This is a genomic window from Pseudomonas sp. P7758, from assembly GCF_013386485.1.
Classification (GTDB): Bacteria; Pseudomonadota; Gammaproteobacteria; order Pseudomonadales; family Pseudomonadaceae; genus Aquipseudomonas.
Map to the genome: position 1 here is coordinate 57,672 of NZ_JACARS010000011.1, position 57,671 is coordinate 115,342.

Here is a 57,671-nt window from a genome sequence, read left to right on the forward strand (position 1 = left end):
GTACTGGCCGCCGCCGGCGTTCTCAACGGTAAGCGAAGCGCTTGCCACTGGGCCTTCGTCAACAAACTGGCTGAATATGGCGCGATCGGCGTTCCGGATCGTTTCGTAGAGGACGACAACGGCCGGTTCATGAGCGGCGGTGGCGTAACGGCAGGCATCGACTTCGCCATTCGCGTTGCCGCGAAAATGCGCGGGAACCTGGACGCCGAATTCACGCAACTGGCGATTGAATACGATCCTGATCCGCCGTTCCACTCCGGTCACCCCAGAGACGCTCGGCCGGAAGTCATCGCGATGGTCGACAAAATATTGCCTAACGCATCCAAGGGGCTCGCACGAATTCCGGGCGTTCGCTGAAACAAGTGGCAGGCATCATTATGGCCGCATCCCTTACTCCTAATGATGCCCGATTGACACGCGCCCGATCTGTTCAATCCGGCGCAGCACTCATTAACTCAAGTCAAAATGGGAAATCATTAGATGAAGTTTCATATTATTGCCGCTGCTCTCACAGCCTGCGTCTCGCTGTTTACCTTTTCTGTAGAGGTATCTGCAGATGACCAGCAGCGCCCGCCTGAGGCGGCCATCAAAGCCGAGAATGCACGATTTGCGCAAGCTTACGGACAAGGTGATTATGCGGCGATCGGCCGTCTTTATACGAAGGATGGCGCACTCTTGCCACCTGGAGGCGGCAAAATCACTGGAGCCGCGGCAATCACGGAATACTTCAGCAAACAACATGTTGGGGCCAGGTCCGACACCGTGTCTTTCGCCAATTACGAGTTTTACGGTGACGGTCAGACCGTTACCGAAGTATCGGATGCCGAGATCCGTGATGCCGATGGAACGCTCAAGTACAGCGGGAAACAGACGCTGATCTTCCTGAAACAGGATGGCGTTTGGAAGTTGCATCGCGACATGTGGAACGATCACGCCCTTTAAGGTGAAGTGATGGCGATTCCCGGGTGAAACTCTTCGGTCTGCCGAAGCCTTGATGGGCCATCGAACCATCAACTGCTACCGCTGAGCCTGCTCTCACGTCGAATGGATTGCGGTGGATGCCCGTAGATTTTGACGAAGGCTCTGCGCATGCGTTCTGGATCGGTGAACCCTATGGCCAGCGCAATCTGCTCGATTGGTTCACTCCCGTCTTGCAGACGCAAACGCGCCGCCTCAACTCGCAAGCGCTCGACCGCTTTGGCCGGCGTTTCACCCGTTTCTCGGCGGAATGCTCGTCCGAACTGTCGCAGGCTCAATCTCGCGGCGTCGGCAAGTCGCTCGACAGGCAGCGACTCTGCCAGGTGTTCTCTGGCAAAGTTCAGGGCGATGCGGATGCGATCCGACTCTGGCTCCATTTGTGACATCGCGGAGAATTGGGACTGGCCTCCCGGCCGACGATAGGGAACGACCAGGAGCCTGGAGACATTGCGCGCAGTTTCCGCGCCCATATCCCGTTCAATCATGGCCAACGTCAAGTCGATTCCGGAGGCGATGCCCGCCGATGTCCAGATGCTTCCATCCGCGATATAAATGCTATCGCCCTCAACCCTGATATTGGGGAAGCGCATCTGCAATTGTGCGGTGTAGCTCCAGTGCGTTGTTGCTCTCAGACCGTCCAGCAGGCCGGTTTCCGCCAGCAAAAACGCCCCTGTACACACACTTGCCACGCGCGAGGCTTTGGAGGCCAATTGCTTGGCAACCGCGATGTTCTCCGGTGTCTGCATCGGCTCGATATCTCCGCCTACAAACACCACGGTATCAAACTTGCGGTTGCCGACCGGCCTTGTTTCGATCGGCAGGCCTGCATTGCCAACAATCAGCCCACCGGATGTCGAGATGACACGAAGATCATAAGGGGTATGGCCGGCAGCGGTGCTCACCTGATTAAAAGCAGAAAGTGGCCCTGCAAGATCCAGAGCATCGTGACCATGGCAAACGAAGAATCCAACGCGATGCATGTTGAGCGACCTCAAATATTCAGAAGGCTTTTTTTATAGATAACCCTCGAGTTACGCCATGGCAACTCATTTTTCGAGGCGCGTCGATGCTGAAACGAAATTGGCCGGAAGTAAGGGAAATATGTCGTTTGCGCCTTCGGGCGTCAGACGTACAGTCGACGGTCTGAGGTCAGCATGTCTGACGCTTAAGGGCTATCTCCAAAACAGCCGATTTGTAGGATTAAGAGGCACGTGACATGGGCATTTTTGACTGGAAACACTGGATCGTCATTCTGGTGGTGGTCGTATTGGTTTTCGGCACCAAGAAACTCAAGACCCTGGGTACCGATGTCGGTGAGTCGATCAAGGGGTTTCGCAAAGCCATGAGTGATGAAGAAAAAACTGGCGGACAACCTCCAGTCCAGCCGCTGTATCAGCCGCAGACCCTCGACGCCACAGCACCACGATTCGAAGAGCCCATCCGCAAAGAATAGGTCGTGACGCATGTTTGGTATCAGTTTCTCTGAACTGTTGCTGGTTGCTCTCGTTGCCCTGCTGGTATTGGGCCCCGAGCGACTGCCGGGTGCCGCGCGTACTGCCGGGCTTTGGGTTGGGCGTTTGAAACGCAGCTTCAACATCATCAAACAGGACGTCGAGCGTGAACTCGGCGCTGACGAAATTCGCCGCCAATTGCGTCACGAGCATATCCCCGCGCAGGAAGAGCACACGCCGCTGGTTGAGTTCGAGCCAGTGCAGCCTGCTCTTCCGGCTGAGCCAGTCTCGATGAACGCGCATTGCACCAATGAGCCGACATCATGACCACGAGTCCCATGAGCGAAATCCCGGAAAACGACCAGCCAATGTCGTTGGTCTCACACCTCACCGAACTGCGATCGCGTTTGCTGCGTTGTGTGCTGGCGATCTTCGTGATCTTCTGCGGACTGTTCTACTTCACGCAGAGGATCTACACATTCGTCTCGGCGCCGTTGCGCAAATTCTTGCCTGAAGGTGCGACGATGATTGCCACCGATGTGGCGTCGCCATTTATTACACCGTTCAAGCTGACCATTATGGTCGCGTTGTGCCTGGCTATGCCGGTGATCCTTTATCAGATCTGGGGTTTCATCGCGCCAGGTTTGTACACGCGCGAAAAGCGCGTCGCGGTACCGCTGCTGATTTCCAGCATTGCCCTGTTCTACGCAGGCATGGCGTTCGCCTACTTCCTTGTGTTCCCGTTGATTTTCCACTTCTTCGCCAGCGTCACCCCGCAAGGGGTGTCGATGATGACCGACATTGCCAGTTACCTGGATTTCGTCATGACGTTGTTTCTCGCTTTTGGCGTCGCGTTCGAGATTCCCGTTGCCGTGGTGCTGCTGGTGTGGATCGGCATCGTAGACGTCAAATACATGAAGAAGATTCGTCCGTACGTGGTCATAGGCTGCTTTGTGGTTGGCATGATTCTTACGCCGCCGGATATTTTTTCGCAGACGCTGCTTGCTGTGCCGATGTGGCTGCTGTTCGAAGTCGGTGTGCTATGCAGCTCGATGGTGACCCCCCGTGGTGAGCACGAAGACGACTTGGAACAATCGCCAGTGGCCCGGTTGTGAGTTCGTTGTCGGCATCTGCTGGTTACTGAATTTCAGGCACCAAAAAAGACGTCCGTGGACGTCTTTTTTCGTTGAAGTGGTGGGCCGGGGTAAGTTGAAACGGTGCTATATCCAATTGATTTCTATCGTAAATCCTATTTTCAAATGTTTGTAGGAATACTGTTTGGAATACCAACTATCAAAAAACGCGCCCTAGAAGCATTTTTCAATGCTTGCAAATGACATTGAAAAAGCGGTTGCCCAGTGTGATGCGGAGTTTTGGAATGTAGAGGTAATGCCTTCGGACCTAGCACAGGTTATGGCGAGCAGCGGTATCGCTTGCGCGCTATCGTTTTGCTACTATCGAGCAGGCATGTCCGGTAGCCCTGATGCCTCAACGATCTGCTAGGAAATAGAATTCAATGCAAGGAAAGCATGGTGAGCGATAGCCCTGACGCTACTCTAATTGGTCTCGCCTTAGAGAAGCTACTGAACGACTCAGACCTTGATAAGGTTATCGGCTGCCTAACTGAGACACCAGAAGAGAAGGAACAGCATCCGTCCCTGAGGCTTCTTCATCTGAGATTTAACGAAGATATTCCAGATATTGACGGACTTGCCGACCATCTATCGAGCGCTTCGATGGACTATGTCTTGAGTCGAAGGAGGCGTGATGCTTTCTACTTAGAGTTGAGTAAGGCAAAGAACTCAAGTCTTAGAGCTGTGCCAAAAATGATGAGAGCTGTTAAGGACGCTTTCATTGAATTCCGTTCCGCTTATCCTGAACGAGCAAGTGAAGTTGGGGAAGTTCTTGCTTACAGTGTTGCTCTTCATCATCTCGGTGCTGCACAGCTCGTTTCAAAAATGTCCCTAAAAACTTCCCATAATATGCCGGTACATGGATTGGATGGAATTCATGCGCGATTTGAAGGAGGAGTTTTAACGGTTTTTTTTCTAGAGTCGAAAGTGACTTCTACGGCGAGCTCTGGTGGAAGGGACTACGCAAAATCTTTGGCAGGCTTTGGTTCTAATAAGAAGCAGTACTTGAGAGAGTACGCACTGATAGGCGATGTGGGTAATCTGGATGTATTGAAAGGTGAGGAGCGAGAGCAATTGCTTGAGTTTCTGAACCCATACTCAACAAAAGACTTTCCAAAAAGAGAACGCTCCATCGGAGTTATTTGTTACTCGGAAAATAAACTGTTCGCAAACACCATACCCGTAGATGATGGCGATCCTCGAAAGCATGAAGAACATTTTGCAAGCTTATACTCCGCTGATCGATATAGGCATCAGAAAAATCTCTCGAATCAGCTAGAAAAACATGGAGTAACTGCTGCAAAATGTGTGGTCTATCTCGTCGCAGTTCCTGATGTCGCCGTGCTACGTGAAGAGTTTTACAGAGCAATAGGAATTGAAGGAACAAATAGTGACTGTAAAAAATTAATAGACGACGAAGATATGGAGTTCGAAGATGAGTAGCTTTGCCACCGAACTCTCAAAGCGTCTACTCAAAGCGAAAGACTTTACCGACGCGCTGATTAATTTGCAGACTTTCGGTGCTGGGACGACCTTGCCAGAAGATATTTATTTATGCACGTCTAGGCCGGATGCAGCTCAACTCGACAAGCTTCTCTACTGCGCTTCTGTACTCGCCCATTCTCAGGACAGTGCGCATGTCTCTATTGCGCAAAATATTGCTTTGAACTCGGCACTTATCGCGTCGACACCTGAGGTTTTAGAAAGAACAGCAATAATTCTCACTGAGCTCGGAAATCTTCCTAGCGCTGCCTACACAGAGCTAAAGCTTAATGCGAAAAGAAGCAGTCTGACCAGCATTCTACAACGTAACCTCATTCGTGAACTTAATAGCGTTACGGTGGGTACTCATACGGTTGCACTCACTGATTATCAAAAGCAAATATGGAACTCGCTTGGAGATGGCGATGACCTCGCAATCTCCGCACCAACCTCCGCAGGAAAGTCATTTTTGGTAATTGAGCACCTATCAAGGCGTGCTATTGAAGACGACGAATTCATGTGTGTGTATATAGCACCAACCCGAGCCCTTCTCTCAGAGGTTCTTAACAAACTTAAGAAGCGGCTAGAGGATAATCAAGAAATACGAATCTCCGAAATCCCAACCTTTATGGACTCGAAGAAACAAATATTTGTTTTGACCCAAGAGCGATTTCAGATTCTCTTGGCTGGCACCAGTGCCTCATTCGATCTGATCGTGGTAGATGAAGCGCAGAATCTTTCCGACGGATCGCGAGGAATTATACTTCAAGATTGTATTGAGCAGGCATTTCATCGAGAGAAGGCGCCACATATAGTACTGCTAGCGCCAGGGGCCGAAGGTTTTAAGGAGGCGACTGAAAGTTTTGCCATTCCGAATGTTCGAGAGGCAAGTACTACCGTGTCGCCCGTACTTCAGAATAGGATCATAGTATCTAAAGTTCTTGGCGAGACGACGCTTGATTTTAAGCTCATTGATAGTGGTCTTGCTCATCCTATAGGTAACATTAACTTCACGCCTTCAGTTAACAGTTCCATCTCCTTATTAGCCGCTGTCGCTATCAAGCTAGGGCAGTCTGGAAGTTCGCTGATTTACGCTAAAACTCCAAGCGAAGCCGCGACGTTAGCGGCGATAATCTCACAAGCGAGTCAAGTGAAGAAAAAACATCAATCTAAATCAAATTTAGATCTTGTCGAATTTATCGAGGATCATATACATCCTGACTACCAACTTATCGAAATGGTTAAGAATGGAGTGGCTTTTCACTATGGACAGATGCCTGCTCTTTTAAGGGAGGCAATTGAGATAGCATTCAAAAAAGGTACAATTGATTTTTTGGTATGCACCACCACTCTATTTCAAGGCATAAATCTTCCGGCGCGTAACGTTTTTATCAATACCCCAAAACGAGGGCGTGGCGGTAAAACCTCTCTTGAACCGGCCCTCCTTTGGAATTTTGCAGGTAGGGCTGGAAGAATGTGCGACGATATTGTCGGAAATGTCTTCTTGGTGGATTATGATAATTGGGATGAAAGACCTCTTGATGAAAAAACTCCGTTTCAAATAGAGCCCGCTTTAGGGAAGACAATCAACAACGAAACTAAACTAGTAATATCTGCTTTAAATCAAGAGTTAGGTAAGGTCGATCCAAGGGATGAAAAGATAAGGCAGGTTATAGCATGTGCTGGTCTTTTGGTTTCAAAAGCAAGACATGGGAGTTTGGACGATTTTATTCTCAGGACTGCTCCGGAACTAAGTTATTTTGATAGCAAAAATATGTGTGAGTCTGCAGAAAAAGCGTCTATTGCAATCTCTATTCCTGATGCTGTTTTGAATTTGAGTTGGACGTTAGATATCTTTGCTCTAGATGGCTTGCTACTATATTTTGAGGAGCAAATTAGGCTTGGTAAAGAAGGAAAGCTCATTCCGCTGAGCCCAGCGGAGCTTGGTGATAAATCATTTAAGCACTATATGTATATCTTTAACTTAATGTACAAGCTAATAAAAGGCTGGAAGGGTAACCTTGGGAATTACGTAGCGCCCATCGCTGTTAGATGGATGGAAGGATTGCCATACCCCGTTATTATAAGTTATGAAGTTTCTAATGCGCAAAGAGCGTTGGATGAGGAGTTAAAGAATAAAGAGGCTATGCGGAGAACTGGAGCCAGAATCAGGGCTAGTTCGAAGACGGAAATTAATAAGAATCAAGTCATCAACAAAACGTTTGATACTATAGAGTCACTGATAAGATTTCAGCTCGTACAAATGGGTAAGGCGTATGTCGATTTGTTACGACACGCATTTCACAAGGCCGGATCCCCTGAAAAGGCTCTGCGGATTTTTGATTTTTCCATGGCGCTGGAGCTAGGAATAAGCTCTGTTACCGGGCAGGCTTTGTTGGAATTGGGCTTGTCTCGTATTGCTGCGGCGGAGATCCAAAAGCTTCTGGTTGAGGAATCCAACGATGTAAAAAGTCTTAAAGAAGTGCTTCAGTCTTTCGAGTGGGACCTCTTTAAGCTGAGCCCAATAATCATATCCGAACTGGAGCGTTTGGGGCTCAAAACTGGGGCGGTTGACTCTGACGCAATTGCATAGCCAGTCAGCATGGTTGACTGTGAATTTGTCGATTGGTTGTGTGGGTTCGTAATAGAAGTCACAGTGGTAAGGGAGCTTTAGTTTATATGAATGGCACGGAAAGTCATTTCGCCGCTCTGCAGTGTGGTGAACTAAATTTATAACAGGCACTAAGTAGTGAGTATGCCAAAATCATCTTGAGATGGCTGGGTTTCGTTAGCTAATGACAGGTCTGCTGTTATTTGGTTGCCGGAATTTTTTGGTTAGTGTGTGGGCTCATCATTAATGTTTAACCAAGGGTGGCGCCTATTCTATAATCTTTGGCTCATGATATTGTAGGTTTGGATGTGAGCCAAAATCCCTTGCTCTCGTTCAAGTTTGTCTGCTTCCTCTTTTAATTCTGAAGACCTGAACTCTCCAGAGGATACTTGGAATCCGTGTGAATTTCGGTCTGATGCGGTATTTGGAAGGCAAATACCAAAAATGTATTTGGCGTAGGGAAATTTATAAAGTGCTACAGTTATATGATCTCTCAAGTGTATGCAAAGGAACTCTTCAAGTTGTTCATCTGTAACGCTCTTAGGTATAATTGGATAAACTAACCATAGATATAGTAATCCAGGTTTGTCTTTTGATTCGGATATGCTGCACCAAAATGTTGACGGATCTTCACTGATAATATCTTGCAAGGTTGCGCTAATAGTTTGACGGCTTAAGCGGGATTCGGAAGCCATTATTCTGAAATATTTTTCATGGTGTGAGAACGGCTTGTCTTGCCCTACGATTAATGAGCCGGAGTTAAATTCAGTTGCTATGTGGTTGATTAAGTTGTCAATTGTATAGGAGGGTGCTCTTATTCTATTACGCTCTGCTCTTATTTCACTTTCCATGTACATATTCCACAGTCCCGCTGGTATCACTTTTACACCTTGCAGGGTATGAAAGGTCTCACTAGGTATATGGAAATCTCCATTTCCTGGTTGACTACACACATAAGCAGCGACTAGATTTTCTTCGCCACAAATCAAGAACCGGTCGGGCTCGCTCAGTGCCTCCTGCTTTCTCCGAAGGTAATCTATCAAGTCTCTAGTAGTGTCAAAGCAATCGAAAATTGCCTCAAGTGAGGTTTTACTAAATATATGAATAAATTCGGGGTATTTGGTGCCCACAGTCATAAAAGTACTGTCAACATCACATTGCGTGTCTATACGTAATCCTGGGTGCCCTAGAGACTCAAGGCAAATGTTCTCAGCACCATTAGCCACGGCTATGAGGTGTACGCGCATCTTTTCAGGGCTAGGAATTATTAGTGGAAATGGTGATGAGGCATGAACGTCACAGAAAATGTTTTGAGGGAATTTTGTTATTTGACTAAGGGCGCCGCGTAGCTGACGAATACTTCCAGTTATGGCTTTTTTATACCAGCGCTTCCAAGCTACGTCCGAACTGGCTTTTTCATCAAACCGAATTAATTTGTCCGATATTATGATCACATCGTCACCAAACACTACCAGGGCATCGCATAGCTCTTTTCCTTTGGCATAATGAGGATTTTGATAGCTCCACATTGACAAAAAAGTTTTGCGTGTCAGTTCACCTAGCCTTTCTTCTGATTCGTTAAAACTCATCCGTATGCTGTCCTGGAAAGTGTGTGTTGGGCTGAAGTATAGAATATCGAGCCATTATTCTGGCTAGATATCGCGTCGTCAAAGCTCTCTCTATAACGGCTACATAGTTTCTAGATCAGGACCATCAGCTAACCTCACATCGAATGTATAGCGATGTTTTGCCTATCCGTCTCAGGATCAGCGATGCAGTGAGACGGTAGTAATACTTGGTAGGCACGGAGCTATCCTTGAGATGATGATGCAGAAACCAGTGCACATGTTTGAGCTGCCAATTCCAAGGATTGTCGCGGTGCCACCTTTGTTGAATGGCCGCCTGCATAATTCGGGCTTGCCGTAGGTGTCGATGTTGTGTGGCTGTCGATCCGGTCAGCGCTCCGCTTAAAAACAGCGCCATATCGCATGGTTTAGTCATGCCCGACCTCCTATGTAAGCCGAAACCACATCGAGCCGGTTATGTCCGAGCTCAACGCTGATCCGTTGTCGAGCCCGTCGATCGAGGTCGCGGTCCAGGCGATAACAGTGACCACCATTGACCGGAGCTGAGTGGCCCGTGAGTTGCTCGTAACGCTCGCAGGCATAGGCTGCTCGCAACTCATGAAACCCCCTCAGCCCCTGCTTCTGTAGTAAATCACGGGCGGGCCGCACCGTCTGTAGCAGGAAATTCGCGTAGCTTTCGCCTTGGAGCAATAAGTTGCGGCTACCGGTCGTTGAGGCTTGACAGGCCATCTGCAACGCCGCCTTCACTTCTTTATCAGCCATAACCCATCGCGGCGCCGCAGCTCCGGACCGGCCGCCTTTGGTACCGTCCTGAATATTGATGCGACCGAATCGCTTCGCTTCACTTTGTAAGCGTGGCAGATCCGCCAGGATAGCTTCACGAAGGCGCATACCGGTTGCACGAGCCAAACATACAATCGCGGCAACCCGGTCGTTTTGCTGCTGGCGAAGCGCTTTAATCACTCTACTCAGTTGTTGGTGGTCTTGGCCATCCGGTGCTCGGGTGCGTACGCTTGATCGCTGCATACCGAGTGCCTTGCTCGGGCTGGCGATTTTCACGTACTGATCACCGCGTAGCGCGGCGAGAGTACGGTTGACGCTGCTCAGGCGGTTCTGCGCGGTGGCGATGCAGATTTCACCCTGTTGGATTTGTTGGCACAGGTGTGCGGCGTATCTGTTCAAGGTACTGCGGTCTATCTGGCGGGAATCGTTATAACCGGGACCTTCCGCAGACCGGCACCATTTCACAAAGGCTTGCCAACGATCACTGTGTGCTTTGACCGTAGCGAAGTGTCCGCCGGCAAACATATCTTTCAGCGCTTGTGGGCCGGCATAGCTGAGCTGTCGGCCGTAGCCAAAGTTGCGCCCGTCACGCCGGCCGACCAATGCCATTTGCTTCACCGTTTTCATTGTCTTGCAGAAAGCTCAGTACGGCTTTCCAGTGGGTGCTGATCTTGTCCACTTGTAGCCAATGTGTGGGTTGAATCAGCAGGGCATTTTGCTGGTGCCGCAGCACTGCTCCCTCTTCGCGCAGTTGGTGGATCAGCAGGCCTATATCTGTAGGACCCAAGGCGGGTGTGGCGACAGCGGCGACACTGGCGACAACCGTTGTAGTTGCTGGTCCGAAGCATGGCGACACGGCGGCGACAGAAGTGGCGACACACCGCAATGCAGGTCGTGTTTGATGCTGAGCCTGGTAACGGCGCACCGCGTCATTGAGGCGGAACATGGCGCACCTCGAAGGTCTTTCCGTCATGAGAGTCCAGCCAGCTATGTGAGATCAATTCGACCAGCAGCGTAACGGTGCGATGACTGCTTTTGCGGGCAAAGCGAGGGCCATTACGATTAAGGTCGCGGACGGTAAATTGGCTCCAGCCTTTTTGCGTCAGCCAGCGCAGCAGGCGATCCGCTTCCTCACGCAACGTGTTGATAGGCTCTTGTTCTGTCAGGCGCTGAATCTCTGCCAGGTAGTAATCCATCAGCGTCGAGGCGCGCTGTATATGGGCTTCGCTCACCACATTCGCGTCTTCAATCACCGCCAAGACCCCGGCGATACGCAGCACGTTGGCTGCTGCTTTCCCCGCGACGGATTGAATGCCGGCCAGCTCGCCAAACTCACCAGATTGGCACTCGATGGTGTCATGAATATCAATCCAGGCAGTGCGAGCGCTGGGTGTCAATTCCAGTCTGCCAGGCTTAAGTGAACCATCCTTGTACAGCGACAGCGGCTTATCCAGCAAGGCGGTGATGCACGCTTGGTAGCGCTGAATCTTGGCATCTCGCGTAAGGTCGACGGCCTTGTACAAACGCTGCCCCACCAGGCGTTTAGGCCAACTGATCAAGCAACGCCCAAGGATGCCTTGGCCATTGATCATCCTGTCTGTGAGTAGCTGATTAGCCAGGTAAGGTTGCAGCATCAGATGTAGACTGAGGCGACGATCATAGGCGCGCAGGCTTTCCCCTGGCATGGAGCGCGCTCGGTCTATCGGGCTGCCATCCCAGAGCGCTGACAGGGTGGTTATGGCCTTGAGTTGGTTCTCTTTGCTCATCGTGCTGCTGCCCAAAAACTGGCCGCCCTCATCGTTGAATAACCCCATGCTGGGCAAGCCCTGGCATAGGTTTTTGATCAGCGCCTCAATGGTGGGCTCGGCGATGATCAACCTAGGCGGCACGGGGTCGGATAACTCACGAGCGTCGTGCTTTCCTCGAATGGCGGCGCGATTGGCTTTCAGTTGCTCCAAGTACAGCATCCACTGCCGTCGCTCCCACTCACGCGCAGCCGCCAGCGCCAGATGATCCACTGCGCTTTTCCGATCACCCGACGATGCCACCGTCAGCATGTACAGGGACAACGGATAAACACGGCCATCGAGATGCACATTGGCGTGCGACTGGGTCACCAGGGCGGCAGTGGCCAACACCGATTGCGCAGCCATGGCGCAGGGCACGCCGATGACTTCGGCCATACGTTCGACGGCTGGTCCCAATATTTGTCCCAACGCTTCGACCGGATACGCCAGCGGCTCGGGCCGGTATTCCAGCAGCGGCCGTGGCAGGTCGAACACTTCGCACAATTGCATCGTCATTCTCCTGGTGCTTCGAATTTCCCCCTCACTCTCCCCGCCACGGTTGTTGAGTGTTATCAGGGATCAAGGCCCCTGCAGCCTGTGAGGGTTGTCCATTTACGCGGGACGGGCGGCTCTTTACGACCGGGAGCTTGGGCATCTCATGATCTGGCCTCCTGAGCACCGATAGCGGTGGGCGGGTGGAGGCTGCGTTGGCTGACGAGACCAGCGCCGCGAGATCCTGAGTCGGGTGAAGGCAGTGATGCGATGACTGGGGCATGCCTGACTGTCAGTCAGGTGCAGTCCATTTCATGGGCTGCGGCACCGTCATCGGCATCGCTGTTGCTGGTGACTTTTCGGTGCTTGTCACGCCGATTGTCACGTGGGGGAAAGCCGCAAAGGTCCGTGCGAGCAGGGCTGCAGCAGTGTGAGATGCGCCCGTCTCTTTAGGGGGCAAAGAGACGGGCAAAAGGTTGGCGCAAGATATAGCCAAGCGGATAAGTTGCTGCAGAGCAGCCAGGAGGGGGCAAGAGTTGCCGCAGTGAGCATTCTGGAAGAAGTGGCATCCATCACATCGCTGTGACTGTGCGAGCCGCCGGACGCTAATCGCACTTGGGGTGAACCACCACGATGTGGCGTAGCCTCAAAGGTTCTGGCTACCTGGGTGCTGTCGAGGACAGCGCTGGTACGGTTCTGGTTTAGCGCTCGTTCTGCTCGCGGTCAACCGTATTTTGGGGGCGGCTGTTGCGCCAATCGGTAACGGTGGAAGACCTTGGAAGCCGGTGGTTTTCCATGGCCGGGTGGTCGTTCGTCGGTTTTTAATGTGAGCCTGCGTAATTGCATGGACTTGACCATTTGCATTGTCACTGACCAGTCGAATTGCATTCGACCTGACCAGCACACGCCGTAGTGACGACCGGCGGAGAACGGCCGATTGTGTTGAAAAAAGTCGGCCATGGTTTACGCATCGGAAAAGTACGCGTCCGAGATTGAAATCTTTACTTTTGGCAGAGGCTTCCGGACTCGGATTTCACGTAGCAACGTGCAAAAAAGGCTTTTTCACCAGTCAATGGTCAGACAGTTTGGGCAGACCGACTTTTTCAACAGAATCGGCCAAAAACGGTCGGTCGCGGTGTCTACAGAACCATTGCCGACTCAGTATGATGCTGATGTTCATTTGTTCGCATTGCTTCTACGTTGACGGACATCGATGAGAACGCGGCATGGATGGCACAGGGTGGCATTCACCGCTCTGTGAATTTGGAGAGCTATCTACGTGAAAAGCCAAGGAAAATACAAATGAGCGATGGGCCAACTTACTCGGAGCTTGTAACGGCCGACAATCCTGAATTACAGAATCTAAAGCTATCGTGGGCTACGGCGGTGTTCACCGCAGATGATGGACTAGCTTCCATGACATCAATGCATGAAGCTGGTGACTCCATTGTTGCCGTCGGAATGATGAATGATGAAGGGCTAATCATTCTCGGCAGCGGGGTAATGATCGGCCCTGGGCTTTTATTGACTGCAACCCACGTATTAGAGGAAATCTCGCAGCATAAAAAAACTCCTATCTTTTTTACATTCTTGCCAAAGACTTCTCGAATATGGCTACCATTCGATACTTCTACTGTATCGGGCCCAAGCGACTTTGGAGAAGACCGAAGAAAAATATCAGATTTATCTTTGGTGAGCTGCACACTAAATTCCAGAGCACATTCGGAACTCCCACTGATGCTCACGCCGTTACAGGTGGCGCTACCCTTAGTAGGCGAACGGCTGTGGGCCTTCGGCTATCGACATCAACTGATTATTGATGGCGCAGCGTCAATCACACCATTCGTATCGTCCGGACTTGTGACCGAGGCTTTTCCGCATGGCCGAGGTGAGCGAATGCCCTCTCCCTGCTTAGAGGTCCAGATGGACACGCTTGGCGGCATGAGCGGTGGCCCGGTAGTAAATGCAGACGGAAAGTTGGTAGGAATCGTATCTTCTTCTATTGACGGCGGGCCTTCTTTCATAACTCTAATATGGGACGCGCTTCGTTTTGACATCAAAGGCACGATCCCTCTACTAAAGCGCCATGACGACACCAACTTGATACAAGCTATGCACTTAGGACTAGTAAAAATCTCAGGGGATTTTGAACGAAAGCCTTGGGGGGACATCGTATTTGAAATGTCTGCTGACGAAAGTGCTTTTATGGAAAGGTCTTGCGACCCTAAGCTCTTATTACAGCAAAAAGATAGACTCACCAAAGACGAAATCGAGAAGTTCATAGATGATTGGGGTTACGAGCTAGAGCAGGCCGCTACATCGAAGGCCATCGAATACCTTAATAACCTTAGCGTGCAAGCTAAACACGATGTATTAGGAGTTTCAGATATTACCGAGGACTGCCTAAATCTCATTGAAGACTTTGTGGCAGAAGACTTTGAGGGCATTGAAGATCCGGATGTCAACGCCATAGAAAGAATCAACTCATCAGAGTTGAATGTTGACTTCTACTTTAATCTACTGTCAGTTTATTGGACTGTTCGAGTAACAAAAGAAAACTACAAATCCAATGAGCATTTATTCAGCTGCCACTTCATAAATCAAACTGATGATGGTGATCATGTAGTATTGGAAATCATGCAGCGGTTGCATTTTAGAGGAGATTTTGTTTTTGATCTCGTCGATGAAGATGTCAATCAGAGCAATATTACATGGCTAGGTGTTCAGAAGCCCAAGCGCCGAATAAGGGATTTACCCATAGCGAGAGAGATGCTCTGAAAGGCCCCAATGGGTCGGTTGCAGTCCTTCAGTGCTTGGCTGACGCATTCGCGCTGAGTGGCACCCGCTGACACCCATCAACTCCAAATGACTGGTCAAGTCGGATGCAAACAACTCGTCAGTGGCAATGCAATTAGGTGGTCAAGTGAGATGCAATTACGCAGAGCCCATGCGAGTGGGAATGCGGAGCCTTCCCGCTCGCGTGGGCTTGGCCGAGAAAGCCCCAAGAGCGAGGCCTGCAGCATGGCGACAGTCGCCACTTCTGTCGCCATGCTGCAGGCCAGGTATTACACGGGTTGTCGCCGGTGTCGCCGCTGTCGCCAAATCAACCATCACTCCATCTGGGGAGTCATCGTCCGGTGAGTGCTCACCGTATCGGCACGACGTTGTGGTCCCTGGTTTGATTTATCGCAGATGCCGACAGGTTGCCAGTGGCCGCTTTCTGGATGTGCTCACTCCACCAAGTCATCATCGGACGCCGGCGCTCGATGTAGTCCGCTCGGTTGTAAGCGCTTCGGACTTCGTCCTTGTCGACATGCGCCAGCGCGACTTCGATCAGCTCCGGATCCCACCCATGCTCGTTCAGGATGGTGCTGGCCATGGAGCGCATGCCGTGGCTGACCAAGCGGTCCTGGAAGCCCATGCGTTTCAACGCCATGTTGGCAGTCTGACTGTTGGCGTGGGTGCGCGGGTTCCTATCTGCCGGGAACACGTATTCCCTGTGGCCGCTGTGGGGCTTGAGCATCTCTAGTAAGGCGAGTGCCTGTTCGGTCAGCGGGATGGTGTGCGGACGACGCTTTTTCATGCGCTCCGGCGGGATGGTCCAGATGCGTTTGTCGAAGTCGATGTCTGCCCACCGGGTGGTAGCCGCTTCGGCAGGACGGGTCATGGTGTGCAGTTGCCATTCGATCAGGCAGCGGGTGATCCGCTTGATGCTGGCGTTCGCGATTTCGATCATGAGCTCGGAAAGCTCATCGGGTCGTAGCGCGGCCATGTTCTGTTTCTTGGGTTTCTTGAATACTGCGCGAATGCCGCTGAGAGGGTTCGCAAAGATCAGTCCTGAATTGACCCCGTAGGTCATGATCTCGTTGAGCCGTTGGCTCAATCGCTTCACTGTCTCGAGGCTGCCTTTGGCCTCGATTGGGCGAAGCAGTTCGATGACCATCGGTGCGCTGATTTTTGAGAGCGGCGTTGTTTTCAGGTCTGGAAATACATGCAGCTCGAGCGAGCGCCAAATGTCTTCGGCGTACGCCGGCGTGACGGAGTCCTTCTTCAGCTCGAACCAGGCGGTGGCAACGTTCTCGAACGTATGTTCCGTCTCTGCTCGTTTGGCTTCGTCCTGTGCATTGCGTTGCACCTTGGGATCAATGCCTTGTGCAAGCAGCTCGCGCGCTTCCACCACTTTTTTCCTGGCGTTCGCTAGTGAGAGCTCTGGGTACGTGCCCAGCCCCATATTGATACGGTTTTTGGTTACCGGCTCGCGGTAGTTGAAGTTCCACAGCATCGAGCCATTGCTCCTGACCCGGAGCTGAAGGCCATCACCATCGCTGAGGACGTAATCCTTGTCTTTTGCCTTGACTGCCTTGAGCTGGCGGTCGGAGAGGCGAAGGGCTAGAGCAGGCATGAGAGCTTCCTCTGACACCGTTTTGGTATTCCAAAAAATAGCACCGGATGGCTTGGAATACCATTTGGAATACCCGAACGGCTGGAACTCAAAAAACCTCTACGGAGCCCAATGGTGCTTAAACCCTTGATTTTGCTGGATTTCAGGCACAAAAAAAGACGTCCGTGGACGTCTTTAGATGATGAAGTGGTGGAGCCGGGGGGATTGAAAATCTATACATAACATATTGTTTTAAATAAATTTATTCGTAGATTTATTATTAAGTGCCCCCATAAGTGCCCCCCGTGCACGTATTTCCGATGAGCGGCTATATGAGGAGTTGAACTGGCGTCCTTAATTATCGTTTTGCGACTTGGCGAGGCCAGTCAACCATTGGGGAGCATTCAATAAAGTCAGTCGTGTACAGCATAACCTCGGTTATCTGGCCAGGAGGGTTTGAGCCCAGCTCAGACCTGGTGCAGGGTAGATGTCAGGTCATTCAGTTGGGTTTTTTCCGCGGTAGCGCACCATGGGCTCATCTAGGAAGATTTGGGCTGGGGTGCGGTATGAGACACTCGATGGTTACCTGTCACAACTGTGGCAAAGCGATGGTTCCAAGAGCGCTATATAGTCGTGGTTTCTGGGGCTACTCGCCTCCGTCTAATCATTGCCCCTTTTGTCTTAGTGAAAACTGGCACGGCGGAAATCCAGGGTTAGGGGCTCGGCTGTTCGCGTTGGTTGGCCTGGCTCTTGGTGTTCTGGCCTGCGTGTTGGTAGGAGCTCTTCTGTTCAAGGTGCTGTGGTGGCTTGGTGTCGAAGGACAGTGGCCTCTATTGACGCTGGGCACATGTGCTGTGTCGGTTAGCGCGGGATACCATTTCTACAACTGGTTTGTTGATTGCTGACCGGTGATCATACTGTGGAAGGCAGCAATCGGCCGATTGTGTTTAAAAAGTCGACCCGGCCTGGCTACCCATGCATTGAGCGGTGAAATCGCCTTTTTTTGCGCGCTGCTACGTCAAATCTGAGCCCTGAACCTTCTGCGAAAACACAGATTTCAATCTCAGACGCGTACTTTTCTGCCATGGAAACCGAAGCCGACTTTTTCAACAGAATCGGCCAAAAGCAGTCGTTGGCAAAGGACTGCTTTCAACCACAATGGACCTCAAGGTTGTAAAGAAAGTCACTGAGGTTCAGCTCTTCACTTCCAAAAAATTGAGCGACTCACTCAATCCGGGCAACGGGGCTCCGTTCTCCGCAGATTCATGCAAAAAGAGACGGTGTTTTAGGAGTAAGTGGTGGTGCTTCAAGTCTTCGCATCCACTGATTGAAGGGCATTGTTTGACCGGGGATTTGGAATGGATTAGAAAGAACGTGGCAGAATTGTTCTGCGTGGCTTGATCTGTCAGCCGGATACAAAAAGGACACGTCGTATTTCTTCAAGAGGGCGAATGTACTCTCAGTTGGATAGGGGTCGTCAATGTGATCATGTAAAAAAAGCTCGTAAAGCAATAGCCAGTTTTGGTCTAGCTCATAGAGCGTTGCGTCGTTGGTAATGCTTAATGCATATTCTTTAACAAGGGCGATGGAGCTGTTGAACTTGCATAGCATTGTGATTGCTGCACAGTCTTTGGAATTAATCACTTCTGTAATTTGATTGACGCCTGGCTCGCGGTTAAGCTGCTTTAAGTAATAAAGAGCCCAGCACATACCATCAGAGCGCCTATGGAGTGCATTGGTTGTAATGATTTTGTTTAGCTTGTCGTGCGTTCCATCTATATCATACGCATCGGATCGAGCATCAATTTTTTCGAGTAGCGGAAGCAGAGCTGGGAAATGCCAAGAGAGATTTAATGCATAGTTAAAAACGGCAACTGCAGTTTCATTACTTGCTCGGGGGGCAATTGCACTGATAGCATACCTGAGTACGCTGCCGTCCGGAGTTTCGTTGTTGAGACGAACGGCAAAATCAAGAAAATTAATTGCTTCGCTAGTGCTTAGTGTGAGTATTCCTTCATTGTCCGTACGTTTGGGGAGAGCGTTGTTTAGCGAAGATGTCCATGGGTCCTGTAAGGGCTCGGGCAATTCCTTGATTGAGGTTTTATTTAAATTTAGAGACAGTCTATATTTTGATAGTTCTTGCCCCAATAATCGGATGAAATTTTGTGCCTCGTCATGCGTTTCGCAGTACGCTGTGTAATCATCGATATACCGTGTAAAAATAAAACCATATTCGTCGAGAACTTTATCAACTCTGCATAAAATTATCTCTACAGCTAAGTTGGAGGCGGCGGGACCTATAGGAAGGCCAGAGGTTTCGTTTCTTTTCGTATTTCTGAATGCGATATCTAGAAGACTACTCCAATGTTTTGGCTTTGCATAAAGATTTTTTTTTGCTTCATCGTATCCTTGGATAGCCCACTCAAGAGAATGAGAGTAAACGGAGCCAAAGCAGTTAGAAATGTCAGTATGGGCACGAAATCGTTTCCCAAAAGTATCTTCAAGGGCGGTATTAGTTCGGGTTTCATGACTCTCGTAGTTCATGATAATCATCCGTCCGTCGATATGTTCTTCTACTCGGATGGCGCTCTGGTTACTGGATGTCAGCTTCGTTATTTCCTCGTAATTGGCCATGATTCTTGTATGCAATCTTGCATAAGCCAGCGGATGTAGTAGAGCCAAGGTGCGAGAAATGTTGTTGTATCGAGTTACGCGGTATTCAACAAGATCAAACCAGTGCTGCTTTCGAGTATCTTGGATAGGTAACTTTGAAAGCTCTACTGCAATTTCCGGAGTAAAACGTCGTGTTGTAAAGCAAGGAGGCAACTCGCTAGCTGCGTCTTTCTGATTTGGAAAGTAATTCCATCTCGTCAAAGCCTCTGAGAAATGTCGCTCAGGAGAAAGACCTAGTGGGATGCTAGTGAAGGGGTTGGTGAATTCTTTCAATTAAATCTCCTTATTCAATCTTTTGCTTATTTGTCGAGGGGGGTGGAAAATACTTTGCTGCCCGGAAGTTAGTATTGATCCCAATCAATATTGCAATTATTTTGAGAAGCTTGTACGTGTTTATCAGACAGGATGAGTGTGGGGTGTCATCGTATAAGTAGGCAGCTTTCTATTAGGTTAAGCTGGTAAAAAAGAATGTTCAAACTTAATTTCTGATGTTTCCGTTTTTCCTATTAATAGTGTTTTTAGATCCAATATTTTCGATGCGTTAATAACATACCCAAGGTTCACCATCTGCGGAATCCGCGGTATTGGGACCGCTGCTGTTGGGACGTTCTGAACAATGATTTCACCTTCAGAGGTGTGAACTGGGCCGCCCCACAGAATGCCAATCAACGCGCTCCGCTTCTTTGACGCGAGGATCTGTCCTGTGGTGTCCGTCAGAGAGAAATGTTCTTTCGTTACAACCGGGCTTCCGCTTGATCCAGGGAAGCAGGCACAATCAATGAGAAACTGTTCTTTGCCATCAAATGGAAGGTTGGGGTCACTTGCAATTATTCCACGTCTAACAATAGGCAGATTGTGTTTGTCGTCGGACAAGCCGATGGGGTAACCGACCATTAATATGTCGTCCGCAACAGAGATCTCATTAAGCTCGGTCTGTGTGATTATGTCGGTTTCGATGAACATATTTCCATATCCGAAAAGCTTTTTGCCCATCAAATCGTTATATATGGGGCCGACGCAGATAGCTGCAAGGTCTATTCTGGGATCTGGATGTTCGATAATCATCTGTTCCAAACCAGATGTTATTAAGTATTCTGCAATACCGCCTCTGGTCTCGTGGTCACCCTGAGCTGATGTGGATATTCGAAGCTTAATGGATTTAGCATCCATCAATACATGTTTGTTAGTGACTAGGATTGGGGCGAGGTTTTCTTTGTCCATCATGAAGCCAAATAAAAAACCCGTTCCACGGGATCCAGAGGCATCTATTTTTATGGTGGTTGTGCTAAGAATATTTTTTTTGATTTTTGAAGGTTTCATACTATCGCTCCTTGAATATTAAGACAGTTAGGTTGTTCTGTAGCCTTGGACTCTCATATTTTATAAGCTATAAGCTATAAGCTTGGAGTGGTTGACTGTGGCGAGTCTAATGTGCTGATAGATAGCGCCGGTCGATATTTCTGACTGCAACCGCGGATGTCAGAAGACAAGTCTATTCTAATAAATAAAGACCTCCCCCTTTTTGTCCTACGTGGTCATCGGTAGATAAATCTTATCTCCTCATGAACCTTCCATTTATCGGCTACGCCTGTGATCGGCGTGATGCTACCAATAGCTACAAGATTGGTAATGGAATGCATAATGTCAGCAAGGGAGAGGACGTTCCGACCGTACTTTTTCGCATGCAGGTCGGCATAGGCCTTAATGTCTGAGAGTTTGGCGATCAAGCCATTATTGATGCCGGCCTGCCACATGGCCATGATGGTTACGGCATCAGTCTCGGTCAACTGGACGCTCAGATTTCGACTAAGGCTACGCAACACCATTAACAGAGCAAACGGAAACGTCCACCAAGTGTTTACTGACTCGAGAGTCAGCGCCCCCCCAGCTATCGTCTCAAGCAACAGACCGAAATCCAGCCTGATATTGCCCGGTTTGGTGCTCTTCCCACCTCCTCTGGCCGACGAGTTCATGACTATCATCTCCATGAACCGCGACTCTTCTTCTGGTGGCGATATCCGTATGGCAGAGTCCATCAGCTTGCGAAGCGCGTCTTCTAGCGCTGTTTCCGGAATACCAGCCGAACGCATTTCTTCTCTGAGCAGCTCCTCGATCTCTGCTTTTTTTTGTTCTTTCCTTGTGTAATCCCAGGCCATAACCCTTCCTTTGGCGTCGAGTGCTTCATCAGGTCGGCACGCTGCTTATTCGATTGGAATGCGTGCGCTGATGGAACGCTATAATTTTGCCATCATTTTGTCCACCACGGCTCTGGGTTAAGTCCACGCGCATTATTCGACCATTGCCTCCGCCGACCTAGGGAGTGGCCCCGAATTTCCTAGGCACTCGATGACGGCTTTTGGCCGCCCTCTACCCGATGCATCGGGCGGGAGTCGGCCAGAAGCAGCCTGCCGCCTGCATCAGCTTTAACAGCCAATATGAGCCCTTCGAGAAAATGCGTTGTGGTGTTTACGAAATCAGGGGCAATTCAGGCTGCCGTCGTCATCTATTGTGCATCCTTTGCACGTTCTGTTTTTCTGCGACTGACATGTCGTCATCCTTAGATCATCTGACACGAGGTAGGATGACAGCCTAAGCCAGTCCACCCACGTTCGGTAGATTTCCGACGGTAGAACGGTCTGAAATCGAATTCCGGGGGCTCAGCGATCGGTCACCATTTTGGCTCTTACAGCAAAGAGAGCCTTGGCCATGAGTAAAGAAGCACAAACGATAGTCACTCTGCTGGATCAGCAGTACGAGCAGCTGCTTGCGGACGCGAGATATCTGGCCGCAAGCTATATGGATGCGTCCATGAAGATATACAAAAAGACCGGGGTTAAATCTGTCGTGGCTGCCGTTTCAATCAAACAAACGAGCCCGAATGCGTACTCGATCTACTGGTGCAAGCTGGTGCCACTGCAAGGGAAACAACACAAGTTTGCGCCCCTGACTATTCCCAAAGGCAACGGCAAGCACAAATACCCGGCTTCCTCGTTCGAGTTTATTAAATCCCCTTACCGTCCCCTCGTTTTGCAGGTTGAGGAGCGTCTTGCTGAGATTCGCAGCATTGCCAGTGAAAATCGTAAGCTGCGTCGGACGTTGGTCGCCTATGAGAAAAAGCTGTCGAGATATCAAGCGCTCGATCATGGAGACCTCTGCTCGGAGGAGTAGAGGCTGAGTGCACTATAAGCAGTGCCGAACGGATCTGAACCGACTTAAATACCCGAAAGCCCCGTGCAGATTGGTCTGACGGGGCTTTCTCATATCAGCAGTGAACTCCGGCGAGACATGCTGCTGCGTTTGGTCAGGGACGGCGACGGGTAAGGGCTATAAGCAGTGTAGGGCGCTACATCTACTCGCTGTCAGCCAGCAGGACCGTGCAGGCGGGGGACGGAGGCCGTATTTGCTATTAGCAGTGACGCTTACGACCAAGTCAGTCGGCCACCTGTGATTGGTATTAGTAGTGAAAGGCTTCACTTTCATAAAATAATCTTTGGTAGGTGCCAGCCTAGCTGGTACACCCGTGTCGCGTAGCGGGTGGTGACGGTAACGCGCTATCCCTCACTGCCTCGCTGCTGTTCGAATGCAATGCGGTTCATTACGCACATGGGAATGGCGTAGCTCTGGATGTTTGTCGTGAGGGCCTCGTTGCCTGCGATTACTATGATGCAGGATAGGCCTCTGCGGAAGCGCATTCCTCGTCCCGAGTAGTTGCGCGGGATGATCTCCCAGGATTCGTCGTCGTAGTAACAACCAACGATTTCTGACCAGTGCAATTGGATGCCCGCGCCCATGATGCCTACAGGGGTTAGGCAGAAAATTTCTACCTGGGTTTCCTGTCCAAGAGGTACAGCGTAAACCCGACCGTTTGGTGCAATGGGTGGGAAGTACTGCCCGTTACCGAGGTGACGAAACTCCATGGTGGTGCTCCGGGTAGATGAGGTCGCTAGGCACTCTCCGGTAGCGTTCGGAAAACCCAAGATCAGATGTTGCCTGTGAGTCGGCGTACAGGTTTTAGCACACTCGCCAGCTAGCTCGCCCCATGGAGTGCGTGCATGTTGCTGATCTAAACGCGCTCCGGTCACTTTCGCTAGGCGGGGAAATTGAAAGCCCTTCCGAATTCATTCCATGACCTCACAGGCTTGGAAAAATACTGCGTATCGCAGCGGTAGGGTGCCTTGCCGATGGATTTGGGTAAGCGCCCGCTGCCAAGGGGCAGCGAGCAGTTTGTTGCAGGTATCTGGTCAGCTCCACTGAAGGCTCAATCGTCGCCGTGCTTCTCGTCCAGATGAGCTGCGACCATATAGCCGATTACACCTGCGATCGTCAGCGTACTGATGACGGCCAGCACGGCATATACAAGCAACTCAAAACGATCCATACCCTGACTCCTTTGATTCCAGGTCTGCCAAGGTTAAAGGCGTCTGATCTAATCCCAAGTCTGCTGTGTGATGGCTTAGCGATTGGTACCGGCAGCTTCCTTCCTCAGGTTGGCTCGGGCACCGACGTACGCATCAGTTTCCCAGATACACAAATTCCCGAGTTCGTAGGCTACGTGATCCCGCGCCTCCAGGTCCTTGACATCGGGAGCGTCCCCACCAAGAACCGGTGCATCATGACCGGACCACTGCTTGTAAAGCTCGCATCCATAGGCTGCTCGGCAATCACAGAAGTTCATTCCATGAGCAAGTAAAATTTCCTCAGCAGCAGGTAATCTGTTCTGCTTCCAGAGCCGCCATGTCTGCTTTGATTGTGGATAGCGATGAACATCTTGGACGGCAGACGCTCTCTCCAAAACGGCGATCTGGTTGGGCATCGCGATGTTAATTGTTCTGCTCGTATATGACCCTTCCTTGCCGCTCTCCAGGGAAATACATTCGTCCCCGTTGACTGCTTCTAGAGCTGCTTGTGCGTCGAAGAAAACAGCTTCACGCAGTGAGATGCCGAGGTGCCGTACTAACATCAACATTACCGCCAGATGCTCTGATAGGCGAGCCCGAACGTCTTCCACTGCGGCTTCAAACTTCGCTTGATCAAGGCTTTGTGGGGCCATAATCCGTGCATGGTTAGGAAAGCTAATGTCAGGTATCACGACTTTCCAATCACCGGTGGTTGCAAGGGCCATCACCGAGCTTACGGTCTCGAGAAAGTTCACGGCGCCTTGCCGCGAGAGATTGCCGTAGTACACCTGGATGCAGAGTTCTTTGCCGTATTGCCGCACCAGTTTTTTATTGACGAGCGCCAGGATATCCACGTCATGAGACTCCTTGGCGTAAATACTGAACTGGGTCCACTGCTGGTCGTGGATTATGGCCTCGTTCTGGCTGAGAAGCCCGCGCCGGACTGCCTCCCTAAGAATTGCCGAACCGGCCCTGGCCAAGTCTCGATCAAAATGTGAGTAGAAACTCTGTTTCATCGTCATTCCTCCATTCAGCTCAGGTGCTGAGCTGCCAAAGGAAATGTTGAGCGAGGAAAAATATCCTGGGGTTCGATTTCGGTCGCTTTCAGCGTCTGAAATTGACGAGCCCACCCGTCCCGTTAACGGTCCTTTATGGCACACCTATTCCAGCTGATCTTTTGGACTTGGGATTTACCGCTTTCCTGTCACTTTTCCCATACCGAAATCAGTGTGAGAAAAACGTATGGGAAAACGGATTGGATACGCCCGAGTTTCGAATGATGATCAGAATCTCGACTTGCAGCGAGATGCACTTGCCCTGGCTGGGTGCTCCGCGGTTTACGAAGAGACCATGAGCGGGAAGTCAGCGGACAGGCCGGAGCTGGTGCATTGCCTCAAGGCTTTGCGCAGCGGGGACACTTTGGTCGTGTGGCGACTGGATCGTCTCGGGCGCTCTCTGCCTGACCTGGTTGGGATCGTCAGTCGCTTAGAGCAGGAGGCGGTGGCCTTCGAGTCCATCAGCGAACGAATCGAAACGACCAGCGCTGCCGGCAAGCTGATATTTCATGTATTCGCTGCGCTGGCAGAGTTCGAGCGCAACTTGATTCGAGAGCGTACTCGCGCAGGACTGGCGGCGGCTCGCGCTCGAGGACGTCAAGGTGGTCGTAAACCTGCGCTGGACGAATCTCAAATCCGAGAAATAAAGGCTTTGCTCAAAGATCCACAGATTCAGGTTAGCAATGTGGCCAAGCGATACGGGGTATCGAGGACAACGCTGTATCGGCACGTCGGCAAGACTGGGCCGAGATAGTTTGCGCCTGGCAGCATACGAAACAGCGACCAACGGATTACGAGTTGCCTAGAGACGCTGCAAGCCCAGTTAAATCGGACGTAGCTTAGCGTATGTGCAGCGAGCCGAAAGTAGCTCCGTAGATGGGTTTCAGCGTAGCTGAGTGAAAATTGGTAAAGCTAGGCAGTTTACTGCGAGCGCACTTTTCTTGCACCGTACTCAAGGGGCGACGGTAGGTGCCCCTTGACTCTGAGCTATCGATTTGTCCAGCGCCTCAATAGCCCCGCCATTGGACGGCTTGTTCCAAAGGCGGTATTGAGAATGTTCAGATCACCATCGGACAAGTCACTAGGTTTGACCTCTTTCAACACCGCTTCGGTACCCAGAACCTTAGCCCAAGCAGCCATGTATCCCTTTGCGGTATCAGACGCCGCATTCGGGAGTTCACGTAGCAGAAGCTTGGCGTAGTCTAGTCTCTCCTCTTGAGTCAGGAAGCGCTTGTTGATTTCAGATCGCAAGGTGTTGACCGCTGCCCACGTAAGTGGGCTATCAGGGATTCTGAGGAGCTCCATCGCTATCTGCGGCATCTCCTTCGACTCTTTAGCATCCTGAGTGACGTGGACTATCTGGCCAAGCACGCGCTTGCGCTGTTCATCGTTGATATCGCTACCTTGCAGCAATGTTTTGAGGTCGCCGAACGCCTCTATTTGAAGTGCGCGACACCACACGGTGAGAGCGAGGTCAGGGTCCTTGAGGTTGCCAAACGAGCCTTTGAACAACACGGCTTTGGTGGCCTCAATGTAGTCCGAAACTGGCAGTTGAGGGATCAATGCGCTCCAGGCTCGCTCTAGCATGTCGACTTGCTGGTCGTTATTGAAATCGATTGCTTCAAGCAAAGTGGCCATCTGGCTGACCGACAGTGCTTGGCTGCCAGAGCTCAGGAAATTTGCCGCCTCCTCGGGCCTTTGCCTCCAAACCAGACATGCCGTTTCAATAAGCTGGGGACGTAGATTGGCGGGCACAAGGCCACCAGCCAACATGCTTTCCATGGAGGCAAGCGTGTGCCGGCCAACGAAGCCTGGGGAAGCGGCGGCTACCTGCTTGGCTTCAGTGAAAAGATTCTGAGGTACATACCCGCTTGGGAGCTGCGCTGGCTTTGGCCATCGTCCGTTGAAATAGCGATGAAGCTGATCAAATGCTTCCTTATTTGTCTTGGCACTGGTGAAGAGCTTCTGAAGCGTTGGGCCAAGAAGGGTAGGTGTCGCATGGAGGAACACTTGCGAGAAGCCCGGAATGATACGTGCGAGGTGACCCTGCCAGTTGTTGACCTTAGAGAGGAGTATCGGCAGCAACTTATCGAGATGGGCCCGTAGGGCTGTATCGCTCCAGTGTTTTGCAGGGATGCTAGACGTAGCGTCTGTGTAGAGCATTCCATCTTGATCATTGAGTTCGGCGCGAGCCACCAAGGCTGTCAAATGATCTGCCAGCGTTTGTTTGTCTTGCTCAGGCAGGAGCTCATAGGATTCGAGTAGAGGGGTACGACATGCGCGTGGGACGTTTTCGAGTGGATAGCTGATCCAGCGTTCTGCGACGCTGCTGAGCGCACGTATGTTATGGACTACGAAGCTGCGGAACACCTCGGCTGCATCCTGATCGCAACCGTCGATACCGCTCAAGCGGACTGCGAATTCGGCGTAGGCTTCGTAGTGCCCATCGTTGAAGCATGCTCGCCGTTCACCGCCAAGGTCTACTAGTAAGCGGAGCGCGCGGTTGTAGTCGAGTGGCACTACTTCGAAGTCGCCTACTCGAAGACTGAACCTGGTTAGGCATTCCAGTAGCTGCTCATCATCAGCATGGAGGACGTGTCGTTCCAGAGCATGGATTACGCATTCAACTAGTTCGGATGCAGAGATGGTCGACAAGTGAGTGACTTGCTGCCATAGCTGCTCACGACTTTCATCTCCCTCGCCTGCCAACTGATCCCATACAACATTAATTCGCGTTGCGGTCTGTTGCAAGTCCAGAGACTCTAGCGGTTCCACGTCGTCGTTCGCTTGCTCCTCAAAAGCGTGGAATGCATTGGTGAGTTGGTCGACATAGGATGCCCCAATTTCAGGCAGAAGTGACGCCTCGTAGCTATCCATCCACTGGTGTAGCTGCATGAAGGGTAGCGTGTAGGAGCCAGAGCCGGTTGAGACGTTCCGTTCGCAGAGCCATTTCAAGAGTTGCTCTTTCGATTGAGCGGGCAAGCCATGAGAACTCATCACGGACAAGGCGATCTCTGTCGCGCCTTTAGCCCTGGTAATTGTTTCCTCCATATTGGGAGCCTGACCAGTCGGCAGGCGCATGGTGCTCACTTTCCCGCTGGTGAGAAGCTCATCTATCAGTACGGAGGCGATGTGTTGTTGGTCAACCGGGTTGGCGACGGAAGTGATTCGACCAATCTTCTCTACGCCGAGAAGGGATCTGAGTTCGCCAGATATGATGATGTCGTTGCTCAGAATACCCAGTATCAAGTCCCGAGTGCGCAGCGGCAGCCGATCAATGATGTCGGCGACCACGCGCATCGCGTTGAACTTGAGCGCTTCCTCAGTGAGGTGGAGCTCGCTGAGCATGCCATGCAGCAGTTGTACCTCCTGGTCGCTTAGGTAGTCGTCGCTGCGGGGGGAGAGGGCTTCCAGGAAGCCTTGAGTATCTCCAGATACCAGGTAGCCGTAAATTCGCGAGGCGTGACCGCCGTACTGGCGGGTAGCAAAATCTTCGGAGAGCAAAAGCAGGCTTTGCAGTGAGTCTGGCCAGTGAATGCCCACTAGGCTAGCGAGAAACCGGCGCAGGTCTCGGCATCCCTCCGCAAGGAGGGTTTTCTCGTTCTCGTCTTGCGTCACGTACCGCTTGAGTACGTGATGCGACTCTAGTGGCTCGTCCTTGATCAGTGTTTGTTTAACCATCAGATTCGTCAGACGCTGCAGCAGTTGCGGATCATCCTGAAGGTCTCGGTAGAAACCTGGAAAGCTAACGCGCGCCGCGCTGAGTGCTCCCAGAGCCACGGGATGTTTGGTTACAGCCCCTTCATGAAGGCCCCCAGGGCGATCACTGCCAATGGCGTCGAGCTCTCGGGCCTTAGCCAGCCACCAAGTTTGAGTAAACGCGTTGACGATCTGAAGTGCATTGCGTGGGTCAGTGACGTTGATGTGAATCATGCGATCCACTACCTGTTCAACCGATGCGCCTTTGTCAGCGATCTCCTTCACTAGATCCGGAAAATCCTTCAGCTTCGAGAGCGCAAACTGCCGCATATCGTTTCGTGGGGGCGGCGGAATTTCGAGCCTGAACTGGAAGATACGGTCGAGATAGCGCCTGGCGTCGGTGGGGTTGAAGATGGAACCAGGTTGCTCTGGATTTCCGCGTCGGCGCGAGAGGGCATCAGCGACCTTGCCTTCGTCGCAGGAGATGACGAACACTAATCCCAGATTTGTTGGAAGCTTGTCAGTTGGAATCTCCATGAAAGTTCTGACGGCGTCTAGGCCCAAGACCATCTCCTCTGCGGAGAGGCGATCAAGGTCGTCCACGAAAATGACGAGGCGCTCGTAGGGAACTGCGTTGCCTTTTGCGGGTTTGAATTTACGTAGCTGCTGTAGCAGCAGTTCCTCGTACTGCTCGGCGCTAACGCTGGGGAGATGCACCCGGGTGATGGTGTTGAATGGGTTGACTGCCGAGGGCTTCATCACCTTGATGAGGTAGGCATAAATGCCGCTGACCGCTCCGATGAACAATGACTGGGCGAGCCCATCATTAAGGGGTAACCACTTCAGGCCGAGCATGATGAAGATGAGATAGGCGATGAAGGCGATCGCGAATGCTGGTACCGGCGCAGCCCAGCTAATCAGATGCTGCTTGGTCAGCTCGCCTATAGGTTTGGTAAGTGACTCCGTATGCGTCACGTTCCGGTAGAGGTCGTCTTGGAGCTTACCTTCGTCACCACCTAGCTCGAGGAATACATGGCGAAGCAATGCTCGCTTAATATCCTGCTCTTTTCCGCCGAAGCGCCAAGCGTTGAATGTGATGCTCTTGAAACGCTGGCTTCGTGGTCGATGTCCGCCTGCCGTTGAGGTGTCGTCAGCCAACGTTCGCGTGTAGAGCTCCTTGATCGAGCTTTTGCCTGTGCCCCAGCCGCCCAGAAGCCCAATACTGAAAGGGGGTTGATGGCCTTCATCTTCGATCAGGCAGCGCAGCGCTTGAGCATAGTGTCGATGCCCGAAAGCATCCTGGTCTTCCGTCTCGATGTGGCGATCGAGAACGGCAGGCATCGAGCGACGAGAGTCTAGCATTCGATCATCCCTAAGCTTATGGCACTTGGCTATCTTCGGGCCGAGCATACTGGGTAGGGCAATTGAAGGCCAGTAATCTCAGGTTTTTGCCGCAACCGAGTCATTTGGCACGTACTTGCTGGGGCTAGACGATTTGGCCACGCCGGAATCGTCGAATCGAGTTGACGGTAGCTGTTCGTAACCCCATACGCTTCGATGCTTCCACTCAGGAGGTTGTGTCGCCTCCTGAGTTTCTCTTTTTTATTTTCTCTGTCTTTTTAGCGGCTCAGCCTGAGCTAGATTCCAACGCGAAGTAGCTCTAGGTGAGCTACTTTGTGATCAATCACAGCTCAGACGGATACGTATCACTCTGAGCTGTGCATAACCTCATTGCGAATTTTTGAGGTGCCTGCGCAGGGTTTCTCGGATACCGGGAGGCAACCGATTGAGGTCGATTTGCAGTGACGAGCTATCGACTTGGGCGTTTCCACCGGCCAGGTTGATTTGTATATTCAGGCGCTCAATGTTCAGTATCTGCGTGCTTGCGAGATCGCCAGCGATCACGGCCTTTTTGAGCTCGGTAGCGGTGTGCTGTGCACGGCTTGGCACGTAGTCCCAGGTTGCTACGGTATGAGGTAGGCCGGCCTCAGTGACCTGAACCTTTTCGCGTAGAGTGTAGTGATTGGATCGGCCGGATTTTGTTTTCGTGATGAGGCCTGCCGTTTCGAGAACCCCCAGTGCCCGTTTGACCTGTGCCAGGCTGACGCCAGACTGCTCAGAGATCCGTTCGATGCCCGGATGCGCCATGCCGGAGTAGTAATTGGCGTGTGCCTTAATGACGGCATAAACCGTAAACGCATGGGGCCCAATTCGGGCGACGTCGCCCTGATCAATCATTGCCCTGAAAACATGGAACCACTGGGTCTGCGCGCGCAGTGGGGCTGATACGTTAGTCATTGTTATACCCCCCGCGGAGCTGCACGCGCGGCCGACTCAGGATCCAGGCAGATATCTCCGTGCTGAGCCAGCCAACCGATCTGCTGCTGCCTAGGTCATATGGAGCAGGGAATTTTCCTGCGGCTATGTCGCGATAGATCGTGGATCTCTTTTTCCCGACAACGAGCTCGACCTCGGGCAGGCGAAGGAAGCGCGGTTCCTCTGGGCTCGGTGCAATAGTTCGTGCTGACATTTGATTGGTGCTCAGACGGTGGCGTTGCAGCGGTCCTCAAGTACTGCAATACGCATATGTGTTGGGAGTGGCGCTCGGATTTTCCTACTGCAAAGCAGGGATGTTTGTCGGGCCTCGTGTTACGGGCCTCCGAGGTTTATTGCCGGCTTCAGCTGTGCGCATGACAGCTGAAGCTGTGTCTTTGGCGTGGGGGAGAGGAAAGACCCTGCTGGTACGGAATAGGAGTCCATACGTTTCTTTAGCAGCCTTGTTGCAGGCGAGCAGGCGCAAAAGGCCTGCGAGATGCTGGCGATACCCCGATGAGGCGGCCAGAAAGCCCATTTGAGCGGATGGATTTCGGATTCTTAACGCCGTAACCGGGGCAGCGTGACGATCCCATGGCGTCCTATGAACGTCCGAGGGATGCCTGATTTTTACCAAGCGGGAATCGGTAGTGCAAGCCCAGGCAGTGAGCTCAGGCCTTGATCGCATCTAGGTAATCTGACCAGCGCTGCATCATGTCGCGTCGCTCTGGCAGAAATGACGTTCGGTCGTAGGCCCGTCCCAACGGATTTTTTACCGTGTGAGCAAGCTGATGCTCCAGGAGATCGGGGCGAAATCCCAGCACCTCAGCTCCTATGGTTCTCGCTGTTGCACGAAAGCCGTGCCCAGTCATTTCGTCGCCGCTGATGTCCATGCGGCGTAACGCGCTGAGAACGGCATTGTTGGACATCGGTCGGTCGCCTCCTCGGGCCGAGGGGAAGGTATACCGATGCCTGCCGGTGAGCGGTTTCAGTTCGCGTAGAACAGCGACTGCTTGTTGGCTGAGGGGAACCAGGTGATCTGGGCGATCCTGTTTGGTAGCAGTTAGCCCTTTCATCTTGTGACCAGGAATCAACCACTCGCCAGCATCCAGATTGACCTCCGACCATTCCATATGTCGAAGGTCTCCGGGCCGGCAGAACAGCAACGGGGCCAGTTTTAAGGCACAACAGACAGGCATTGTTCCGCTGTAGCTATCTAGTGCTTTAAGCAGTGCGCCGAGTTTTTCAGGATCGGTCACGGCAGCAAAATGTTTCACCCGCTTGGCTGGGAGCGTACGTGAGAGATTGCCAATCTGGTTGGGTGGGGTGATACCGGCAGCTTCGGCGAACTCGAAAATCTGTTTGTAGATTTGGGCTACACGGCGTGCCGTCTCGCGAGCACCGCGCTTGATGATGCGCTGGAGGTTTTCGACAAGCATGGGCGTGCTGATGCTGCTGACTGGTAGCTTTCCCAGCCAGGGGTAGGCATTGAGCTCCAGGCGCTGCCGTACAGTGCGGGTGTACTCCGGATCCCAGGATGACTCGCGAATAGTGAGCCATTGCTTAGCGACCGATTCAAAGGTGTGCTGGTGATCAAGCTGGCTGACCACCTTGGCCATGCGTCTTTGCAGCGAAGGGTCTTGGCCACCTGCAAGCTGGACACGAGCATCGTCACGTTTGCGCCGGGCCTCCTGCAAGCCGACCTCTGGATAAACACCAAGCGCCAGGCGTTTTTCCTTTCCCAGAAAACGGTACTTCAAGCGCCAGTAACGGCCTCCGTTGGGCTGTACTTCCAGGTACAAGCCCTGTTCGTCATACAGGCGGTACGGCTTGTCCTGGGGCTTGGCGTTGCGGCAGTTGGTGTCTTTCAGGGGCATTGGGGGCACATCCTCTCCGAGCGAGCTGATGAGCGTTTTATGCCCCCATATATGCCCCCGTCAACCGTGGGATGCCCTGGGATTTGGTGGGAAAACGCGGGCAAGAAAAAAGCCGTAAAGCTTTGATTTATCTAGGCTTTACGGCTTTTCTGGGTCTTCCTGGGAAGACAAAATGGTGGAGCCGGGGGGATTTGAACCCCCGTCCGCCAGTACTCCGCTGTCGGTACTACATGCGTAGCCGTTTCTATTAAGTTAACCCTCAGCGACCCGAAGGGCAGGGTGCTTTGGGCGAGTTGTGTAAGTTTTAGCCGCTTCGTCCACAACGTACTGCACGGCGATTCTGTTCTATATGACAATCACTTTGGGTTTACAGACATCCCCTGATGATTGCTGGACCCGAAGGTACCAGGAGGGAAGGGCTAAGGCTGCTTACGCAGCGAGAGCGTATTCCCCGTAGGTTTCGTCATTGGCAACTATAAGAAGTTGCAACAGTGGATTTACGAGTTCTGTTACCAACTCGGCATGCACCTAAAGTTTCGCAACCGGCGTCGAATCCTAAACGGCCCCGTGCTTGTAACTCGTTGTTTCTTAGTGAGCGACAAGCCTGTGCAGTGTACGTCAATCGGTCACAGAAGGCCAACCCGAAGGTTGGCCTCGGGCAATCAGCGAGTTACTGATTGCCGCCTTTGTCCGAGTCTTGCAGGCTTTGCAGGGCCTTGGAGGTGATCTCGATGCATTTCTTGTCATCGCCTGCCGCATGGGCTGCCTTGGCTTGGGAAACGGCGGTGTCGATTTCGCCAGATTTGCCGCTGGTGTCGGTGGCGAGCAACGCTTTACCGTTGTTGATTTTGTCCAGGTTGATTTGGCACAGATCGTCTTTTGTTCCGGCCGCAAACGCGGGGGAGGCCAGCATCGCAGCGGTAATGAACAAACCAGCAAGAGCGGAACGCTTCATGGGTATCTCCTTGTGCAAATAGGGCTCGATGCTGCCGGTTTTTCGTGCAGCCAGCGAGGTCACTGATGAGCCTCGTTTGTCGAGGCCTATGCAGATGACTACGCCGGCGCGCAGGGGTTCTGTTTTGTCGCTGGATTAGTCGAAAAACCCCGAAATCATTAGGTTTTGCACCCAAAGAGGGCGGCCCTAGTGGGCGCGCGCCTGGGTTACTCGATCCACCAGGTACACCAGGCCGTGGTAATCAATTCCACCGTGTTGTGTCAGGCCAATCTCACACGTACGGCTGGTGGAGATGCCTTCGCTGCAATATTGCACGGCGTCTTTGAGGCTGCGCAGTGAGTGCGCATTCAGCTCCGGCGTGGTGAAGCCTTTGTCGCCGGCAAACCCGCAGCAGTGAATGCCTTCGGGGATCACCACGTTTTTGCTGCACTGCCTGGCCAGGTCGATCAGCGCCTGGCTCTCTCCCAGGTGTTGGGTGCTGCAGGTGACGTGCACGGCGATCGGGGCTTCCTGGGGGGTGAAGTCGAGGCGGTCCATCAGGTGCGTGCGGATAAAGCGTACCGGGTCGTAGAGGTCGAGACGGGTTTCGGCCAGGTCCTGGACCAGGCGCAGGGTGCACGGGCTGGTGTCGCAGTAGATCGGGTCGAGGCCGCCACGGCTGGCGTGGAGCAGGGCGCCGATCAGTTCCTGGCGTTTGTGTTCGGCTTGTTCGGCGTAGCCCTTGGATGCGAATGGTTGGCCGCAGCAGAGGTTGTCCTGATTGTCGGGGAAGACTACCTGATAACCGGCTTTTTCCAGCAGGCCGCGGGTTTTGTCGTACAGCGACATCTGTTCCTTGTCACCGGCTGCTGGGCCCATCGCGCGTGAGACGCAGGCGGCGAGGTACACCACGCGGGGGCGCTCATCGCTCACGGCGGGGCTGAAGCGAATGGCCTTTTCCGGTTGCGGCATGGCGTTGGTCCACTGGGGGATTTGCCCCTTGGACAGCCGGGTTACCGTGGCCGAGAGCTTCGCCAGTCGCGGAGCGCCCAGCAGCATGCGCGCACCGTTGGCCACGTGCAGGGTGAAGCGCGCACCTTGCAGTGCCGTGGCGAAGTGCGTCGACAGCCATTCGGCGGTTTTCGTACGGTCGGCGTCGCGGCTGCGCAGCTTTTTCACCAGGTCGCCGGTATTGATGCCTACCGGGCAGCGTTGGGCGCAAAGCCCGGTGGCCGCGCAGGTGTCGATGCCTTGGTATTGATAGGCCGCTTCCAGTTCAGTGGTGTCGAGACCGGCGCGTTTCCTGGCCTGGATATCGCGCCAGATCACAATGCGCTGGCGCGGGCTCAGGGTCAGTCCTTTCGACGGGCAAACCGGTTCGCAGAAACCGCACTCGATGCACTTATCCACAAGCTCGTCGGCGGCGGGCAGTGGCTTGAGGTGCTTGAGGTGGATTTGCGGGTCGTCGCTGAGCACCACGTCCGGGTTGAGAATGCCGTTGGGGTCGAGCAGGCGCTTGAGCTGCCACATCAATTGGTAGGCATCGCTGCCCCATTCCAGCTCGACAAAGGGCGCCATGTTGCGACCGGTACCGTGCTCGGCCTTCAGCGAGCCGCCAAACTCCACGGCCACCAACTGGGCGACGTCGTCCATGAACGCCTGGTAGCGTGCGACTTCTTGCGCGCTGTTGAAGCCTTGAGTGAAGACGAAGTGCAGATTGCCTTCCAGGGCGTGTCCGAAAAGGATCGCTTCGTCGTAGTGATGTTTGTCGAACAGCTCGATCAGGCGATTAACGCCAATGGCCAGTTGTTCCACCGGGAAGGTCACGTCTTCGATAATCACGGTGGTGCCGGTTTTACGCACGGCGCCCACGGCGGGGAAGGTGTCTTTGCGAATCGCCCACAGGCGCGCGTTTTCCACCGGGTCTTCGGTGAAGTCGACTTGTTTCTCCACTGGGAAGCTGGCCAGGGAAGCCATGATCAGCGCCAGTTGCTCATGCAGCAGCGAGGGCGAGGCGGCGCGGGATTCGATCAGCAGGGCGCAGGCATTTTCCGATAGCTGCTGTACGAAAGCCGGCATGCCGGGTTTGTCCTGCACCGAACGCATGCTACGGCGGTCCAGTAGTTCAACCGCTGAAACAGGTTGGGTTTTGAGTACGGTCACCGCGTTGCAGCAGGTTTCCACATCGGGGAACACGATCAGGGCCGAGGCTTTGTTCGGGTGGTCGATCACCGTGTCGTAGGTCACTGCGCTGATAAAGCCCAGGGTGCCTTCGGAGCCGACCAGCAAATGGCTTAGGATATCCAGTGGCTCGTCGAAATCCACCAGGGCGTTGAGTGACAACCCGGTGGTGTTTTTCAGGCGGTATTTGTGGCGGATTTTTGCAGCCAATTCGGCGTTGGCCCGGGTTTCTCGACCGAGTGCCGCCAGGCGGTCAAGCAGGTCGCCGTGACGTTGGCGAAAGGCTGAAACACTGGCCGGATCTTCGGTGTCCAGGCGGCTGCCGTCGGCCAGCACCAAGCGAATTCCTGCGAGGGTGTGATAGGTATTCTGGGCCGTGCCGCAGCACATGCCGCTGGCATTGTTGGCGACGATGCCGCCAATTTTGCAGGCATTGATCGACGCCGGGTCCGGGCCGATCTTGCGCCCGAACGGTGCCAGCCAGGCGTTGGCCTGCGCCCCGATCACGCCGGGCTGCAGACGAATTTGTGTGCCCTGGCCGCGAATCTCACGCCCGTTCCAATTGTCCCCCAGCACGATCAGTACCGAGTCGCTGATGGCCTGTCCCGAAAGGCTGGTGCCCGCCGCACGAAAGGTCACCGGCACGCGATCGCGTTGAGCCAGTTGCAGCAGCGCCACCACCTCATCTTCCGACTCAACACGGATTACCAGTTGTGGGATCAGTCGGTAAAAGCTGGCGTCGGTGCCGAAGGCGAGGGTGGAAAGTGGATCGTCGAAACGACGATCTTTCGGGATCAGTTGTGCGGCGTCGCTCAGAAAAGCAGCAGGCAGGCTCATCGGTCCTCCAGAAATAGCTGACGCCGGAATCGCTGTCCGGCGTCGGTTCTTACCCTATTACGTGCAGGTCTCAGTGCACCAGCATACCGGTGAACCAGTAGGCCTGGGCCAAGGTGATCAGCCCGACGATCGTCGCGAAAAACAGGCTGTGCTTGAGGGTAAAGCGGAACAGGTCGGATTCCTTGCCCACCAGGCCAGTCGCGGCGCATGCCACGGCGATCGACTGCGGCGAGATCATCTTGCCGGTCACGCCGCCGCTGGTGTTCGCCGCTACCAACAAGGTGTCGTTGACGCCGATCTGGTGCGCGGTAGTGGCTTGCAGCGAGCTGAACAGCGCGTTGGACGAGGTGTCGGAGCCGGTCAGAAACACGCCGAGCCAGCCAAGGAATGGCGAGAAGAACGGGAATGCCGCGCCGGTAGCCGCCAGCACCAGGGCCATGGTTGATGACATGCCCGAATAGTTGGTGACGAAGGCAAAGGCCAGCACCATGCCGATGGAAAGGATCGGCCAGCGCAGCTCATAAAAGGTTTCTTTCAAGGTGGTCAGACCAGTTTTGAAATCAATCTTCAGCACCAGCATCGATACCAGGGCGGAGAAGAAAATCGCCGTGCCGGTAGCGGAAATCGGATCAAGCTTGAATACCGCCGGGATGGCTGTCGGGGTGGCAACGATGGGCGCAACCTTGATCACCAGTTGATCCAGGTGCGGGATCGCAAAGTTGAATACCGAGCTGTACATCGCGCCGCCGGCGGCGAACATCGCCTTGAACGGCTTGAGGGTCCAGATGGTGACCAGCACGGTCAGGATCAGGAACGGCGACCAGGCCTTGAAAATTTCCCCCAGGCTGTAAGGCGAAGCCAGGGTGTTGCGAGGCAGGCCAAAGCCACCGGCGCTGGCAGTGACGGCAGTGCCGGACGTTGCGCCAACGATTTGCGCGCCGGCACTGCGCTTGGGCTGCCAGACTTTCAGGAACAGGGTCAGGGAAATCAGGCTGGCCAGGGCCGAGGTGATGTCCGGCAGTTCAGGCCCGATGTAGTTCGAGGTGAAGAACTGGGTAACGGCGAAGCTCAGGCCCGCAACCAGCGCGGCAGGCCAGGTTTCCTTGACGCCGCGCAGCCCGTCCATCATGAACACCAGCCAGAACGGCACGAACAACGACAGCAGCGGCAATTGGCGACCGGCCATGGCGCCGATCTTGAACGCGTCGATCCCGGTCACCTGCCCGGCCACGATGATCGGAATCCCCAGTGCGCCGAACGCAACGGGGGCGGTGTTGGCAATCAGGCACAAGCCGGCGGCATACAGCGGGTTGAAACCCAGGCCTACCAGCAGTGCGGCAGTAATCGCCACCGGTGCGCCGAAACCGGCGGCGCCTTCCAGGAACGCGCCGAAGCAGAAGCCGATCAGCAGCACTTGCAGGCGCTGGTCGTCGGTAATCGACAGCACGGAGCTGCGGATGATTTCGAACTGGCCGCTCTTGACCGTCAGTTTGTACAGGAATACGGCGGCGACGATGATCCAGGCGATGGGCCATAGGCCGTAGGCGAAGCCATAACCGGCGGCGGCGAGCGCCATGTCGACCGGCATCTGGAAGGCAAAGATCGCCACCAGGATCGACAGTGCCAGGGTGATGCTGCCCGCAACGTGGCCTTTGAGGCGAAACACCGCCAGGGCCAGGAAGAAAAATACGATGGGAATGACGGCGGCCAGTGCGGACAGGCCGAGGCTGCCGAGCGGGCTGTAGAGCTGTTGCCAGGTTTGCATATGGGGTGGCCCCTAATTGTTGTTGGTCAGGCACTGCTTGGATGATTTGGGTAATTGGTATTACCAATTTACAATCACCGTTGGCTAGGTTAAAAGCCTTCTGGGGGATGTGTCAATTTGCCGCTTGTGAATCTTTGGTCGTAGGTCGGGGTTGGTGGGGGCTGATTGGCTTAAACGAGGGCGTTCTGATAGGTGCCGGATACTCGGCGATAGGCCAGAATAGGGGCCCCGGCGAGTGGTCGGGATGGTGGAGAGTGAGTTATGGGGTTTGATCAGGTGCGTCAGCGCCGTTTGTCTGACGACATCGTCGAGCAGCTTGAGGGTATGATCCTTGAGGGCACGCTGAAGTCGGGCGAGCGCTTGCCGGCCGAGCGCGCACTGGCCGAGCAGTTCGGGGTGTCGCGGCCGTCGTTGCGTGAGGCGATCCAGAAGCTGGTGGCAAAAGGTTTGCTGATCAGTCGCCAAGGTGGTGGCAATTATGTGGTGGAGTCGCTGGGTTCAACCTTCAGTGATCCGCTGCTGCATCTGCTGGAAAATAATCCGGAGGCTCAGCGTGATCTTCTGGAGTTTCGTCAGACCCTGGAGGCCTCGTGCGCGTATTACGCAGCGTTGCGTGCCACTGAGGTGGACCGCGAGCGGCTAACGGCAGCGTTCGAGGAGTTGCAGGATTGCTACACGCGGTCGGATGAAGTGAGCCGGGCGGAAGAGGGCGCGGCGGATGCGAGGTTTCACCTGGCCATCGCCGAGGCCAGCCATAACGCGGTATTGCTGCACACCATTCGCGGCCTGTTCGACCTGCTCAAGCGCAACGTGGTGACCAACATTGGTGGCATGTATCAGCAGCGTACGGAGACCCGCGACATGCTGATCAATCAGCATCGGGACCTGTACCTGGCGATTATCGAGGGGCGTGCCGAGCAGGCACGGGAAGTCTCAACACGTCACCTGCTGTATGTGCAGGAAGTGCTGGAGGAAGTGCGGCAGGAGGTTCAGCGCATGGCCCGGGCGGAACGGCGCAAAGGGATGTAGCAAATGCTGTGGATGAGGGAGCGGGCTCCGTCATCCACATCAAGTCACAAGAAAGTCAGTCTTCCTTGCCCTTGTTGCGCACGGCACGCTGCAATTCCCGGTTGGAATCGCGCTCGCGCTCGGTATCACGCTTGTCGTATTCCTTCTTGCCCTTGCCCAGTGCGATCTCGCACTTGACCAGGTGCTTGCTCCAGTACCACGACAGGCAGACACAGGCGTAGCCCTTTTGCTGCACGGCGGCGTGGAGCTTTTCCAGCTCGCGGGCATTGAGCAACAGCTTGCGCGTGCGCACCGGGTCGGCGATCACGTGGGTGCTCGCGGTCATCAGCGGCGTGATATGACTGCCGAGCAGCCATGCCTCGCCGTCTTTGAGCAGCACATAACTGTCGACCAGCTGCAGCTTGCTGGCACGCAGACTTTTTACTTCCCAGCCGGCCAGGACCAGACCAGCCTCGAAACGATGTTCGATGAAGTAATCGTGTCGCGCCTTTTTATTTTGCGCGATGGTCCCTGTTGGGTGTTTCTTTTGTTTAGCCATAGGGGCGGCATTATAGGGAGTTGCGAGCGCGTCGGCTACGGTCAACCTGCGTGCTTGAGCGTGTTGAATGAATCCCGGACAATGCAGGCTGGTTTTTGATTTTTTTCTTTCGCGAATCCTGTTGTCCTTTCGCGATGTTTGCCGCTCAGCTGTGGAAATAACGCTCACATGACGACGCATATTCAACGTTCGGCCCTGCTGCCTTATCCGGCACAGGCGCTCTATGACCTGGTCAACGACGTGGCGCGTTACCCGGAGTTCCTGCCTTGGTGTTCGACTGCCGAGGTGTTGGAGAGCAGTGATGAGCACATGGTTGCCAGCGTGGGGGTGGCAAAGGGCGGCTTGAGCCAGCACTTTGTCACGCGCAACACGCTGGTGCCCGGGCAGTCCATCGAGATGAATCTCGAAGAAGGTCCGTTCACTCAGTTGCACGGTGTGTGGGTGTTCAAGGCGTTGAACGAGAAAGCCTGCAAGATCAGCCTGGACCTGTCGTTCGACTATGCCGGCCCTATCGTGCGTGCCACCCTGGGGCCACTGTTCAATCAGGCGGCGAATACTCTGGTGGACGCGTTTTGCCAGCGCGCCAAGCAAATGCATGGCTGAGCCATTGGTTGAAATCGAGGTGGTGTACGCCGCGGTGGATCGCCAGGTGTTGATGAGCCTGGCAGTAGCACCGGGCTCAACCCTCAGGGCCGCAGTGTTGGGCTCGGGGATGGCTGCGCAATTTCCTGAGCTGAATCTGCAGGATTGCCCCTTGGGGATTTTCGGCAAGGTGGTGGCAGACGCTGACGTGCGTGTGGTGCAGGCTGGAGACCGAATCGAGATCTATCGGCCATTGCTGGCAGATCCGATGGAGATACGTCGCTTGCGTGCGGCCAAGGCTGCCAAGGCAAAACAGCAGAATTCATAGCTTGAGAAACGGCAGACAACAAAAAGCCCGGCATGCCGGGCTTTTTATCGAGCGTTACAAACTTACTGCGGGCTGGCGTCCAGAGGTTCTGGAGTTGGCACCGGAACGGTTTGTACGCCGTCGACGCCTTTCTGGATCTCGTCCAGCAAGGAGCCAGGCTTGGCCGGTACCTCGGACTTGGGCTTCTCCTCGTTCTGCGCGGGCGCAGGAGCGGTGGTGCCGTTGTCCTTGCCCAGCAAGGCTTCATCGCGGCTTACGCCCGGTTTGAAGTCCCCCGACAGGCTGACGAGCTGGTCATTGCCATTGAAGATGACACTGACCCGCTCCTGCTGGCGTTCACCGCCACCAGGTTGGATGCTATAGAGATAATCCCAGCGATCGGCATGGAATGTGTCGGTCAGCAGGGGATTGCCCATGATAAACCGTACTTGCCGTCGGGTCATTCCCGGGCGTAACTGGTCTATCATGTCCTGCGTGACGACATTGCCCTGCTGGATGTCGATTTTGTAAACCCCGGGGAATGAACAACCGGCGAGTGCGAGCAGTCCCACAAAGGTGAAACTGGTTAGCAAGAGCTTGGTGTTTTGCATCGGTGGGCGACTTCCACTATCTTGGCTGGGACAACGTAAACGCCGATCATACCCGTATTAAGAGAAGCTGCGAAGCAGCATCCGCGAGAAAGCTAACCATGGTTGAAAATAGCGAACTACGCAAAGCCGGTCTTAAAGTGACTCTGCCACGAGTCAAGATTCTACAAATGCTCGATTCTGCTGAGCAGCGCCACATGAGTGCCGAGGATGTATACAAGGCGCTGATGGAGTCTAACGAGGACGTCGGCCTGGCCACGGTTTACCGTGTTCTGACCCAGTTTGAAGCAGCAGGACTGGTGGTTCGTCATAATTTCGACGGCGGTCATGCAGTGTTCGAATTGGCCGACGGCGGTCATCACGACCACATGGTTGACCTGGATACCAATGAGGTTATCGAGTTCACCAGTCCGGAAATCGAGAAGCTCCAGCACATGATCGCTGAGCAGCATGGATTCGATTTGGTGGACCACAATCTGGTTCTCTACATACGTAAGAAAAAGTAAGAAAGCTACGCAGATTCGCTCTGCGAAACGATCGAAGGCGACCCTAGGGTCGCCTTCGTGCTTTCTATAGAAAGAAAATACTCAGTAAGCCAGGCTTCAGGCCTTCGCGGTTACCACCATTTTCTTCGCGTGAGCCAAGGACTCCTTGGTCAAGTCGATGCCGCCGAGCATCCGCGCCACTTCTTCTACCCGTTCGGTCTTGTTCAGCTTGGACACGGCGGTATGGGTCGCATCGCTGCCTCGCACCTTGTGCACGAACAAGTGCTGATGCCCTTGGGCAGCTACTTGTGGCAAGTGGGTAACGGTCAGTACCTGGCCGCGATCGCCCAGCCGGCGCAGCAACTGGCCCACGATCTCGGCAGTCGGGCCGCCGATCCCTACGTCCACTTCATCGAATACCAGTGTTGGCACGCGAGAGGTCTGGGCGGTGATCACCTGAATCGCCAGGCTGATCCGCGACAGCTCGCCGCCGGAAGCTACCTTTGCCAGTGCCTTGAGTGGCTGGCCCGGGTTCGCGCTGACCAGCAGTTCTACCTGTTCAAGGCCGTTGGGCAGCAGTTCATTGCTGGTGTTAGTGTGCAACTCGATGGTGAAGCGCCCGCCGGGCATGCCCAGGCGCTGGATTTCCTGCTCCACCGCGCTGGCCAGGCCGGTCGCTGCCTGATGGCGCAGGTCGCTGAGTTCTCGGGCTTTCTCGTGATAATGGCGAGCAAAGGACGCCAGCTCTTCACCCAGTCGCTCGATGGATTCGTCGTTGGCGTTCAGGGTTTCAATTTCATCCAGCAGCTTTTGCTGCATGGTTGCGACTTCGGTCGGCTGGATCCGGTGTTTGCGCGCCAGGGTGTAGATGGTGTCCAGGCGCTCTTCTATATCCTGCAGGCGGGCTGGGTCGGCATCGAAGTGATCGAGAAAGCGGTTCAGTTCGCCCACGGCTTCTTCTACCTGGATTTGCGCGCTGGTCAGCAGAGTGGTGGCTTCGTTCAGCGAGCCTGATGCGTTATTCACGCTGGATAGCCGGTTCAGGCTGGCAGTCAGGGCGTTGAGCACATTGCCGGAATCACTTTCGCTGCACTGCTCCACCACTTGCCGACAGATGCCCAGCAGGGTTTCGGCGTTGGTGAGGTTCTTGTGTTCCTGTTCCAGTTGCTCCAGTTCCGTCTCGCCGAGCCCCAGGCTTTCCAGTTCTTCCAGTTGGTAGCTGAGCAACTGGTGACGGGCGCGCTGCTCGTCGCCGGAGTTGGAGAGGCGCTCCAGCTCCTGGCGGGTCTGGCGCCAGCGCTGCGCGGCCAATTGCACCTGGCGCGCAAGATCGGTGGCGCCGGCGTACTCGTCGAGGAGTCGGCGATGGGTGTCGGTTTTCAGCAGGGACTGGTGTTCATGCTGGCTGTGGATATCGATCAGCAGTTCGCCCAGGGCTTTCAGGTCGCCGAGCGGGCAGGGCGTGCCATTTATATAGCCGCGGGAGCGCCCTTCGGCCGTGATCACCCGGCGCAGGATGCACGGGCCTTCATTGTTAAGGTCGCGCTCGGCAAGCCAGGCCTCGGCTTCCGGGATATCGGCCAGGTCAAAGGTGGCGAGGATATCGGCCTTGTCGGCGCCCGGGCGTACCACCCCGCTGTCGGCGCGATCACCCAGGGTCAGGCCCAGGGCGTCGAGCATGATCGACTTGCCGGCGCCGGTTTCGCCTGTGATTACGCTCATCCCGCGATCCAGTTCAAGATCCAGATGTTCAACGATGGCGTAGTTATGTACGGACAGGTGCACCAGCATGACGGCCGCTCCCAGGCTTTAGGTCTGGTTATTTATACAGTGTTTTGTTTGAAGGTGACAATCCTGATGTTTAGTCCGATTTGCTTGAATAAATCGCTTTTTAAGCGCAACAGGGAATGATTGATAAGAATTGATCCAGGACAAGTGAAAGACTTTTGGTAACGCCTCAACCCTTGAACCTGAAAATTGTGGCCCCATATACCGGAACAGAAGCGCGAGTCGAGTTCGCGCATGATTTTGAAAGGAGAAATCTATGGCTGACGAACAGACGCAGGATACGCAAAATCCAGACGCCAACCAGGCCGCAGGTGAAGACCTGGCCGCTCGTGTGCAAGTGCTCGAAGAGCAATTGGCAGGCGCACAGGATCAATCGTTGCGTGTTGCCGCCGATCTGCAGAACGTCCGCCGCCGCGCCGAGCAGGATGTAGAAAAAGCTCACAAATTCGCCCTGGAAAAATTTGCCGGTGATCTGTTGCCGATCATCGACAGCCTGGAGCGTGGCCTTGAGCTGTCCAATCCGGACGACGAAAACATCCGCCCAATGCGCGAAGGGATCGAACTGACCCTGAAAATGTTCCAGGACACCCTGAAGCGTTATCAGCTGGAAGCCATCGATCCGCAAGGCGGCGAGCCGTTCAATGCCGAGCATCACCAGGCAATGGCGATGCAGGAAAACGCTGATCTTGAGCCGAACAGCGTATTGAAGGTGTTCCAGAAGGGTTACCAGCTCAACGGTCGCTTGCTGCGCCCGGCAATGGTTGTGGTGAGCAAGGCTCCTGCACCGGTTGCACCTTCTATTGATGAGCAGGCTTGAAATAAGTCGTAACGGCCCCATCTATAAGTCAAGCGTTTAAGTACTGCCGCAGTTAGCCACCACTGCTGCGGCAAAAAAATCTAAGTTTCGGGAGAGTAAATCATGGGCAAAATTATCGGTATCGACCTGGGGACTACCAACTCCTGCGTCTCCGTGCTGGAAAACGGCGTATCCAAAGTTATTGAAAACGCCGAAGGCGCACGCACCACTCCGTCCATCGTGGCTTATGCCAACGACGGCGAAATCCTGGTGGGCCAGTCCGCCAAGCGTCAAGCTGTGACCAATCCGCATAACACCCTGTACGCGGTGAAGCGTCTGATCGGTCGTAAGTTCGACGAAGAAGTCGTACAGAAAGACATCAAGATGGTCCCGTACAAAATCGCCAAGGCTGACAACGGTGACGCCTGGGTTGAAGTGAACGGCCAGAAAATGTCGCCGCCACAAATCTCGGCTGAAATCTTGAAAAAGATGAAGAAAACCGCCGAAGACTACCTCGGTGAAGCCGTGACTGAAGCGGTGATCACCGTTCCGGCCTACTTCAACGACAGCCAGCGCCAGGCGACCAAAGACGCCGGCCGTATTGCTGGCCTGGACGTGAAGCGTATCATCAACGAACCAACCGCAGCCGCTCTGGCCTACGGTATGGACAAGGCCAAGGGCGACCACACTGTGATCGTTTACGACCTGGGTGGCGGTACCTTCGACGTTTCCGTGATCGAAATCGCTGAAGTCGATGGCGAGCACCAGTTCGAAGTGTTGGCCACCAACGGTGACACGTTCCTGGGCGGTGAAGACTTTGACATTCGTCTGATCGACTACCTCGTTGACGAATTCAAGAAAGAAAGCGGCATGAACCTCAAGGGTGACCCGCTGGCCATGCAGCGCCTGAAAGAAGCCGCTGAGAAAGCCAAGATCGAACTGTCTTCGAGCAATTCGACCGACGTGAACCTGCCGTACATCACTGCAGACGCTACCGGTCCTAAGCACTTGAACGTGAAAATCTCCCGCGCCAAGCTGGAAGCGCTGGTAGAAGACCTGGTTCAACGCACCATCGAGCCTTGCCGCATTGCGCTGAAAGACTCGGGTATCGACGTTGGCGCGATCAACGACGTGATCCTGGTGGGCGGTCAGACCCGTATGCCACTGGTTCAGAAGCTGGTTACCGAGTTCTTCGGTAAAGAAGCGCGTAAAGACGTGAACCCGGACGAAGCAGTTGCCATGGGTGCTGCCATCCAGGGCGCGGTATTGGCCGGCGACGTGAAAGACGTTCTGCTGCTGGACGTAAGCCCGCTGACCCTGGGTATCGAAACCATGGGCGGCGTGATGACTGCGCTGATCGAGAAAAACACCACGATTCCTACCAAGAAATCGCAAGTGTTCTCGACTGCCGACGACAACCAGGGCGCCGTGACCATTCACGTGCTGCAAGGTGAGCGTAAGCAAGCCGGTCAGAACAAGTCCCTGGGCAAGTTCGACCTGGCCGAGATTCCACCAGCACCACGTGGCGTGCCACAAATTGAAGTGACCTTCGACATCGACGCCAACGGCATTCTGCACGTAGGCGCCAAAGACAAGGCCACCGGCAAGACTCAGTCGATCGTGATCAAGGCTAACTCGGGTCTGTCCGAGGAAGAAATCCAGCAGATGATCCGTGACGCTGAAGCCAATGCTGACGAAGACCGCAAGTTCGAAGAACTGGCCGCTGCCCGTAACCAGGGTGATGCACTGGTTCACTCGACTCGCAAAATGATCGCTGATGCTGGCGACAAAGTGACTGCCGAAGAGAAAACTGCAATCGAAGCCGCAGTAGTTGCCCTGGAAGCCGCCGTTAAAGGCGACGACAAGGCTGCTATCGAAGCCAAGGTTGAAGAGCTGTCGAAAGTCTCTGCGCCAGTGGCTCAGAAAATGTACGCCGAACAAGGCCAGCCGGCTGACGGTGCTGCACACCAGGCAGAACCTGAAGCCAAGCACGACGATGTTGTCGATGCCGAGTTCGAAGAAGTCAAAGACCAGAAGTAACTTGGTCGCCCGGTTGACCGCTCACAAGCGGTGACTGGTAGGATGTCGCCGCGCGGGAGCTTGCTCCCGCGTTGGCGTGTCTGGGGTACGCGAATTTTTACAGCATGCGACAACGCTCGGATGCTGGCGGTGTGATCGGGAATGCTCCTGCTTTCCGGACGACAGTCACCGCGTTTTTGGCCGGTTTCCGGTTGAAAGCAGTAACGACCAGGATCGTTGAATTGACGTGAGTTGGGTCCGGGCCTGTATTGGGGCTCAACGAGTTTGGCAAGGCTCAGGAGGGTTTTGCCGGACGTCCTTAAGAGTGCAAAGACTTATGGCAAAGCGTGACTATTACGAAGTGTTGGGTGTGGAGCGCGGCTCCAGCGAGGCGGACCTGAAAAAGGCTTACCGTCGCCTGGCAATGAAGCACCACCCGGACCGTAATCCGGATAGCAAAGAATCCGAAGAGCTGTTCAAAGAGGCCAATGAGGCCTACGAATGCCTGTGTGATCCGAACAAGCGCGCCGCTTACGACCAGTATGGCCATGCTGGTGTCGACCCAAGCATGGGTGGCGGCGGTGCCGGTTTCGGTGGGCAGAACTTCTCCGATATTTTCGGCGACGTGTTCAGCGACTTCTTTGGCGGCGGCCGTGGTGGCCAGCGTGGCGGTGCCCAGCGTGGCAGCGACCTGCGCTACACCCTGGAGCTGAACCTGGAAGAAGCGGTGCGCGGTACCAGCGTCAATATCCGTGTTCCGACGCTGGTCAATTGCAAGCCGTGCGACGGTTCGGGCGCCAAGAAAGGCTCCTCGCCGATCACTTGCCCGACTTGCGGCGGTATCGGCCAGGTACGCATGCAGCAAGGCTTCTTCTCGGTGCAGCAAACCTGCCCGCGCTGCCACGGCCAGGGCAAGATCATTTCCGATCCGTGCGACTCGTGCCACGGCGAAGGGCGTGTCGAAGAGTACAAGACTCTCTCGGTGAAAGTGCCGGCGGGTGTTGATACTGGCGACCGCATTCGTCTGTCGGGCGAAGGCGAGGCGGGCACTCAGGGCGGCCCGACGGGCGACCTGTATGTGGTGATCAATGTGCGCGAGCACTCGATTTTCCAGCGCGACGGCAAGCATTTGTTCTGTGAAGTGCCGATCAGCTTTGTCGATGCGGCCCTGGGTGGCGAGCTTGAGATTCCGACGCTGGACGGTCGGGTCAAGCTGAAGATCCCTGAGGGTACGCAGACCGGCAAGCAATTCCGTATCCGTGGCAAAGGCGTTGCGCCGGTGCGCGGTGGCGGTGCTGGTGACCTGATGTGCCGTGTGGCGGTAGAGACGCCGGTGAACCTGGGGCGTCGTCAGCGCGAACTGCTGGAAGAGTTCCGCAGCTCCCTGGCCGGCGATGACACTCATTCGCCAAAGACCACCGGCTGGTTCGAAGGCGTGAAGCGCTTCTTCGGCGACCTGTAAGGAAGTGAGTATGCGACGTATCGCGGTGATGGGCGCTGCCGGGCGCATGGGCAAGACCCTGGTCGAGGCCGTGCAGGCGCGCTCGCCGGCCTCCGGGCTGACGGCGGCGATTGTTCGTCCCGGCAGCACCTTGATAGGTGCGGACGCGGGTGAGTTGGCGTCCCTGGGGCGGATCGGTGTTTCGTTGTCCGGCAATCTGGAGCAGGTTGCCGACGAGTTTGACGTGCTGATCGATTTCACCCTGCCGGACGTGATGCTGAAAAACCTGGCGTTCTGCCGCAAGGCAGGCAAGGCCATGGTGATCGGCACAACTGGCCTGAGCGCCGAGCAAAAGCAGCTGCTGGTGGAGGCGGGCAAGGATATTCCAATCGTGTTCGCGGCCAATTTCAGCGTCGGCGTCAATCTGTCGCTGAAGCTGCTCGACATGGCGGCGCGGGTGATGGGTGATGAGGCTGACATCGAGATCATCGAGACTCATCACCGGCACAAGATCGATGCGCCGTCCGGTACGGCATTGCGTATGGGCGAGGCGATTGCCGATGCCCTGGGTCGTGACCTGTCGAAGGTGGCGGTGTATGGCCGTGAAGGTCATACCGGTGCCCGCGCCCACGACACCATCGGTTTTGCCACCGTTCGCGGCGGTGATGTGGTGGGCGATCACACGGTGTTGTTCGCAACCGAGGGCGAGCGTCTTGAGATCACCCACAAGGCGTCTAGCCGCATGACGTTCGCCAAGGGTGCCGTGCGTGCGGCGCTGTGGCTTGAGGGTCGTGCGCCGGGCCTGTACGACATGCGCGACGTGCTGGACCTGCATTAAGAAGTAGCTAAAACGGGGTCTCAGGAATATGCTGAGGCCCCGTTTTTACCCGCTAGGCGACGTCCTGTCGCATTCCCCTGCCTTTAAGGCTCATTAGCGGTGGACCAAAAAAGCCTTTTTCTGTAAGCTACAGCTTTAGTGTGTCCACTAAAAGCGCGCAGAATAATTCAGTGAAGAAGCGGGGTGACGTGTCCATACGTCACTCCGCTTTTTTACAACCTGCGATCGCCCTTTCAGGCTTTATTTACGGGAGGTCTTCTTGACTAAGCCAGCCATACTCGCCCTTGCTGATGGCAGCATTTTTCGCGGCGAAGCCATTGGAGCCGACGGTCAGACCGTTGGAGAGGTGGTGTTCAACACCGCCATGACCGGCTATCAGGAAATCCTTACTGATCCTTCCTACGCCCAACAGATCGTTACCCTGACCTATCCGCACATCGGCAACACCGGTACTACACCGGAAGACGCCGAGTCTGATCGTGTCTGGTCGGCTGGCCTGGTCATTCGTGACCTGCCACTGGTAGCGAGCAACTGGCGTAACACGATGTCCCTGTCCGATTACCTGAAAGCCAACAACGTTGTGGCGATCGCCGGTATCGATACGCGTCGCCTGACACGCATCCTGCGTGAAAAAGGCTCGCAGAACGGCTGCATCATGGCCGGTGACAACATCTCCGAAGAAGCAGCGATCGCAGCGGCCCAAGGTTTCCCTGGCCTGAAAGGCATGGATCTGGCGAAAGTCGTCAGCACCAAGGAAACGTACGAGTGGCGCTCCACCGTCTGGGACTTGAAGACCGACAGCCACGCGACCATCGAAGCTTCCGAACTGCCGTACCACGTCGTGGCCTACGACTACGGTATCAAGCACAACATCCTGCGCATGCTGGTCGAGCGCGGTTGCCGCGTGACCGTGGTGCCTGCGCAGACCCCGGCCAACGACGTACTGGCCCTGCAGCCCGACGGCGTGTTCCTGTCCAACGGCCCGGGTGACCCGGAGCCTTGCGACTACGCCATCAAGGCGATCAAGGAAGTGCTGGAAACCGAGATCCCGGTGTTCGGCATCTGCCTCGGCCACCAACTGCTGGCCCTGGCCTCCGGCGCCAAGACCCTGAAAATGGGTCACGGCCACCACGGTGCCAACCACCCGGTGCAGGACCTGGACACTGGTGTCGTGATGATCACCAGCCAGAACCACGGTTTTGCGGTGGATGAAGCGACGCTGCCGGGCAACGTCCGGGCGATTCACAAGTCGCTGTTCGACGGTTCCCTGCAAGGTATCGAGCGCACCGACAAGAGCGCGTTCAGCTTCCAGGGCCACCCTGAAGCAAGCCCGGGCCCGAACGACGTAGCGCCGCTGTTCGACCGTTTCATCAATGAGATGGCCAAGCGACGCTAACTGAGCGGCCTGAGGGCGGCCCGGGAAACCGGCGGCCCCCTCGGGCTCTTCAAAGATTGTTCAAGACGGCTTGCCGACTGACCTGCGGATTTGAGTGACAAACCCATGCCAAAACGTACAGACATAAAAAGCATCCTGATTCTCGGCGCTGGCCCGATCGTGATCGGCCAGGCCTGCGAATTCGACTACTCCGGCGCCCAGGCCTGTAAGGCCCTGCGCGAAGAGGGCTACCGCGTCATCCTGGTGAACTCCAACCCGGCCACCATCATGACCGACCCGGACATGGCCGACGCCACCTACATCGAGCCGATCAAGTGGCAGACCGTTGCCAAGATCATCGAGAAAGAGCGTCCGGACGCCCTGCTGCCAACCATGGGTGGCCAGACCGCCCTGAACTGCGCACTGGACCTGGAGCGCGAAGGCGTACTGGAGAAGTTCGGCGTAGAGATGATCGGCGCCAATGCCGACACCATCGACAAGGCTGAAGACCGTTCGCGTTTCGACAAGGCCATGAAGTCCATCGGCCTTGATTGCCCGCGTTCCGGTATCGCCCACAGCATGGAAGAGGCCAATGCGGTCCTGGAGCGCCTGGGCTTCCCGTGCATCATCCGTCCGTCTTTCACCATGGGCGGCACCGGCGGCGGTATCGCTTACAACCGTGAAGAGTTCGAAGAAATCTGCGCCCGCGGCCTGGACCTGTCTCCGACCAAAGAGCTGCTGATCGACGAATCCCTGATCGGCTGGAAAGAATATGAGATGGAGGTTGTCCGCGATAAGAAGGACAACTGCATCATCGTCTGCTCGATCGAAAACTTCGACCCGATGGGCGTGCACACCGGTGACTCGATCACCGTTGCGCCGGCACAGACCCTGACGGACAAGGAATACCAGATCATGCGTAACGCCTCTTTGGCGGTGCTGCGTGAGATCGGTGTGGAAACCGGTGGCTCCAACGTCCAGTTCGGCATCTGCCCGGACACTGGCCGCATGGTTGTGATCGAGATGAACCCGCGTGTATCGCGTTCTTCGGCGCTGGCATCGAAAGCTACCGGCTTCCCGATTGCGCGCATCGCCGCCAAGCTGGCGATCGGTTACACCTTGGACGAGCTGCAGAACGAAATCACCGGCGGCGCAACGCCAGCTTCCTTCGAGCCGTCGATCGATTACGTCGTCACCAAGCTGCCACGTTTCGCTTTCGAGAAATTCCCGAAAGCCGACGCCCGCCTGACCACTCAGATGAAGTCGGTCGGTGAAGTCATGGCCATCGGCCGGACCTTCCAGGAGTCCCTGCAGAAAGCCCTGCGCGGCCTGGAAGTGGGCGTTTGCGGCCTGGACGAGAAGCTCGACCTGAGCAACCCGGAAAGCATGAGCGTGCTCAAGCGCGAGCTGACCGTGCCGGGTGCCGAGCGTATCTGGTACGTGGCCGATGCTTTCCGCGCCGGCATGACCGTCGAAGACATCTTCGGCATGAACATGATCGACCCGTGGTTCCTGGTGCAGATCGAAGATCTGATCAAGGAAGAAGAGAAGGTCAAGACCCTCGGTCTGTCCTCCATCGACCGCGACCTGATGTTCCGCCTCAAGCGCAAAGGTTTCTCCGACATGCGTTTGGCCAAGCTGCTGGGCGTGACCGAGAAGAACCTGCGCACCCATCGCCACAAGCTGGACATCTTCCCGGTCTACAAGCGCGTTGATACCTGTGCGGCCGAGTTCGCCACCGACACCGCATACATGTACTCCACCTACGAGGAAGAGTGCGAAGCCGCGCCGTCGGGCCGCGACAAGATCATGATCCTGGGCGGCGGTCCAAACCGTATCGGCCAAGGCATCGAGTTCGATTATTGCTGCGTACACGCCGCTCTCGCCCTGCGCGAAGACGGGTACGAGACCATCATGGTCAACTGCAACCCGGAAACTGTTTCTACTGACTACGACACTTCCGACCGTCTGTACTTCGAGCCGGTAACGCTGGAAGACGTACTGGAAATCTGCCGTGTCGAGAAGCCAAAAGGCGTGATCGTCCAGTACGGCGGCCAAACCCCGTTGAAACTGGCTCGCGCACTCGAAGCTGCTGGCGTGCCGATCATCGGTACCAGCCCTGACGCTATCGACCGTGCCGAAGACCGTGAACGCTTCCAGCAGATGGTTGAGCGCCTGAACCTGCGTCAGCCGCCAAACGCCACTGTGCGCAGCGAAGACGAAGCGATCCGCGCGGCCAGCAAGATTGGTTACCCGCTGGTGGTGCGTCCGTCCTACGTACTGGGCGGCCGGGCGATGGAAATCGTCTACGAAGAAGACGAACTCAAGCGTTACCTGCGTGATGCGGTGAAAGTGTCCAACGACAGCCCGGTGCTGCTGGACCACTTCCTCAACTGCGCCATCGAGATGGACGTGGATGCGGTCTGCGACGGCACCGACGTGGTGATCGGCGCGATCATGCAGCACATCGAACAGGCTGGCGTTCACTCCGGTGACTCCGCTTGCTCGCTGCCGCCATACTCGCTGCCTGCACACATCCAGGACGAGATGCGCGAACAGGTCAAGAAAATGGCCCTGGAGCTGGGCGTGGTCGGCCTGATGAACGTACAGTTGGCGCTGCAAGGCGAAGACATCTACGTCATCGAAGTCAACCCGCGCGCCTCGCGTACCGTGCCGTTTGTTTCCAAGTGCATCGGTGTTTCCCTGGCAATGATTGCTGCCCGTGTGATGGCCGGTAAGACCTTGAAGGAAATCGGCTTCACCAAGGAAATCATTCCGAACTTCTACAGTGTGAAAGAGGCGGTGTTCCCATTCGCCAAATTCCCTGGTGTGGACCCGATCCTGGGCCCGGAGATGAAGTCCACCGGTGAAGTGATGGGCGTGGGCGATACCTTCGGTGAAGCATTCGCCAAAGCCCAGATGGGCGCCAGCGAAGTGCTGCCTACCGGCGGTACTGCGTTCATCAGCGTGCGCGATGATGACAAGCCGCTGGTTGCAGGCGTGGCCCGTGATCTGATCAACTTGGGCTTCGAAGTCGTGGCCACTGCCGGGACCGCCAAGCTGATCGAGGCTGCCGGCCTGAAAGTGCGTCGCGTGAACAAGGTGACGGAAGGCCGTCCACACGTGGTCGACATGATCAAGAATGACGAAGTCACCCTGATCATCAACACCACCGAAGGTCGCCAGTCGATCGCGGACTCCTACTCCATTCGTCGTAACGCCTTGCAGCACAAGATCTACTGCACCACCACCATTGCTGCTGGCGAAGCTATCTGCGAAGCGCTGAAGTTCGGTCCTGAAAAAACCGTGCGTCGCTTGCAGGATCTACACGCAGGATTGAAGGCATGATCAAATACCCAATGACCGTCCAGGGCGCAAAAGCCCTGGAAGAAGAGCACGCCCACTTGACCAAGGTCGTCCGTCCGAAGCTGAGCCAGGACATCGGTACGGCCCGGGAATTGGGTGACCTGAAGGAAAACGCTGAATACCATGCTGCCCGCGAGCAGCAAGGTATGGTCGAGGCGCGGATCCGTGACATCGAAGGCCGCCTGCAGAATTCGGTGGTTATCGACGTCACGACCATCCCGCATACCGGCAAGGTGATTTTCGGCACCACCGTGGAAATCGCCAACGTCGAGACTGACGAAAGCGTGGTTTACCACATCGTGGGTGAAGACGAGGCCGACTTCAAACTCGGCAAGATCTCCGTCGGTTCGCCGCTGGCCCGCGCCTTGATTGCCAAGGAAGAGGGTGACGTGGTGGCCGTCAAGACGCCTGGTGGCGTGATCGAGTACGAGATTGTCGAAGTTCGTCACATCTGAAAGACGGCGCCCGCTTCGTGCGGGCGCCATGCTTTGGCAGTTTGCCCAGATGCTTTGGGTTGGCGGCCTATGGCTGTTACATATTGGTGTGCTGCCGGCGCTGGGCCTGATTGGCCTGGCACCGTTGCTGATCGATGAGGTCAGCGGATTATTAAGCGCGTTGCTGGTAGGTTTTGCAGCGGCGTGCGTGACGCTTCAGGCGCTGGTGCTGATCAAGGCCGAAGGCTTGGGGAGTCTGTGGCGGGATATTCGCGGGCAACTGCTGTTGATGGCGCTGTATGCGTGCGCAATGTTTTGCGTGGTGCGCATCTTTCTGCCGGAGGCGTTGCGCTGGCAGCTGTTCAGCTATCTTGTGCTAGGGTTTTCCGGGTTGGTGCTGGTTGTACAGCCGGCGCCAGGATGGAGTGGCAGGGCGTGCGAAGCACGCCCGTGACCCTTGTTTCACTTGAAGCGGTGTACGTTCGACAGTTGCTTGTTGGCGCTGAAGTTCTTGCGATACAGCAGCGCCATCTTGCCGATGACCTGAACCAGGTCCGCTTTGCCAGCCTTGCACAGTTCTGCAATAGCTGCCAGGCGCGCCTCGCGATCAAGGATGCTGACCTTGATCTTGATTAGCTCGTGATCGCTCAATGCGCGTTCAAGTTCGGCTAACACACCTTCAGTCAAACCGTTGTCAGCCACAATCAAAACTGGTTTCAGATGGTGGCCAATGGATTTGTACTGTTTCTTCTGCTCTTGAGTGAGCGGCATAATCTGACCCCTGCGTCTGATCTTGTAAAAAGCGGCGGCCAGTTTACCCGAGCGAGTCCGGGACCGCCCAGTTAATCACGACCCGTTTTATTTTCGAGGTGGCCCGTGGCCCGTTCCAAAACTAGCCTTAAGTGGCTGCAAGAGCATTTCAACGACCCTTACGTCAAAATGGCGCAAAAGGATGGCTACCGTTCCCGGGCCAGCTACAAACTGCTGGAGATCCAGGAAAAGGACAAGTTGATCCGTCCTGGCATGAGCGTTATCGACCTGGGTGCCGCCCCGGGTGGCTGGTCCCAGGTGACCAGTCGTCTGATTGGTGGACAAGGTCGTTTGATCGCTTCCGACATCCTGGAAATGGACAGCATCCCTGACGTGACCTTTGTTCACGGCGATTTTACCCAGGATGAAGTGCTGGCACAGATCCTTGAGGCCGTCGGAAATTCGCAGGTAGACCTTGTGATTTCCGATATGGCCCCCAATATGAGTGGATTACCGGCTGTTGATATGCCGCGAGCCATGTTCCTGTGCGAATTGGCACTGGACCTGGCAGGACGGGTACTGCGTCCGGGTGGTGACTTCCTGGTCAAGGTCTTCCAGGGTGAAGGCTTCGACGAGTATCACAAGAACATCCGCAAACTGTTCGACAAGGTACAGACACGCAAGCCTGACTCTTCCCGGGACAGGTCTCGCGAGCAGTATTTGCTGGGTCGCGGCTTCCGTGGCATTGAAGGCGCTGCCAGTGAAGAGCGTTTTTGAGAAATTTGACGGAGGCGATAGGTTTTTTTATATCGCTTTCGTCACGAAGCTTTACGAATATTGTGTAGTCAAAGTTTCACAAAGGGTTACAGACGGCGCCTGCCAGAGTTGTAGGTAATGTAGTAAGTTAGGCCGGTGAATATCATGCGAAGCACGCGCCAGTAGCGGAGCTTGCTTCAGAGGGTAGTTAATTGAACGATATGGCAAAGAATCTGATCCTGTGGTTGATCATCGCGGCTGTCCTCGTGACGGTGATGAACAACTTCTCCAGCCCTAACGAGCCGCAGACCCTCAACTATTCCGACTTCATCCAGCAAGTTAAGGATGGCAAGGTCGAGCGCGTAGCAGTTGATGGCTACGTGATTACCGGCAAGCGCAACGATGGCGACAGCTTCAAGACCATCCGTCCGGCAATCCAGGACAATGGCCTGATCGGCGACCTGGTGGATAACCACGTGGTTGTCGAAGGCAAGCAGCCTGAGCAGCAGAGCATCTGGACCCAGCTCCTGGTGGCCAGCTTCCCGATACTGGTGATTATCGCCGTGTTCATGTTCTTCATGCGCCAGATGCAAGGTGGTGCGGGAGGCAAGGGCGGGCCGATGAGCTTCGGCAAGAGCAAGGCACGCCTGCTCTCCGAAGACCAGGTGAAAACTACCCTGGCTGACGTTGCCGGTTGCGACGAAGCCAAGGAAGAAGTGGGCGAACTGGTTGAGTTCCTGCGCGATCCGGGCAAGTTCCAGCGCCTGGGTGGCCGTATTCCTCGCGGTGTGCTGATGGTTGGCCCGCCAGGTACCGGTAAAACCCTGTTGGCCAAGGCCATTGCCGGCGAAGCCAAAGTACCTTTCTTCACCATTTCCGGTTCCGATTTCGTCGAAATGTTCGTCGGTGTCGGTGCCAGCCGTGTTCGCGACATGTTCGAACAGGCCAAGAAACACGCGCCTTGCATCATCTTCATCGATGAAATCGACGCCGTTGGTCGCCATCGTGGCGCCGGCATGGGTGGCGGTCATGATGAGCGTGAGCAGACTCTTAACCAGTTGCTGGTTGAGATGGACGGTTTCGAAATGAACGACGGCATCATCGTAATCGCCGCAACCAACCGTCCAGACGTACTCGACCCTGCGCTGCTGCGTCCGGGCCGTTTTGACCGTCAGGTCGTTGTCGGTTTGCCAGACATCCGCGGTCGTGAGCAGATCCTGAAAGTACACATGCGCAAAGTGCCAATGGGCGACGACGTGGCTCCGGCCGTGATTGCCCGTGGTACTCCAGGCTTCTCCGGTGCCGACCTTGCCAACCTGGTGAACGAGGCGTCGCTGTTTGCCGCCCGTACCGGCAAGCGCATCGTTGAAATGAAGGAGTTCGAGCTGGCGAAAGACAAGATCATGATGGGCGCAGAGCGCAAATCCATGGTCATGTCCGAGAAAGAGAAGCAGAACACCGCTTATCATGAAGCCGGTCACGCCATTGTTGGCCGCGTTGTGCCTGAGCATGACCCAGTCTACAAGGTATCGATCATTCCTCGTGGCCGGGCGCTGGGCGTCACCATGTTCCTGCCGGAAGAGGATCGCTACAGCCTCTCCAAGCGTGCCTTGATCAGCCAGATCTGCTCGCTGTATGGCGGCCGGATCGCCGAAGAGATGACCCTTGGCTTCGACGGTGTTACCACCGGTGCCTCCAACGACATCATGCGTGCCAGCCAGATTGCGCGGAACATGGTGACCAAGTGGGGTCTGTCGGAGAAACTCGGTCCTTTGATGTATGCCGAGGAAGAAGGCGAAGTATTCCTGGGTCGCGGTGGTGGTGGTCAAGCTGCCAGCTTCTCCGGCGAGACAGCCAAGCTGATCGACTCCGAGGTGCGCAGCATCATTGACCAGTGCTACGGCACGGCCAAGCAGATCCTCACCGACAACCGCGACAAGCTCGACGCCATGGCTGATGCCCTGATGAAGTACGAGACCATTGATGCCGAGCAGATTGACGACATCATGGCCGGTCGTACGCCTCGCGAGCCTCGCGATTGGGAAGGTGGTTCGGGTACTTCGGGCACGCCGCCAGTGGTACAGAACGAACGCCCTGAAGCCCCGATCGGCGGCCCGGCTGCTGACCATTAAGGTTTGAAATGA

General features: G+C 54.7%; 48 protein-coding genes and 1 other RNA gene (2 of these 49 cut by a window edge). 25 read left to right on the forward strand and 24 right to left on the reverse strand.

The window, feature by feature from the left end:
- Positions 1-357, forward strand: the final stretch of a protein-coding gene (locus HX873_RS02340; RefSeq protein WP_003212262.1) for a DJ-1/PfpI family protein. It extends 498 nt beyond the left edge of the window; only the last 357 of its 855 coding nucleotides appear in the window; its start codon lies off the left edge, out of view; the stop codon is at positions 355-357.
- Between the two features lie 123 nt (positions 358-480).
- Positions 481-942 (forward strand): DUF4440 domain-containing protein, encoded by a 462-nt coding sequence (locus HX873_RS02345; protein ID WP_177122316.1) that lies wholly within the window; start codon positions 481-483, stop codon positions 940-942.
- Positions 943-1,010: 68 nt separating this feature from the next.
- On the opposite strand, the gene HX873_RS02350 is transcribed toward HX873_RS02345, so the two are convergent.
- Positions 1,011-1,958: a GlxA family transcriptional regulator gene (locus HX873_RS02350; protein WP_177122317.1), complete on the reverse strand. Its 948-nt coding sequence runs from the start codon at positions 1,956-1,958 to the stop codon at positions 1,011-1,013.
- Between the two features lie 236 nt (positions 1,959-2,194).
- Here HX873_RS02350 and HX873_RS02355 point away from each other — a divergent pair, with 236 nt between their 5' ends.
- The 5 genes from HX873_RS02355 (at position 2,195) to HX873_RS02375 (ending at position 7,637) form a co-directional block, all read left to right on the forward strand.
- Positions 2,195-2,431 (forward strand): twin-arginine translocase TatA/TatE family subunit, encoded by a 237-nt coding sequence (locus HX873_RS02355; protein ID WP_003212256.1) that lies wholly within the window; start codon positions 2,195-2,197, stop codon positions 2,429-2,431.
- A 10-nt stretch (positions 2,432-2,441) separates the two neighbouring features.
- A complete protein-coding gene (gene tatB, locus HX873_RS02360) occupies positions 2,442-2,756 on the forward strand; it encodes a Sec-independent protein translocase protein TatB (RefSeq protein ID WP_003212255.1) in 315 nt (104 codons plus the stop codon).
- An 11-nt stretch (positions 2,757-2,767) separates the two neighbouring features.
- Positions 2,768-3,544 carry a twin-arginine translocase subunit TatC gene (gene tatC / locus HX873_RS02365; RefSeq protein WP_177122344.1) on the forward strand — a complete coding sequence of 259 codons (777 nt, stop codon included), beginning with the start codon at positions 2,768-2,770 and terminating at the stop codon, positions 3,542-3,544.
- A 417-nt stretch (positions 3,545-3,961) separates the two neighbouring features.
- Positions 3,962-5,005: a DUF1837 domain-containing protein gene (locus HX873_RS02370; RefSeq protein WP_236639983.1), complete on the forward strand. Its 1,044-nt coding sequence runs from the start codon at positions 3,962-3,964 to the stop codon at positions 5,003-5,005.
- On the forward strand, positions 4,998-7,637 hold the full coding sequence (locus HX873_RS02375) for a DEAD/DEAH box helicase (protein ID WP_028617993.1): 2,640 nt from the start codon (positions 4,998-5,000) through the stop codon (positions 7,635-7,637). The genes HX873_RS02370 and HX873_RS02375 overlap by 8 nt, the downstream gene beginning before the upstream one ends.
- Before the next feature lie 290 nt (positions 7,638-7,927).
- Here HX873_RS02375 and HX873_RS02380 read toward each other — a convergent pair whose 3' ends face one another.
- From HX873_RS02380 to HX873_RS02395, 5 genes are all read right to left on the reverse strand, one after another.
- A complete protein-coding gene (locus tag HX873_RS02380) occupies positions 7,928-9,244 on the reverse strand; it encodes a hypothetical protein (protein WP_177122318.1) in 1,317 nt (438 codons plus the stop codon).
- Between the two features lie 124 nt (positions 9,245-9,368).
- Positions 9,369-9,656 (reverse strand): hypothetical protein, encoded by a 288-nt coding sequence (locus HX873_RS31680; RefSeq protein WP_256349556.1) that lies wholly within the window; start codon positions 9,654-9,656, stop codon positions 9,369-9,371.
- Entirely contained in the window at positions 9,653-10,633 is a 981-nt protein-coding gene (locus tag HX873_RS02385; protein ID WP_177122319.1) for an integrase domain-containing protein, read from the reverse strand. The genes HX873_RS31680 and HX873_RS02385 overlap by 4 nt, the downstream gene beginning before the upstream one ends.
- Positions 10,611-10,970 (reverse strand): hypothetical protein, encoded by a 360-nt coding sequence (locus tag HX873_RS02390; RefSeq protein ID WP_177122320.1) that lies wholly within the window; start codon positions 10,968-10,970, stop codon positions 10,611-10,613. Before HX873_RS02390 ends, HX873_RS02385 begins: the two co-directional genes overlap by 23 nt.
- Complete coding sequence (locus HX873_RS02395) at positions 10,954-12,321, reverse strand: YfjI family protein (protein WP_028617990.1); 1,368 nt, start codon at positions 12,319-12,321, stop codon at positions 10,954-10,956. The genes HX873_RS02390 and HX873_RS02395 overlap by 17 nt, the downstream gene beginning before the upstream one ends.
- 1,284 nt (positions 12,322-13,605) lie before the next feature.
- Between HX873_RS02395 and HX873_RS02400 the strand changes: the two genes are divergently transcribed.
- Entirely contained in the window at positions 13,606-15,081 is a 1,476-nt protein-coding gene (locus HX873_RS02400) for a serine protease (RefSeq protein WP_177122321.1), read from the forward strand.
- Between the two features lie 367 nt (positions 15,082-15,448).
- Here HX873_RS02400 and HX873_RS02405 read toward each other — a convergent pair whose 3' ends face one another.
- From HX873_RS02405 to HX873_RS02420, 4 genes are all read right to left on the reverse strand, one after another.
- Positions 15,449-16,705 (reverse strand): integrase domain-containing protein, encoded by a 1,257-nt coding sequence (locus HX873_RS02405; RefSeq protein WP_177122322.1) that lies wholly within the window; start codon positions 16,703-16,705, stop codon positions 15,449-15,451.
- A 1,242-nt stretch (positions 16,706-17,947) separates the two neighbouring features.
- A complete protein-coding gene (gene drt4, locus HX873_RS02410) occupies positions 17,948-19,630 on the reverse strand; it encodes an antiviral reverse transcriptase Drt4 (RefSeq protein ID WP_177122323.1) in 1,683 nt (560 codons plus the stop codon).
- Between the two features lie 177 nt (positions 19,631-19,807).
- Entirely contained in the window at positions 19,808-20,677 is an 870-nt protein-coding gene (locus HX873_RS02415; protein ID WP_177122324.1) for a serine protease, read from the reverse strand.
- 215 nt (positions 20,678-20,892) lie between these two features.
- The gene (locus HX873_RS02420; protein ID WP_177122325.1) at positions 20,893-21,513 is read right to left on the reverse strand and encodes a hypothetical protein; all 621 of its coding nucleotides are present in this window, start codon (positions 21,511-21,513) and stop codon (positions 20,893-20,895) included.
- Positions 21,514-22,063: 550 nt separating this feature from the next.
- Here HX873_RS02420 and mobI point away from each other — a divergent pair.
- Positions 22,064-22,525 (forward strand): conjugative transfer protein MobI(A/C), encoded by a 462-nt coding sequence (mobI, locus tag HX873_RS02425; protein ID WP_177122326.1) that lies wholly within the window; start codon positions 22,064-22,066, stop codon positions 22,523-22,525.
- Positions 22,526-22,908: 383 nt separating this feature from the next.
- Here the strand turns inward: mobI and HX873_RS02430 are convergent, their stop codons facing one another.
- Both HX873_RS02430 and HX873_RS02435 read right to left on the reverse strand, forming a co-directional pair.
- Positions 22,909-23,274 carry a hypothetical protein gene (locus HX873_RS02430; protein ID WP_177122327.1) on the reverse strand — a complete coding sequence of 122 codons (366 nt, stop codon included), beginning with the start codon at positions 23,272-23,274 and terminating at the stop codon, positions 22,909-22,911.
- 536 nt (positions 23,275-23,810) lie between these two features.
- Positions 23,811-24,770 (reverse strand): integrase domain-containing protein, encoded by a 960-nt coding sequence (locus tag HX873_RS02435; protein ID WP_177122328.1) that lies wholly within the window; start codon positions 24,768-24,770, stop codon positions 23,811-23,813.
- 226 nt (positions 24,771-24,996) lie between these two features.
- Between HX873_RS02435 and HX873_RS02440 the strand changes: the two genes are divergently transcribed.
- Positions 24,997-25,563 (forward strand): recombinase family protein, encoded by a 567-nt coding sequence (locus tag HX873_RS02440; RefSeq protein ID WP_177122329.1) that lies wholly within the window; start codon positions 24,997-24,999, stop codon positions 25,561-25,563.
- 233 nt (positions 25,564-25,796) lie between these two features.
- On the opposite strand, the gene HX873_RS02445 is transcribed toward HX873_RS02440, so the two are convergent.
- The 8 genes from HX873_RS02445 to HX873_RS02480 form a co-directional block, all read right to left on the reverse strand.
- Positions 25,797-29,870 (reverse strand): P-loop NTPase fold protein, encoded by a 4,074-nt coding sequence (locus HX873_RS02445; RefSeq protein ID WP_177122330.1) that lies wholly within the window; start codon positions 29,868-29,870, stop codon positions 25,797-25,799.
- Positions 29,871-30,236: 366 nt separating this feature from the next.
- On the reverse strand, positions 30,237-30,806 hold the full coding sequence (locus HX873_RS02450) for a helix-turn-helix domain-containing protein (protein WP_256349557.1): 570 nt from the start codon (positions 30,804-30,806) through the stop codon (positions 30,237-30,239).
- Positions 30,799-31,038 carry an AlpA family transcriptional regulator gene (locus HX873_RS02455; RefSeq protein ID WP_034115130.1) on the reverse strand — a complete coding sequence of 80 codons (240 nt, stop codon included), beginning with the start codon at positions 31,036-31,038 and terminating at the stop codon, positions 30,799-30,801. The genes HX873_RS02450 and HX873_RS02455 overlap by 8 nt, the downstream gene beginning before the upstream one ends.
- Before the next feature lie 454 nt (positions 31,039-31,492).
- The gene (locus HX873_RS02460; protein ID WP_131175363.1) at positions 31,493-32,698 is read right to left on the reverse strand and encodes an integrase arm-type DNA-binding domain-containing protein; all 1,206 of its coding nucleotides are present in this window, start codon (positions 32,696-32,698) and stop codon (positions 31,493-31,495) included.
- A gap of 173 nt (positions 32,699-32,871) precedes the next feature.
- Positions 32,872-33,265: a transfer-messenger RNA gene (gene ssrA, locus HX873_RS02465) on the reverse strand.
- Positions 33,266-33,368: 103 nt separating this feature from the next.
- Entirely contained in the window at positions 33,369-33,653 is a 285-nt protein-coding gene (locus HX873_RS02470) for a hypothetical protein (RefSeq protein WP_008436825.1), read from the reverse strand.
- A gap of 186 nt (positions 33,654-33,839) precedes the next feature.
- The gene (locus tag HX873_RS02475) at positions 33,840-36,650 is read right to left on the reverse strand and encodes an FAD-binding and (Fe-S)-binding domain-containing protein (protein ID WP_177122331.1); all 2,811 of its coding nucleotides are present in this window, start codon (positions 36,648-36,650) and stop codon (positions 33,840-33,842) included.
- Positions 36,651-36,720: 70 nt separating this feature from the next.
- Positions 36,721-38,415: a lactate permease LctP family transporter gene (locus HX873_RS02480; RefSeq protein ID WP_003212243.1), complete on the reverse strand. Its 1,695-nt coding sequence runs from the start codon at positions 38,413-38,415 to the stop codon at positions 36,721-36,723.
- Between the two features lie 261 nt (positions 38,416-38,676).
- Between HX873_RS02480 and HX873_RS02485 the strand changes: the two genes are divergently transcribed.
- Complete coding sequence (locus HX873_RS02485; protein ID WP_003212240.1) at positions 38,677-39,444, forward strand: FCD domain-containing protein; 768 nt, start codon at positions 38,677-38,679, stop codon at positions 39,442-39,444.
- A 55-nt stretch (positions 39,445-39,499) separates the two neighbouring features.
- Here the strand turns inward: HX873_RS02485 and smpB are convergent, their stop codons facing one another.
- Positions 39,500-39,982 (reverse strand): SsrA-binding protein SmpB, encoded by a 483-nt coding sequence (gene smpB, locus HX873_RS02490; RefSeq protein ID WP_003212238.1) that lies wholly within the window; start codon positions 39,980-39,982, stop codon positions 39,500-39,502.
- A gap of 168 nt (positions 39,983-40,150) precedes the next feature.
- On the opposite strand from smpB, the gene HX873_RS02495 reads away from it, so the two are divergent.
- Together HX873_RS02495 and HX873_RS02500 are read left to right on the forward strand one after the other, a co-directional pair.
- Positions 40,151-40,585: a type II toxin-antitoxin system RatA family toxin gene (locus HX873_RS02495; protein WP_003212236.1), complete on the forward strand. Its 435-nt coding sequence runs from the start codon at positions 40,151-40,153 to the stop codon at positions 40,583-40,585.
- Entirely contained in the window at positions 40,578-40,892 is a 315-nt protein-coding gene (locus tag HX873_RS02500; protein WP_177009217.1) for an RnfH family protein, read from the forward strand. Before HX873_RS02495 ends, HX873_RS02500 begins: the two co-directional genes overlap by 8 nt.
- A 62-nt stretch (positions 40,893-40,954) precedes the next feature.
- Here the strand turns inward: HX873_RS02500 and HX873_RS02505 are convergent, their stop codons facing one another.
- Complete coding sequence (locus HX873_RS02505) at positions 40,955-41,482, reverse strand: outer membrane protein assembly factor BamE (RefSeq protein ID WP_003212232.1); 528 nt, start codon at positions 41,480-41,482, stop codon at positions 40,955-40,957.
- Between the two features lie 98 nt (positions 41,483-41,580).
- Here HX873_RS02505 and fur point away from each other — a divergent pair, with 98 nt between their 5' ends.
- A complete protein-coding gene (fur, locus tag HX873_RS02510; RefSeq protein WP_003212228.1) occupies positions 41,581-41,985 on the forward strand; it encodes a ferric iron uptake transcriptional regulator in 405 nt (134 codons plus the stop codon).
- Between the two features lie 96 nt (positions 41,986-42,081).
- Here the strand turns inward: fur and recN are convergent, their stop codons facing one another.
- Positions 42,082-43,755 carry a DNA repair protein RecN gene (recN, locus tag HX873_RS02515; RefSeq protein WP_008436836.1) on the reverse strand — a complete coding sequence of 558 codons (1,674 nt, stop codon included), beginning with the start codon at positions 43,753-43,755 and terminating at the stop codon, positions 42,082-42,084.
- A 253-nt stretch (positions 43,756-44,008) separates the two neighbouring features.
- Here recN and grpE point away from each other — a divergent pair, with 253 nt between their 5' ends.
- The 8 genes from grpE to HX873_RS02555 all read left to right on the forward strand — a co-directional run bounded on the left by grpE (position 44,009) and on the right by HX873_RS02555 (position 54,475).
- Complete coding sequence (grpE, locus tag HX873_RS02520) at positions 44,009-44,569, forward strand: nucleotide exchange factor GrpE (RefSeq protein WP_003212224.1); 561 nt, start codon at positions 44,009-44,011, stop codon at positions 44,567-44,569.
- 102 nt (positions 44,570-44,671) lie between these two features.
- Positions 44,672-46,588 (forward strand): molecular chaperone DnaK, encoded by a 1,917-nt coding sequence (gene dnaK / locus HX873_RS02525; RefSeq protein WP_003212222.1) that lies wholly within the window; start codon positions 44,672-44,674, stop codon positions 46,586-46,588.
- Between the two features lie 316 nt (positions 46,589-46,904).
- Complete coding sequence (gene dnaJ / locus HX873_RS02530) at positions 46,905-48,029, forward strand: molecular chaperone DnaJ (RefSeq protein WP_003212219.1); 1,125 nt, start codon at positions 46,905-46,907, stop codon at positions 48,027-48,029.
- 10 nt (positions 48,030-48,039) lie between these two features.
- On the forward strand, positions 48,040-48,846 hold the full coding sequence (gene dapB, locus HX873_RS02535; protein ID WP_087693401.1) for a 4-hydroxy-tetrahydrodipicolinate reductase: 807 nt from the start codon (positions 48,040-48,042) through the stop codon (positions 48,844-48,846).
- Positions 48,847-49,105: 259 nt separating this feature from the next.
- Positions 49,106-50,242: a glutamine-hydrolyzing carbamoyl-phosphate synthase small subunit gene (gene carA / locus HX873_RS02540; protein ID WP_003212214.1), complete on the forward strand. Its 1,137-nt coding sequence runs from the start codon at positions 49,106-49,108 to the stop codon at positions 50,240-50,242.
- Between the two features lie 105 nt (positions 50,243-50,347).
- The gene (gene carB, locus HX873_RS02545) at positions 50,348-53,569 is read left to right on the forward strand and encodes a carbamoyl-phosphate synthase large subunit (RefSeq protein WP_003212212.1); all 3,222 of its coding nucleotides are present in this window, start codon (positions 50,348-50,350) and stop codon (positions 53,567-53,569) included.
- Positions 53,566-54,042, forward strand: coding sequence for a transcription elongation factor GreA (greA, locus tag HX873_RS02550; RefSeq protein WP_003212209.1), 477 nt, complete (start codon positions 53,566-53,568; stop codon positions 54,040-54,042). Before carB ends, greA begins: the two co-directional genes overlap by 4 nt.
- A 28-nt stretch (positions 54,043-54,070) precedes the next feature.
- Positions 54,071-54,475, forward strand: coding sequence for a hypothetical protein (locus HX873_RS02555; protein WP_003212207.1), 405 nt, complete (start codon positions 54,071-54,073; stop codon positions 54,473-54,475).
- Positions 54,476-54,483: 8 nt separating this feature from the next.
- Here HX873_RS02555 and yhbY read toward each other — a convergent pair whose 3' ends face one another.
- Positions 54,484-54,792: a ribosome assembly RNA-binding protein YhbY gene (yhbY, locus tag HX873_RS02560; protein WP_087693400.1), complete on the reverse strand. Its 309-nt coding sequence runs from the start codon at positions 54,790-54,792 to the stop codon at positions 54,484-54,486.
- 105 nt (positions 54,793-54,897) lie between these two features.
- Between yhbY and rlmE the strand changes: the two genes are divergently transcribed.
- The 3 genes from rlmE to folP form a co-directional block, all read left to right on the forward strand.
- On the forward strand, positions 54,898-55,548 hold the full coding sequence (gene rlmE / locus HX873_RS02565) for a 23S rRNA (uridine(2552)-2'-O)-methyltransferase RlmE (RefSeq protein ID WP_003212203.1): 651 nt from the start codon (positions 54,898-54,900) through the stop codon (positions 55,546-55,548).
- Between the two features lie 200 nt (positions 55,549-55,748).
- Positions 55,749-57,659: an ATP-dependent zinc metalloprotease FtsH gene (ftsH, locus tag HX873_RS02570; RefSeq protein ID WP_008436840.1), complete on the forward strand. Its 1,911-nt coding sequence runs from the start codon at positions 55,749-55,751 to the stop codon at positions 57,657-57,659.
- Positions 57,660-57,667: 8 nt separating this feature from the next.
- Positions 57,668-57,671, forward strand: partial view of a dihydropteroate synthase gene (gene folP, locus HX873_RS02575; RefSeq protein WP_087693399.1) — the start only. The gene runs 848 nt beyond the window's last position; only the first 4 of its 852 coding nucleotides appear in the window; its start codon is at positions 57,668-57,670; its stop codon lies off the right edge, out of view.

Excerpts from the sequence above, each read along its gene's own strand:
- HX873_RS02345 (WP_177122316.1), top strand. The coding sequence starts at position 481 with ATGAAGTTTCATATTATTGCCGCTGCTCTCACAGCCTGCGTCTCGCTG.
- HX873_RS02350 (WP_177122317.1), bottom strand. The coding sequence starts at position 1,958 with ATGCATCGCGTTGGATTCTTCGTTTGCCATGGTCACGATGCTCTGGAT.
- HX873_RS02355 (WP_003212256.1), top strand. The coding sequence starts at position 2,195 with ATGGGCATTTTTGACTGGAAACACTGGATCGTCATTCTGGTGGTGGTC.
- tatB (WP_003212255.1), top strand. The coding sequence starts at position 2,442 with ATGTTTGGTATCAGTTTCTCTGAACTGTTGCTGGTTGCTCTCGTTGCC.
- tatC (WP_177122344.1), top strand. The coding sequence starts at position 2,768 with ATGAGCGAAATCCCGGAAAACGACCAGCCAATGTCGTTGGTCTCACAC.
- HX873_RS02375 (WP_028617993.1), top strand. The coding sequence starts at position 4,998 with ATGAGTAGCTTTGCCACCGAACTCTCAAAGCGTCTACTCAAAGCGAAA.
- HX873_RS02380 (WP_177122318.1), bottom strand. The coding sequence starts at position 9,244 with ATGAGTTTTAACGAATCAGAAGAAAGGCTAGGTGAACTGACACGCAAA.
- HX873_RS31680 (WP_256349556.1), bottom strand. The coding sequence starts at position 9,656 with ATGACTAAACCATGCGATATGGCGCTGTTTTTAAGCGGAGCGCTGACC.
- HX873_RS02385 (WP_177122319.1), bottom strand. The coding sequence starts at position 10,633 with ATGGCATTGGTCGGCCGGCGTGACGGGCGCAACTTTGGCTACGGCCGA.
- HX873_RS02390 (WP_177122320.1), bottom strand. The coding sequence starts at position 10,970 with ATGTTCCGCCTCAATGACGCGGTGCGCCGTTACCAGGCTCAGCATCAA.
- HX873_RS02395 (WP_028617990.1), bottom strand. The coding sequence starts at position 12,321 with ATGCAATTGTGCGAAGTGTTCGACCTGCCACGGCCGCTGCTGGAATAC.
- HX873_RS02400 (WP_177122321.1), top strand. The coding sequence starts at position 13,606 with ATGAGCGATGGGCCAACTTACTCGGAGCTTGTAACGGCCGACAATCCT.
- HX873_RS02405 (WP_177122322.1), bottom strand. The coding sequence starts at position 16,705 with ATGCCTGCTCTAGCCCTTCGCCTCTCCGACCGCCAGCTCAAGGCAGTC.
- HX873_RS02415 (WP_177122324.1), bottom strand. The coding sequence starts at position 20,677 with ATGAAACCTTCAAAAATCAAAAAAAATATTCTTAGCACAACCACCATA.
- HX873_RS02420 (WP_177122325.1), bottom strand. The coding sequence starts at position 21,513 with ATGGCCTGGGATTACACAAGGAAAGAACAAAAAAAAGCAGAGATCGAG.
- mobI (WP_177122326.1), top strand. The coding sequence starts at position 22,064 with ATGAGTAAAGAAGCACAAACGATAGTCACTCTGCTGGATCAGCAGTAC.
- HX873_RS02430 (WP_177122327.1), bottom strand. The coding sequence starts at position 23,274 with ATGGAGTTTCGTCACCTCGGTAACGGGCAGTACTTCCCACCCATTGCA.
- HX873_RS02435 (WP_177122328.1), bottom strand. The coding sequence starts at position 24,770 with ATGAAACAGAGTTTCTACTCACATTTTGATCGAGACTTGGCCAGGGCC.
- HX873_RS02440 (WP_177122329.1), top strand. The coding sequence starts at position 24,997 with ATGGGAAAACGGATTGGATACGCCCGAGTTTCGAATGATGATCAGAAT.
- HX873_RS02445 (WP_177122330.1), bottom strand. The coding sequence starts at position 29,870 with ATGCTAGACTCTCGTCGCTCGATGCCTGCCGTTCTCGATCGCCACATC.
- HX873_RS02450 (WP_256349557.1), bottom strand. The coding sequence starts at position 30,806 with ATGACTAACGTATCAGCCCCACTGCGCGCGCAGACCCAGTGGTTCCAT.
- HX873_RS02455 (WP_034115130.1), bottom strand. The coding sequence starts at position 31,038 with ATGTCAGCACGAACTATTGCACCGAGCCCAGAGGAACCGCGCTTCCTT.
- HX873_RS02460 (WP_131175363.1), bottom strand. The coding sequence starts at position 32,698 with ATGCCCCTGAAAGACACCAACTGCCGCAACGCCAAGCCCCAGGACAAG.
- HX873_RS02470 (WP_008436825.1), bottom strand. The coding sequence starts at position 33,653 with ATGAAGCGTTCCGCTCTTGCTGGTTTGTTCATTACCGCTGCGATGCTG.
- HX873_RS02475 (WP_177122331.1), bottom strand. The coding sequence starts at position 36,650 with ATGAGCCTGCCTGCTGCTTTTCTGAGCGACGCCGCACAACTGATCCCG.
- HX873_RS02480 (WP_003212243.1), bottom strand. The coding sequence starts at position 38,415 with ATGCAAACCTGGCAACAGCTCTACAGCCCGCTCGGCAGCCTCGGCCTG.
- HX873_RS02485 (WP_003212240.1), top strand. The coding sequence starts at position 38,677 with ATGGGGTTTGATCAGGTGCGTCAGCGCCGTTTGTCTGACGACATCGTC.
- smpB (WP_003212238.1), bottom strand. The coding sequence starts at position 39,982 with ATGGCTAAACAAAAGAAACACCCAACAGGGACCATCGCGCAAAATAAA.
- HX873_RS02495 (WP_003212236.1), top strand. The coding sequence starts at position 40,151 with ATGACGACGCATATTCAACGTTCGGCCCTGCTGCCTTATCCGGCACAG.
- HX873_RS02500 (WP_177009217.1), top strand. The coding sequence starts at position 40,578 with ATGGCTGAGCCATTGGTTGAAATCGAGGTGGTGTACGCCGCGGTGGAT.
- HX873_RS02505 (WP_003212232.1), bottom strand. The coding sequence starts at position 41,482 with ATGCAAAACACCAAGCTCTTGCTAACCAGTTTCACCTTTGTGGGACTG.
- fur (WP_003212228.1), top strand. The coding sequence starts at position 41,581 with ATGGTTGAAAATAGCGAACTACGCAAAGCCGGTCTTAAAGTGACTCTG.
- recN (WP_008436836.1), bottom strand. The coding sequence starts at position 43,755 with ATGCTGGTGCACCTGTCCGTACATAACTACGCCATCGTTGAACATCTG.
- grpE (WP_003212224.1), top strand. The coding sequence starts at position 44,009 with ATGGCTGACGAACAGACGCAGGATACGCAAAATCCAGACGCCAACCAG.
- dnaK (WP_003212222.1), top strand. The coding sequence starts at position 44,672 with ATGGGCAAAATTATCGGTATCGACCTGGGGACTACCAACTCCTGCGTC.
- dnaJ (WP_003212219.1), top strand. The coding sequence starts at position 46,905 with ATGGCAAAGCGTGACTATTACGAAGTGTTGGGTGTGGAGCGCGGCTCC.
- dapB (WP_087693401.1), top strand. The coding sequence starts at position 48,040 with ATGCGACGTATCGCGGTGATGGGCGCTGCCGGGCGCATGGGCAAGACC.
- carB (WP_003212212.1), top strand. The coding sequence starts at position 50,348 with ATGCCAAAACGTACAGACATAAAAAGCATCCTGATTCTCGGCGCTGGC.
- greA (WP_003212209.1), top strand. The coding sequence starts at position 53,566 with ATGATCAAATACCCAATGACCGTCCAGGGCGCAAAAGCCCTGGAAGAA.
- HX873_RS02555 (WP_003212207.1), top strand. The coding sequence starts at position 54,071 with ATGCTTTGGCAGTTTGCCCAGATGCTTTGGGTTGGCGGCCTATGGCTG.
- yhbY (WP_087693400.1), bottom strand. The coding sequence starts at position 54,792 with ATGCCGCTCACTCAAGAGCAGAAGAAACAGTACAAATCCATTGGCCAC.
- ftsH (WP_008436840.1), top strand. The coding sequence starts at position 55,749 with ATGGCAAAGAATCTGATCCTGTGGTTGATCATCGCGGCTGTCCTCGTG.